Origin of the sequence: Actinoplanes sp. DH11 (assembly GCF_020873875.1) — a bacterium.
Classification (GTDB): domain Bacteria; phylum Actinomycetota; class Actinomycetes; order Mycobacteriales; family Micromonosporaceae; genus Actinoplanes.
Genome location: NZ_JAHWGU010000029.1, coordinates 57,672 through 111,334, shown reverse-complemented (window position 1 = coordinate 111,334; position 53,663 = coordinate 57,672). Strand labels below are relative to the sequence as shown.

Sequence of the window (53,663 nt, the reverse complement as noted above, 5' to 3'; positions counted from 1 at the left end):
GACATCGACCACTACCTCCCCCGGCAGGACACAGGAAGCCCACCACACCACGACCATCCAGCCACCACCAACCACCACACGCCAGCCGACACGCCCACCACACCAAATGGGCAACAGAGTCGCTAGCGCTACGAAATCGCTGTGATCAAGGGGTCAAAACCGCGATTTCGCACCGCTAGCAGATCAACACGGCCCTGCGGACCCGCCGCAAGCGACCGACCTGCCTCATATCGACGTTGGTGGGGACTCGTGTCGGCTTGGACATCACTGTGGATTGCGCCCGTGTGAGTCAGCTGCGGATGCCGAGTTCGTGCAGGCTGGTGGCGAGGGGCTGTGGTTGGCCGGTGAGGGCGGCGGCGATGACCCGCGGCAAGTGGTCGACGCGCGTCGGAAGCGGTGCCGGGGAGCGTCTCGGTGGCCTGAAGGCCCGCGAGGGTCAGGCCGAGCTGTGCCGGTGCCTGGTGTGCCTGCTCTATGCGTCCCGGGTCAGCCATCGTTGTGACCCGTCGGCAGCTGGGCACAGTGCTGACAAGCGAGCGAGCGATAAGCGTTCAGAACTGGCCGGCGTTGCGTGCCAGGGGCCTGTGGCGGATCCGGGACATCCATCTGCGAGCATGCCTCGCCATGGATTACTACGGACGGTTGCGTAGTGAGGCGCTGGAGCGGGGCATCCCGGCGGCTCAGGTCAGCAAGTTCGCCGATCACCTTCGATTCGCGATCGGGGTGGGCGCCGGCAGTGACTGGGACGGGGACGTCGTCGGGCAGAGGGGTGGGCGGCCCCGGCTACCGGCGGGTATGGAGTGGCCGTTGAACGGCGAGTATCCGCTGCCGTTCATCGCTTCCCTCGACTGTGCTGCGCTACCGAGGATCGACAAGCTCCCCTTGCCGGTGGATGGCTCGCTGCTCTTCTTCGTGGATCATGAGGGCGCCTTCGAGTCCATGTTCAGCGGCTATGACGACGATTACGTGCGGTTCCTCTACGTCCCCGCAGGCACCGAGACGGCGGTGACCCCGCAGCCGTCCGGCCGCGATATCCCGGCCGCTGACCCGGAGCGCCCACTTTTCGCCAAGGTCGAGCCGCAGTTGCCGAATTGGCTCGAGCATGAGGAGGATGACGACTTCGACCCGCTTGAACGCGAGTCTGACATGGTGAAGCAGTTGGCCCGCGAGTTGACCCACGCCGAGGAACTCATCGCACTGGTTGACCAGCTTTGGCCGACGAGGATCCGCGGGGAAGAACTCAGCCTGGGCGGCTACGCCTGGGATATTGGAGGCAACGATCCCCCCGAAATGCAGATGGCGCAGGATCGCCTCGGGGTCCGGCTGAAGACAGGACCCGATGTTCCGCCGGCCGACCGGGGGCGCTGGCTTGAGGAAGAGGAGTTCCGGATCAGGCAGGAATGGGTGCCGCTCGTCCAGTGCGACACGAATTCCGAATTCTACTACGGACGCTACTTCATCAGCTTCGACGACTTGGCTGCCTGCCGCTTCGACAAGGTTCGCTCGGTCCCCGGATTCACTGAATAGGTTCGAAGGGTAGGTCCGCGCGCCGGCACGGCACCGGATGGCGTCCTACCGGGGTTCATCGATGTCGTTCCCTGTGGGCCCCGAGGCTGTCCGGTGCACCGCCGAACCCGAAATCATCGGCCACCGGGACCGACGGCCGGGGTTCCATCCTCAGGCAGCGACTGCGCTGGCGGTCAACACATCGTCAATTTGCTATTAGACGATAATTTTTGACAACGATTATCGTTCCGCTCCTCAGTGACAGGAGTGAGATCGATGAAGCACGGGCAGCGCATGTTCTGGACCGCCGCACTGGCAGCGGTGACCACCGTGATGGCCGGCTGCGGTTCGCAGGCAGCCGACGACACCACCGACAACGAGGCCGCAGCGGCCGGACCCAAACTCGCCGTGGTCGCGACGACCCCGGAGGTCGCCGACTTCGTCCGCAACATCGGCGGCACCGAGGTCGACGTCACCCAGATCATCAAGCCCAACGTGGATCCGCACGACTACGAGCCCACCCCGGCGGATCTCCAGGCCATCTCGGCCGCGAAGATCGTCGTGAAGAGCGGTGTCGGCCTCGAGGAGTGGCTGGACCGCACGATCGAGGCGGCCGGCTTCAAGGGCACGGTCGTGGACTCCAGCAAGGGGGTCACCCTGCGGGAGGGCGGCCACCACCACGGTGAGGGCGAGGAAGCCCATGCCGAAGAGGAAGCCCACGCCGAGGAGTCGGGCGAGCCCCACGCCGGCGAGGAGCCCCACGCTGAGGAGTCGGGTGAGGCGCACGCCGGCGGTGAGGAGCACGACCCGCACATCTGGCACGATCCCCGCAACGCCAAGATCATGGTGGGCAACATCGAGAAGGGGCTGGCCGCCGCCGAACCGGCCAAGGCCACCGCGTTCGCCGCCAACCTGAGCGCCTACAGCGCCGAACTCGACAAGCTCGACGCCGAGAACGAGGCCGCCTGGGCCAAGATCCCGGCCGCCGACCGCAAGCTGGTCACCAACCACGACGCGTTCGGGTACTACATCGCCCGGTACGACCTGGAGTTCGTCGGCTCGGTGATCCCCAGCATGGACACCTCCGCGGAACTCTCCGCCAAGCAGCTCACCGACCTCGTCGCGAAGATCAAGAGCACCGGGACCAAGGCCGTCTTCGCGGAGAGCTCGCTGCCGCCGAAGACCGCCGAGGCGATCGGTCAGCAGGCCGGCGTCACCGTCGTCGCGGGCGAGGACGCCCTGTTCGGCGACAGCCTGGGCGAGCCGGGTACGCCGGAAGGCACCTACCTCGGCGCCGAGCGGCACAACACGAAGACCATCGTCGACGCGCTGGCCGGCTGAGATGGGAGTCGCTGCTCTGCGGTACGCCGGGGTCAGCGTCGGATATCAGGGCACGCCCGTCCTCACCGGCGTGGACCTCGAACTCGGCGCGGGGCAGCGGCTCGCCCTCGTCGGGCCCAACGGCGCCGGCAAATCCACCCTGATCAAGTCGGTGCTGGGCCTGGCTCCGGTGCTCGGCGGGACCGCGCAGGTCCTCGGCCGCGACCCCGCCGCGGCGCGGGCGCGGACCGGGTACGTGTCGCAGACCGACACCCTCGACGCCGACTTCCCGGTCAGCGTCCGCCAGGTGGTCACGATGGGGCGGTACCAGCGGCTCGGCTGGTGGCGCCCGGTGCGCGGGGCCGACCGCCGGGCGGTCACCGAGGCACTGGAACGGGTCGGGCTCGCCGACCGGGCCGGGCACCGCTTCGGCACCCTCTCCGGCGGCCAGCGCCAGCGGGTCCTGCTGGCCCGCGCCATCGTGTCGCAGCCGGCCCTGCTGCTGCTCGACGAACCGTTCAACGGTGTCGACGCGATCAGCCAGGAGGCCATCGTGACGGTCCTGCGGGACCTGTCGGCCGCCGGCACCGCCCTGGTGCTCAGCACCCACGACCTCACCGTGGCCCGGGACCTCGCCGACCTGGTCTGCCTGATCAACGGCCGGCAATGGGCGGTGGGCACGCCGGACGAGACGCTGACGGCCGGATCACTGCGCCAGACGTACGGCCGGAGCGCCATCGACCTCAGCGACGGCCGGATGGTTCTGGTGGAGCCGTGATCGAGCCGTTCACCGTACCGTTCATGGGCCGCGCCCTCGCCGAGATGGCCCTGCTCGCCGTGATCTGCGGCCCGATCAGCGTCTTCGTCTTCGTGCGCCGCCTGTCGTTCGTCTCGGACGCGCTCACCCACACCGTCTTCCCCGGCGTCGTCATCGGTTTCGCGGCCGCCGGGCTGGACGGCGTGTTCGTCGGCGCGCTGGTCGCGGGCGTCCTGACCGCCGTGGTGCTCACCCTGCTGACGCGCGGCGCCCGGCTCACCGACGACGCCGCGACAGCGGTCCTGCTCACCGCGATGTTCTCGGTCGGGGTGGTCCTGGTGTCGCGGCAGTCCTCGTACACCTCGGATCTGACCTCCTTCCTTTTCGGCCGGCTGCTGACCGTGACACCGCAACAGCTCACCGAGACCGGCGTGCTCGCGGTCGTCATCCTGGCCGGGCTGCTGGTCACGGCGCGGGCGCTGGTGTTCCGTGCCTTCGACCCGGCCGGTGCGGCAGCCGCCGGGTTCCGGGTCGGTCGGCTCGACCTGTGGCTGAACGTGCTGCTCGCCCTGGTCGTGGTCGCCGCCGTGCGTGCGGTCGGCACGATCCTGGTGGTGGCGCTGCTGATCGTGCCGGCGGCGGCCGCCCGCATGGTCACCGACCGGCTCGCGGTGATGGCCGGTGTGGGCACGGCGCTGGTCTTCGTGTCCGGCTATTTCGGGCTGCTGCTCAGCTGGACCGCCTCGCTGCACTACGGGATCTCGCTGACCTCCGCCTCCGCCGTCGTCCTGCTCATGGTCCTCGGCTACCTGCTGCTCCTGCCGGTGCGTCTGCTGCGCACCGCCGGGGCGGCTCGCACACCGATCCGGGAAGGCAGGGTGTCCCCGCATGAACTGGTGGGATGACGTGCTGCACCGCGCCGTCGCCGAGGTGATCCTGGTCGGCGCGCTGACCGGCCTGATCGGCGTGCACGTGGTGCTGCGCCGCCTGTCGTTCTTCACCATGGCCCTGACCCACGCCAGCTTCCCCGGCGTGGTGGCCGCCTCGATCATCGGGGTGAACATCCTGGTCGGCGGCGTGGTCGCCGGCGTTGTCGTCGCCCTCGGGGTGGCCGCGCTGAGCCGCCGCCGGGGCCAGGACGCCGCGGCCGCCACCGGTGTGCTGCTCTCCGCCGGGTTCGCCCTCGGTGCCGCGCTCGTCGCCACCCAGGGCGGGTTCAGCCGGGACCTGTCGTCCTTCCTGGTCGGGTCGATCCTCACGGTCAGCGCCACCGATCTGCTGATCACCGGCATCGTGCTGGTGGTCGTCGCCGCGGTGCTGCTGCTCTGCGCCCGGCCGCTGCTGTTCGCCGGCTTCGACCGCACCGGCGCCCAGGCTGCCGGTCTTGCCACCGGCGTCTGGGACCTGGTGCTGCTGCTGACCATCCAGTTGGCCGTGATCACCGTCGTACCCGCCGTCGGCACCATCCTCGCCCTCTCCCTGATCGTCGCCCCGGCTGCCGCCGCCCGCCTGTGGTCCGACCGCCTCCCGGTCGTCACCGCCCTGGCCGTCACGTTCGGCATCGCCAGCGGTCTGGCCGGCCTGTCCGCCTCGAGCCACTGGAACGTCGCCGCCGGAGCCGCGATCTCGCTGGCCGCGACCGCTGTGCTGGCCCTGTCGTGGGTGCTGCGGAAGCTGGCGCCGCGGCCGTCGTCGCCGGCGTCCGGCACGGGCCCGCCGCCCGGCGTCGGTGCGCCCGGATCCGGCCCGCCGCCCGGTGCCGCCGTTCCCGGGGCGCCGTCCGTGGTGGCCGGATGAGCGGCGAGCCGGTGAGCGGGCCGTCGGTGATCGGTCCGGACGATCTCGAACGCGCGGTCGAGGTGCTGCGTGGCATGGCGTACCAGCACCGGCTGCACATCCTGGTGGTGCTGCGCGGCGGCGAGGCGACCCCGGCCGAACTGTGCGAGCGGATCCCGGCCCACCCCACCGCGATCTCGCATCACCTGCGCAACCTCGCCGACGCCGGCCTGATCCAGCGCCGGCGGCGGGGACGCAACGTCTTCTACTCCCTGCCGGGGGAACCGACCGGCAAGCTCATCGACGACATCCTCAGTTTCGTGGCCCGCTGATCGCAGCGCGGATATTCGGTCATCGATGCATCGGCGTGGCAGCCACCAAACGGGTCGCCCGATCGGGTGGAATTCCTTCCGTTCCACATTGAACGCCGGATGATGGGTATCCGGCGCGCGCGTTGCGGCTGACACTGACCTTGGGGAGGGGCGATGCCGGTCTTCCAGTACCTTGCCGCAACCGAGCTCGACGACGTATTGGTGGCACTCGCCGACGGTGAGACAGCGGTGCTCGCCGGCGGACAGAGCCTGATCCTGGATCTGAAGACGAAGGACGGGCTCCCGCAGCGCGTCGTCGACATCAACCGGGTGCGCGGACTGGACACGCTCGCCGAGGTGGACGGGCACCTGCGGGTAGGCCCGCTGGTCCGGCACCAGACCTTCGAGTCCGACGTGGTCGGTGGTCCGCTCGGCCGTTTGCTGCGGATCGTCGTGTGTCATATCGGACATCCTCCGATCAGGGCTCGCGGGACGATGCTCGGCAGTTTCGCCTACGCCCACCCGGCCGCCGAGTGGCCGGTCGTGGCCGTCACGCTCGGCGCACAGATGGTTCTGACCAGCCCGCGCGGCACCCGGACCGTGCCGGCGGAGCAGTTCTTCACCGGCCCGCACACCACGGTGCGGCGCCCGGACGAGCTGCTGACCGAGGCGTGGCTGCCGGTCCTGCCGGCCCGGACCGGCGTGGGTTACGCCGAGGACCGGCGCACCACGATCTACCCCCAGGCCGCCGTGATGGCCGCCGTCACCGTGACCGACGGACTGATCAGTTCGGCGGCGGTGGGACTTGTCAACGCCGGCCCGTGCCCCACGCGCGCCCGTGAGGCGGAGCGGCTGCTGATCGGTAACACGTTCTGCGACGCCGCCATCACCGCTGCCGCGGAGGCGGCAGCCGAGCTGGACGCCCGGTTCATGGCCGAGACGAACGGGAGCCGGCCGGCCCGGATGCGCGCGGTGCGAGTGCTGGCGCGGCGCGCGCTGAGCCAGGCCCGGGAGAGTGTGTGAGCCGGATACGCGTTGCGGTGACCGTCGACGGGATCCGCAGGCACGTGGACGTCGAACCGGACCGGGCCCTCGTCGACGTGCTGCGCGACGACTGCGGGGTGACCGGCATCGAGCACGGCTGCACGGACGGGACGTGCGGCGCGTGCACGGTGCTGGTCGACGAGGTGGAGATCCGCTCGTGCCTGATGCTTGGTGTGCAGGCCGAGGGCGCACAGGTGCGCCGTCTTCAGGACCGCCGGTGTTCGGCTGATCCCCGCTGACCGTTCACCGGCCCGGTCTAGGATGACCGGCGATATGACACGACATGCCGTCCGCACTACGTGGATCATGGCCGTCACGGCGTTGCTGGCTGCCATGCTCGGTGCGTGGGTGGGCTGGCAGCGCGCCGGTGACCTGCCGACAGACGCCGAAATGCGCTCCCTCACCGCGGTGATGACGGCCGGCGCGGCGCCGCTGGGTGTCGAACGCTTCACCGGCGACGCGAGCCAACCAGTGCTGCTGGTCCTGGGCACCGATGAATACACCCCCGGCTTCGTCGAAGCGACCCTTCCGGGAGGGGTCACGGACCTGGCACCGCTGGCCGGCCGGCTCGAGGCGGCCGGCTGGCGCACCGGCACGATCGAGACCACGGAGTGGGCCGGTGTGACCGGGTCGGAATTCACGGCCGCCCAGGGGGACTGGCGCCTGGTCGTCCAGTCAGGCAACCGGGCGCGCCAGCCTACCGTCGCTGTCGAACGCGCCGTGCCGGCGCTCGCGTTGGTCCTTTCGGCGCTGGCCGCACTGGTGGGAGCAGCCCTTGGCGAAGGTCTGTCACGGCTCGCGCGCGGTGGACTCGCCCCGCTGGGGACTGCGGGATTTCTGCTGCTGAGCGCCAACAGCGTGTTCGTCGCTGTCGCGCTGATCAGTGATGTCGTCGAGTTCTTCGGCACCGGACTGTTTCTCCTTCCGTGGGAATTCTTCGCGGCCACACTGGCGCGGCCGATGACCTTGCTGGGCTTGCTGCTGGTAGCCGCGTGGGTGATCACGGAGATCACCGAACGCCGCCTCCGGCCTGCGTTGTCCGACGGCCGGTATTGACGGTGCGCGGGCGCCCGGACAGTGGTGCTGCGCGATGCCGTCACCCCTGTCGCCGTGCTGATCGGCGCCGCCGCACCACGACGAGCATCAGGACGGCGGCCACCAGGCCGGGACCCATGTGCACGGCGAGGACACCGGCCAGGCCCGGCCCACCCCAGTCGTGCGCGTAGGTCGCCGGGTCGGTCGTGTCGATGACGAACGGCTCGGCCACCGCCCGGACGATCAGGTAGGCGCCGAGGATCCATGCCAGGACGATCCCTGCTCTGCCCACTGCTTCGCCTCGTTCCCTCGTGGATGACATGCGCCGCCGGCGACCGTGTGGCGACCGGCGACCGCGTCGAACTCATGGCGAAGACAGTCCCAGGAGCGAGTGGTCCGGCGCATCGGACCGTGGTCCGAATTCTTCTCTCGGCCCACGGTCCGATGTGTCGAGCAAGGCAGCCGCATAGCTTGGGAACAGGCGATCGTCGGCTACCGTCTGACGCGATCAACGAGGAGAAGCCGTGCCGTCCAAAGTGAACTGGCGGAGACTGAGGACATGACCAGTTACCGCATCGCGCTCATCCCCGGTGACGGCATCGGCACCGAAGTCCTCCCACCGGCCCAGGCGCTGCTGGACGCGATCGGCCGGCGGCACGGGATCACGTTCGGCTACGACCAGTTCGACTGGTCCTGCCGGCGATATCTGGCCGAGGGCGCCATGATGCCCGCGGACGGCCTGGGGCAGATCCGGCACCACGACGCGGTGCTGCTCGGCGCGGTGGGGTGGCCCGGGGTGCCCGATCATCTCTCGCTGTGGGGATTGCTGATCCCGATCAGGCGTACGTTCCAGCAGTACATCAACCTGCGTCCGGTGAAGGTCCTCGACGGAGCGCCCAGCCCGCTGCGCAACGCCGGGCCTGGGACGGTCGACCTGGTCGTGGTCCGGGAGAACGTCGAGGGGGAGTACTCCGAGATCGGTGGCCGGCTGGGCCGGGGCACCGCGGACGAGATCGCGGTGCAGGAGGCGGTCTTCACGCGGCGCGGGGTGACGCGGGTCGCGGAGTACGCGTACGCGCTGGCCGGGCGCCGGCGCCAGCACGTGACGTCGGCGACCAAGAGCAACGGGATCGTGCACACCATGCCGTTCTGGGACGAGCTGGTGGCCGAGGTGGCCGCGCGGCACCCGGACGTGCGATCCGACCGGGAGCACATCGACGCGCTGGCCGCGAAACTGGTGCTGGCGCCGCAGCGGTTCGACGTCATCGTCGGGTCCAACCTGTTCGGCGACATCCTCAGCGACCTCGCCGCCGCGGTGGCCGGCAGCATCGGGGTCGCGCCGTCGGCCAACCTCAACCCGGAGCGGGAGTTCCCGTCGATGTTCGAGCCGGTGCACGGCTCGGCGCCGGACATCGCGGGTCAGGGTGTCGCGAACCCGCTGGGCGCGATGTGGTCGGCTGCGATGCTGCTCGATCACCTCGGGCATCCGGAGGCGGGCGCGGAACTGCTGGACGCCGCCTTCGGCGCGCTCGCCGGCGGCGTCGCCACCGCCGACCTGGGCGGCACGGCGGACACCGCGGCGTTCACCCGGGCGGTTCTGGACCGAGCGGGCTCGTGACCCGGACCGATCAGTCCGCCATGGGCGTGGAACGGGACCGGCCGGTCTGCTGCGGCGAGCGCGGACCGACCGATTGCCACGCCACACGGGGCTGATCTCGTAGGCGATGCTGCCGACCATTTCGTCGCCGAGCAGTACGGCGAACATGCGGCCGTGGCCGGTTGCCGGCATGGCGAGGTACCGGCGGTGCCGGGCGAGCAGGTGACCCTCGGGCTCGGGGCCGCCGACGTGTCGGCGCATCTGCGGCGTGTTGATCCGGCGCAGGAGTTCGAGCGCGGGCTCCGACCAGGGTTCCAGGCGGACGTCCATGCCGAGCAGCTTGGCAGGCGCCGGGCCTGTCAAGCATCTGGTTTCGACCGGCCGCGGCGGCCAGGGCGGGGCAGGTCGCGGCAGGGCAGGGCCGGTCAGGTGAGCCGGAGTTCGCCAGGCGCGCCCGGCGGGACGGCGGGGCGGCGCGGCGGGATCGGGGGGAGTGGCTGATAGGGATCGCCCAGGGGCGGGCGGGGGTCGAGGTCACCCGCGTTCGGCCAGCGGGCGGTGGCTCGTTCGGCCAGGGCGGTGATGGTCAGGGACGGGTTGACGCCGAGGTTGGCGGGGATCACCGACCCGTCGATCACGTGCAGGCCAGGGTGGCCGTAGAGGCGCTGGTAGGGGTCGACGACCGCGCCGATGACGCAGCCGCCGACGAAGTGGCCGGTGACCGGGCGGCCGGAGATCTCGGGGTAGGTGGTCATCGGTACGCCGTCGAGCTTCTCGGCGGTGCGGCGGGCGACGTCGTGGGCGACCGGGTTCCAGCGCGGGTTGGGTTCGCCGATGCCGGGACGGCTGGTGAGGCGGCCCAGCCGGCCGAAGAAGTGAAGGCCGAACAAGTGCCGGCCGACCGACTGCCGGCCGACCGACTGCCGGCCGACCGACCGCCGGCCGGTCGAGGGCTGGCCGGTCGAGGGCTGGCCGGTCGAGGGCTGGCCGAAGAGGTGCCGGCGGTACAGGGTGATCGAGTTGTCCAGCGGCTGCATGGCGACGAGGACGATGGTCTGCTGGGACCAGTTCTTCGGTGAGAGGTAGAGGCGTAGGTCGCGTCCGGAGCTGAGCACCGTGCGCAGGGTGGCGAGCCAGCGGTGGCGGCCGGGGGCCAGGGCGGTGGCGAGCAGGCTCATCAGGTTGCTGCCGGGGCCGTACCGCACCGGTTCGATGTGGGTGGTGGCGTCGGGGTGGATCGATGAGGTGACGGCGACGCCGTGGCTGAGGTCGAGGTCGCGGCGGCGGGTGCGGGCGCCGAGCATCGTCTCCGAGTTGGTGCGGCTGAGTTCGCCGAGCCGGGAGGAGATGCCGGGCAGGTGGCCGTGGTCGCGCAGCCGGTGCAGCAGCCGTTGTGTGCCCAGGGCGCCGGCGGCGAAGACGACCTCGCGGGCGGTGAAGTCGCGGCGGCGCAGGCCGCCGGTGCGGCGGGTGGTGACCAGGTAGCCGCCGTCCGGGTGCGGGCGCACGGTGCGGACCGTGGTCAGCGGGTGCACGGTGGCGCCTGCCTGTTCGGCCAGGTACAGGTAGTTCTTGACCAGGGTGTTCTTGGCGTTGCCGCGGCAGCCGGTCATGCAGGAGCCGCAGAAGGTGCAGCCGCGCCGGTCGGGTCCGGCCCCGCCGAAGAAAGGGTCCGGGACCTCGGCGCCGGGGCGGGCGGAGAACACCACCCCGACGGGGGTACGGGTGAACGACTGCGGCACCCCGAGGTCGGCGGCGACCTGCTGGAGTGCGCGGTCCACGTACCCCTCGACGGGGTTGATCGTCACGCCGAGCATCCGCTGGGCCTGATCGAAACAGGACGCGAGTTCGGCCTTCCAGTCGGTGATGGACGCCCAGCGCGGGTCCCGGTAGAACGCGTCCGGTGGCTGGTAGAGGGTGTTGGCGTAGCCGAGGGAGCCGCCGCCGACGCCCGCGCCGGAGAGCACCATGACGTCACGCAGCACGGACATCCGCAGGATGCCGTAGCAGCCGAGCGCGGGCGCCCAGACGTAGTCGCGCAGCCGCCAGGACGTGGCGGCGAACTGGTCGTCGGCGAATCGGCGGCCCGCTTCCAGGACGCCGACCCGGTAACCCTTCTCGGTCAGCCGCAGCGCTGTGACGCTGCCGCCGAACCCGGAACCGATCACGAGGACGTCGTAGTCGAACGACATCCACCCACCGTCACACCGTTGTTGGCGCTGTGTCAACTACTGGTCGGCGCCTCCGCGACCGACGTCGTGCTCGGCGGAGGATCGGCCGGGTCGGCGTCGCGGCGCGCGGCCTCGGCGTGCTCCTGCGCCTCGGCCTGTTCGTCGTCGGTGGGTTCGGTACCCGGTGGCTTGCGGTCCGGCGTGGGCTCGCCGGACGGGTGCCGCACCAGGTAGCGGATCGCGGTGTTCAGCACCGCCAGCAACGGGACCGCGATCAGGCCACCGACGATGCCGGCGACCACAATGCCGGCGGCGATCGCCAGGATCACGGCGAGCGGGTGCAGCGCCACCGCCCGGCCCATGATCAGCGGCTGCAGGACGTGGCCTTCGAGCTGCTGCACGGCGATCACGACGGCCAGCACGCTTATCGCGGTGACCGGGCCGTTCGCGACCAGGGCGACAAGCACCGCGACCGCGCCGGTCAGGGTGGCGCCGATCACCGGGATGAACGCGCCCAGGAACACCAGGGCGGCCAGCGGCAGCGCCAGCGGCACCTTCAGCAGGACCAGGCCGATGCCGATGCCGACCGCGTCCACGAAGGCCACCAGCACGGTGGCGTGCACGTACGACACCAGGGTGTGCCACGAGTAGTGCCCGGCGCGCGCGGTCGGGACCCGGGCCTCGCGCGGCAGCAGCCGGCAGAGGAACGACCAGATCTTGCCGCCGTCGCGCATGAAGAAGAAGAGCGTGAACAGCACCAGGAAGAAGCCGGTGACCACCTCCCCCAGCGTGGTGGCGGTGCTGAGTGCGCCGCTGGTGACCGCCTCCTGGTTCTGCGTCACCGACTCGCGGGCCCGGTCGACGTACTGGCTGAGTTGCGCGTCGGTGATGTGCATCGGGCTGCGGGCCAGCCAGCCCTGTATTTCATCGAGGCCCTCACTGACCTGGGCGGACAGCGTGTCGAACTGGGTCACGAAGGTGCGGATGATCAGCCCGAGCCCGCCGAAGACCAGCAACAGCGCGGCGACCACGACCAGGCCGGCCGCGATCGACCGGCTCAGGCCGCGTTTGACCAGGGCCGCGCTGGCCGGCTGGAAGAGCGCGGCCAGCAGCAGGGCCACCACCACCGGGATGATGACCACGCGCAGCAGGCCGACCAGCCGCAGGAACAGGTACGCCGCGACGACGAACAGGATGAACCGCCACGCCCACGACCCGGCGGTGCGCACGCCGCGCGGCAGCACGTCGTCCCGGTCCGGTTGCTGATTGACCACCACGACGGGCGTGGTGGTCGGCTCCAGATCCGGTCCGGCCGTGAACGGCGGTGGTACGTTGCGATCGGCGGCGGCCGCCCAAGTTGCCCTGGCCCGTTCCCGGACCGTGTGTGCCCAGCTCATGGACGTCCTTCTGCCCCGATCAGCGGCCGTCCATGCGTGGGATCAGAAGTGGCTCTTCGGAATGACGGCGTGCACCCCCACCGTGCGGTCCACCACCTGCGACACCTCGAAGTTCGCGGCCGCGGACAGGTACGCGTACGCCACCGCCCGGTTCATCCCCAGATCGTGCTCGAGGAAGTCGAGGGCGTTGACCACCGCCCGCCGCATCGCGATGTCCAGGTCGCTGCCCTGGCCGTTCTGCGAGCCGTCCGGGTCGGACAGCCCGATCGGCACCCACGCCTCGGGCGTCTCGGCGAACGGGTAGCCGAACGCCACCGACGGCGCACCCCGGCGGCCCTTCTTGATCACGGTGAGCCGGTACGTGGCCCGCAGCGAACCCTCCATCGCGGTCAGTGCCACCTCGCCGTTGCCCATCGCCATGTGCGGGTCGCCGACGTAGAACAGCGCGCCTTCGGCGAAGACCGGCAGGTAGAAGGTGGCGTCCTTGCCCAGCAGATTGATGTCGATGTTGCCGCCGCCGAGGGTGGGCGGGATCGAGTTGAGTGCTGGATCGGTCAGGCCGGGCGCGGTCGCGAAGGCGACGCCCATCATCCCCATGAACGGGTTGAGTGGGAACGCGACGCTGTCCTTGCGCCCGCGCGGCAGCACGCCGCTGAGTTCGCCGCGCCGCCCGGACCGGACCGGGGTGAAGACCGAGACGTTGCCGTACCGGCGCGGGTCACCGGTGGGCCGGCCGTCGGTGCCGACCGGCGGCATGATCTCGGCCTCGGTGATGCCGGCGGGCACGGCGCCACCGGCCAGGCGGGGCAGGGCGCCCTTGCCGTGCCGGCTGGAGACGACGCCGTACGGGACCCGCGGCAGCGCCGAGAGGATCTCCACCTTGAGCACGTCACCGGGTTCGGCGCCGCTGACGTGGATGGGTCCGGTGACCACGTGCGGGCCGTCGACGTCGAAGTTGCGCGGCGTCCGGTCGTAGGAGCGGGCGATGGCGATGGCGTCGGTCAGCACCTCGGAGCGCCGCACGCCGTGCTTGGCGAACCAGGACACCGGGTCGCGGCCCTGGTCCTCCAGGATTCCCTCGTGCGAGACGGTGTCGACGGTGACCGTCTCGCCGGAGCGCATCCGCAGGATCGGCTCGCTGGTCGTCGACGGCACGTAACCCCAGCGCACCTCGTCGGGGTGGGACCGGACGTAGTGCCGGCCGTCGATACGACCGGTGCCGGGCTGCAGGATCCCGCCGGGCTTGCTGTTGCCGGAACGCGCCGCGGCGGGCGCGGCGACCGTGCCGGCGGCGGCGCCGCCCACCCCCACGGCCGCGATCGCCTGGAGGAAGGTGCGTCGTCCGAGTGCGTCCTTGAGCTTCTGTACGCCATCCATCCGACAGTCCTATGGGCGCGCTGTGTCCCGCCGGTCGCGCCGGTGTGACACCGTCGTTAACAAGATCAAGTGCCCTCCTGTCACGCGCTTCCGGCCTGGCCGGATAACCTCGGCAGGCGCTGCGCGAAAGGAACGAACGGGCTTGGGGACTGAGGACGACCTGCGTCTGCTGCGGGCCTACGAGCCGGTGGCGAAGTTCACCGAGGGCGAATACTTCTACCCGGTCTCGGTGGACCGCTACGTGCGCCAGGCCAGTTTCTGGCGCGTCGAACCCGGCGCCAGCCCGATCCGGGCGGCCGCCCCCGGCGAACTGCGGATCGAGACCCTCGCCGCCGCCGGCGGCCCGGAACAGGGCGTCGGGTTCTCGCTCTCCGGCATCGGCACCGACGAAGGCCTCGCGCACATCCCGCTGCGGGAACGCCCGCCACACCTGCGGCGGGCCAGCCGGCTCGCGTCGGTGGGGCTGACCGGCCGGCTGGTGGACACGCTGAACCGGTTCTCGCTGCTGTTCCGGGGCAGCGTGCCCGGCGGCAGCGCGGCCCGCTCCTTCCTGCTGCAACGTGACCACCTCGATCCGGGGCGGCCGGTCTACTACGGGCGGGTGCTGCGCGACGACCCGTGGATCGTGCTGACCTACTGGTACTTCTACGCGTTCAACAACTGGCGGTCGGCGTTCGGCGGCGTCAACGAGCACGAAGCCGACTGGGAACAGGTGAGCATCTTCCTCGACGCCACCGGACCGCCCGGTCCGGACGGGCTGCCGCCGGCCTCCTGGGTGGTCTTCTCCGCCCACGACGAGACCGGTGACGACCTGCGGCGGCGCTGGGACGACCCGGATCTGAGCCTGGTCGGCGGCCGGCACCCGGTGGTGTTCGTCGGCGCCGGCTCGCACTCCGGCGCCTACCTGCCCGGCGACTACCTGATCACGGTGCGACCACCCCGGCTGCGCGGACTGGTCAACGCCCTGCGCTGGTCGGCCCGGCTGCTGGCACCCTGGTCACCGGAGGACCAGCGGACCGTCGGCATCCCGTACGTCGACTACGCCCGCGGCGACGGCCGCACCGTCGGGCCGGACCAGCCCGAGGCCTGGCACCCGGTGGTGATCAGCGACGACACGCCGTGGGTGCACGACTACCGGGGACTGTGGGGCCGCGACACGATGGACCGCCTCGGCGGCGAACGCGGACCGGCCGGTCCGCGATACGCGCGCGACGGCAGCGTGCGGGCCTGCTGGGCGGATCCGGTCGGCTGGGCCGGGCTGGCGAAAGTGGTGCCGAACCGCGCCGCCGAACGGCAGTACATCGAGGCGCGTACCCGCCGCAACGCGGACCGCCTCGCCGAGCTCGACGAACAGATCTCGACCCTGCGCGAGGAGCTGACGGAGGCGGCGGCGGGTCTGCCCGCCGGGGCACCTGAGGTACGGGCCCTCGCCGCCAGTGAGCAGAAACTGCTCGGCCTGCGGATGGAACGTACCCGTCTCGCCGACGAGCAGAAACGGGCCGCCGACGTCATACCGCAGCGCGAGCACCCACACGCGCACCTGCTGCACCGGCGGCTGCCCATCGAACCCGCCGAAGGTTTCCTGGGCCGCGCCCGCTCGTGGTGGGCGGTGCTGAGCACCCCGCTGATCCTGTGGGCGCTCGGTGCGGTCGCCTCGCCCCTGCCGATCCAGGGCCAGGAGACGGCGCTGGCGCTGCTGCTGGTGCTGCTCTCGGTGGAGGGCCTGGTCCGGCAGAAGTTCCTGGCCGTGCTGGTCCGCCTCGCCCTGGCCGCCGCGGTGCTGCTGGCCCTGGCCGTGCTCTGGTTCGACGGCCGCTACGTCATCACGTTCGGCTTCTTCGCCGCTGCTGTGCTTGTCCTGCTGGTCAACCTGCGCGAGGCCTGGCGCCGCTGACCCGATACATCCCGGTGCTCCCTGGGTAAGTGATGGACGTGGATGCCTTGTGGTTCGGCGTGATCGCGTCCAGCGCGCTGGTGTTCGGCGCCCTGCTCGGCGCCCGCGTCGAGCTGCCCAAGCGGGTCCTCGCCTCGATGCTGGCGTTCGCGGCCGGTGCGCTGATCACGGCGCTGGCGTTCGAGCTGTTCGAAGAGGCCTACCAGTACGGCGGGATCTGGCGCGCCGCGATCGGGCTGATCGCCGGCGCGGTCGTCTTCACGGTGCTCAGCGCCCTGCTGGACCGGGCGGCCCGGGGGCAGGGCCCGCAGGAGGACGGCAGTGACAAGCTGGACGTCGACGCCGCTGCCGAGAAACGGGCACCCAGCAGCGCGTCGACCTCGGGCGCGGCCGGGCTCGCCCTGCTGGCCGCGGTGACGCTCGACGGCGTACCCGAGAATGTGGCCCTCGGTGTCTCCCTGGGCGAGGGCAGCGGCGGCCTCGCGCTGCTCGCGGCGATCTTCGTGTCGAACTTCCCGGAGGCGCTGGTGGGCAGCGCGTCGATGCGGGCGCAGGGCCGCTCGCAGGCCTTCATCCTGGGCACCTGGCTGACCTGCGCCGCCCTGCTCACCCTCGCCGTGGTGCTGGGCGCCGGGCCGCTGTCGTCCGCGGCACCGGTGACGATCTCCCTGCCGCTGGCGTTCGCCGCCGGGGCGGTGCTCGCGTCACTGGCGGACACGCTGATGCCGGAGGCCTATGAGAAGGGCGGGCCGGTGGTCGCGCTGAGCACGACGGCCGGTTTCGTGCTGTCGTTCGTGCTCGCCACCCTCTGAGCGAACATATTCGCAGACGCATTGCCGGGGTACGCGAGACCGGCGCGGCCATTTCCGCGTGGTTCAGGCGGAAGGGTGAAGGGATGCTCGGCGGGTGCGCCGGAAATACGACCAGCCGGCGACGGGGAGCGCCGCCGCCCAGGGCCGGATGAGCCCGAGGGAGAGTATGCCGCCGAGGATGGCGAGCAGCGTCAGCACGACGAGATAGAAGGCTCCGGCGGGTATGCCCATGATCCCGTTCGGAAGGCTTTCCGTGCCGTTGCTCCGGCCGTGGTACCAGGAATCAAAGCTTTCCGGATGGGCGAGGAAAGGGATGCCGAGAATCCACGGAACATGCAGGGGGACGAAGCCGAGGATGGGCGCCATCCAGCCGACCGTTCCCGCTGTTCGCGCCCACCGGGGTGGATCGGCGACATTAGAAATATTCATAGCCGGGAGTCTCTGGGCCATTGCCTGTGAAAAGCCTGAGGAATCCTGACAGGGATCTCAGGCGGCGCATTCTCAGCCGTGACACAGTATCGAATCACGACGATGTGGCAATGACGTCCATGCGGAACTGGCCGGGCTATGCCGCGGCCGCCTGGTCCCTGACCTATGCGATGCTCGGCCTCCACTGGTGGGCCGGTGGCGCAGGCTTCCCGTTCGCGACCGTCCACGAGGACCGCCGCTCCGGATCCGTTCTGGAGGGCGCGCCGGTCGAGGTGGTGGCTCCGGTCATGACGATCTGGGGTCTGCTCGGGGTGCTGGCGGCGGTGGCGATGATCCGGTCGCCACGCCGGCATGCCGCCCTGTTGTTCTTCGGCGGCACCACGGCGGTCACGCTGGCCCTGGTGCTGCCCGACTACTTCCTGATCGCCGTGCTGGCCCTCGCGCCGGTGCTGCTGGTCTTCGTCTTCACGGGCGTGCCCGGTCCCCAGGACCTCGGCGACATCCTCTACTGGCACCGCGGCAGCCTGGTGATCCTCTTCATCGGTGGCGTCATCTGGGCCCTCGCCACACTGATCTATCACCGCCGGACGCGGGCCGCCTGCGTCCGCTGCGGTCGCCGCCCCGGGGCCGGCGAGACGCCGCCCGCCCGGCTGCTGCGATGGGGCCGGTGGGCGGTCCTCGTCGCGGTCCTGGCCCCGGTGCCGTACGAGGTCACCCGGATCGCCTGGTTCCTCGGACATCCGACGGGCATCAGCACCGAGTTCCTGCGGATGATGCAGGACACCGACGGCATGCTGACGGTGGGGCTCGGCTTCGCGGTGGCCTCCATGCTGGGTGGTGTACTCACCCACGGGCTGGTGGCGTCATGGGGCGAACGGTATCCCCGCTGGATCTGGTGGCGGGCCGGGCGCCGGGTCCCCGTCGCCTTGGCCGTCGTGCCCGGCGGTCTGGTCGCTGTCCTGCTGATCCCGGCCGGGTTCATGGCGCTGCGGATGGCGCTGCAGGACGACATGTGGGGGACCAACGCGCCGAGCGTCCTGTGGATGGTGTGGGGTACGGCGCTCGGCGTGGCGGTCGGCGCCTACTACCTGCGGCGCCGGCTGCCGTGCCGGCGCTGCGGACAGGGTTCGGCAGTCGTCCCCGAGACGGCCGGAAGGCCGGACCGCGCTGCTGCGCGTGCATCGGATCGATCCGTGCTGGGGGAGGCGTGCTGAGCGCGTCCGGGACCACGTGGGCGCCGGCATCCGCGGCGACAGCATGACGCGGGGCCGACCTGGACAAGCGACGCGGTGACCATTTCTTTCGCGCTGCGCAACATTGTCGATCCCGATGCTGCACGGTCGAGCACCCCGACGGCCTCCGGGAACCAGCGGAACAGGCTGATGGCCTCGTGCCGGCCGGCGAACGCTGACCGGATCAGTACCGGGGATGTTGTCGGCGGCACCCGGCAGGACGGGCTGGACCACCGTGCGCTCGCGCATCGCCGCGGAGGGCTCCACCGCCACGACGTCGAGTTCCGGCCACCAGAGGCGCAACGCCCGTGCCCCACTGCCGGTGCCGCAAGGGCGGGATCTGTCGGTTGCCGCGCCACTTCGGCTGAGCAGCTTCGAGGGCTGAGTTCGTGATGCGCCGGCGGCGGGCCACGCGGGGTCTTCCCGGCGAGATGACACCATGATCGGCATGACTGCTGACGAGCATGCTGCCCGCGCCGCCGAACTCACCGCCGAAGCGGAACGCCTGTACCAGATCTGCCTGGTCGACTACCAAACCAACATCAACGAGGACGACCACTCGGACGAACCGTACGTTCCCGGCGCCGACCTCGCCATGCTCACCGCCACCACGCAACTCGCTCAGGTCCACGCCACCCTCGCCCTGCAACACCAGATGACCGGAAGCCCGCGGTGATGGCCGCCATCGGCCCCCGACTGCGGTCACGCAGCGGATCGGCAGAGGCGCCCCGGGTTGGAATGTCGGTGGACCAGCGGCGGCCGGGTGGGTGACGATCCAGCCGTGCCCGTTTCCTTCCGCGACGTCAATCACCGAGACGTCGAACGCACACTTCTCGCGGCCGGGTGGACGCCCTGTGGCGCAGGTGACTGGGCGATCGCGCTGCGATCACCGGACGGCACGACTGCGGCACGGATCAGCCCGTTCGACCCGACCGGCCCTTACACCGCCGCCCTGTACCGGCAGGCCTGGCACACTCGGCAGGTCCCCGAGCTGTTCGCACACAACCGGCTGGCCGGCGGCGGCGATCTGCAGGTGATGGAATGGCTGCGACCCGTCGCCGAAGACGAGGCCGTCGCCTTCCACCAGGCAATCGCCGGGCGAGCCCCGCAGGTTGCCGAACTCGTCGACGTCGTACGCCGGGTCCACGAACAGGCCCGGCGAGAGCTGCCCTGGTGCGGACCACTGGACCACAACCCGGCAAACGTCATGCGCGCCGCAGACGGCCGACTCGTTGCCGTGGACCTGTTCTACGCCGATGGTCCGAACCTGTATACGACCGCGGCCACGAACCCCGATCTGGTCGTGGCCAAGATCCCGGAAGCCGAGCGGCAGTTCATGACCGAAATCCCCCTGACCGCCTCCGGGCCGTGGGAGCCCGAAGCACGAGACGCGATGCGCGCCGCGCTCGCGGCGGCCGAAGCCCGGAAGCGGCACGGCACGAACTGACCGGCGCCTTCCGGATCCGCCCCCTCGGCGGCAGATCCGGGTGCCGTCCGAAACTGTCTGTTACCCACTGTGCTCGTCGTCCAGCCGCTGGCAGGCTCGCCGCTACCCTGCTGCCATGAGGAGCGCACCACTACGGCGGCACGCGCCACCGCGCGGCTGTTCGGTGGCAACTGACCCGTGGGTCAATACCGACCCTGTGCCCGACGACCTGCGTGCCGCGAAGGCGCTGGTGTATGACCCGGGAGGCTTTGTCTGTTCTCGTCCCGTGCCCGAAGAGGAGAGCGCTGACTACTGCGCACACTCCTTCCTGGTCAACGGCTTGTCCATCAGATTCCGTACGGGCCGAACAACCCCTACGAAGATCGGGCAATTCGTCACGCTGTGGGCGAGGTCGGAGAGCGGGCCGATTCGGCCTCTCAGTACGGCGGACGCGGTTGATCTGGTGGTGATCAGCACCCGGCAGGCTGGGCACTTCGGCCAATTCGTCTTCCCGCTGGAGGCGCTCTGCGAACGCGGCATCGTCGCGAGTACTGATTCAGGTGGTAAGCGGGGATTCCGCGTATATCCGCCCTGGGCTACCACGGTGAGTCGTCAGGCCATCAACACGCAGGCATGGCAGCTGGCCTACTTTCTACCCGTGGACGACGGCATGCCGCTTGACATCGTCCGGACCCGAGAGCTGTACCAGGTGGCAGATCGACCATCGACAGATCGTTGACCGCAAGATGCGGCCTCGCCGGGACGACTCCCGCACACCGACATGCCCAGGCGCACTGTCATCGACACGACATCACGCCGGTCAGTCTCCTGCAGGACCCTCGCGATGTAATCGGCTGATCGGGCGACGTGGCCCCGCAAAGCGTCGGCGCATCCACCGGGGCAGGTCCCGTCGTCTTACGAACATGCCGACGTCACTTGCGGCGTGGAATGCATAACCTCGGATCTGGGAGCGGTGCAGTGAAGTCCGATCCCGCAAGGCGCACCGCAATAGCCTCACCAACTCGCCGTCGATCGACCCGTGCAGGCGAGCGTAATGGCCCAATGACTGCAAGGCGTTTGTCCGGGTTTGAACGCTGCGCGATGTCAGCGCCTGCTTGATTCGCGGAAGCACAACTCCGGGTTCTGGGTGGTTGAGCACCAAAGCGAGCAGAGCGACACCCGCGTATTCGTCGTTCCGCGAAATGGCCTCGTCAACTACTGTCGGCCGGTCGACCACGCTTGTCCAGCTTCCGATGAACCACGGCTGATCGATCGTCACGTCCGCGATCATGGCATGCAGCCGAAGGCCGCGATCGTGCAGACTGGCGCCATGGCCGACGGCGGTGTTGTACGTGAATTTCACATGGACGAGGGCTGGGGGTCATTGACGGACCAGCCGTCCCAGGCGGTTGCTGGGTGCATTTCCCGGCGGTGGAGACGGGCGGTTTCCGGCAACTCGCAGCAGGCCAGCACGTATGGTTCCGGGCCGAGGCTGCCGAGCAGGACGGGTTCAGCTTCCGGGCAGTGAAGGTCTGGACGCAGGACGTCGAGCCGGCCAGTCCGCCGCGGTCGGAACGCTCGCGTGGAGGCGCTTACCAGAGCCGACTGATTCTCGCCTTCGACGAGCCGGAAGGGTACCCCGAGCTTGACCAAGAGTGACCTGCCCGACGAGCGAAAGCGGCAGAACAGTGCGTCGCCGCGCCCGTTCAAAGAACAAAGAGTGCTTCTTGCTGTGGTGGGTCCAGAACGGCCCGGAGGCCCGAAACGGTCCGGCGCCATTCGGGACCGTCGGGGCTGTCGCTCCAAGCTTCAGCAAGCCATGTCGGCTTCGCAATCAGGCGGTCCAAGGTCTTGAAGGCGAGTTCCCGCAGGTACGTAGGGAACCGCGGCATGGGCGTACTCGGGCCGTAGCCGGGGTGGACGGGGCACCGTTCGGGCACGGGGCTGCAATCAGGGCAGCTGCGGCGACGGCGCGCGGGGCGTCGGAGAGCCGGGAGTCGTCGGTGGCTGGGTCGGCGACGCGTTCGAGGACCGCGCCGATCATCTCGATGCGGACGTGCGCCGGCGCATCGTCAAGGTCGCCGGCGAAGTCGGCAGCGTCGTCGTTGTCGAACTGCCCGACGCCCCACGTGCCCATCGCTTGCCGACCTCCCCATCTCGGCCGCGTTCTTCGCCAACGGCGGACGGATCGACATCCACCCGCAGAGCCCGGGCGGCGACATCACCAGCCTTCTCGGCGGCTACATGAGAGGTGACTCTTGAGCCGCTGCTGTGGCTGTGAGCCACCGGTGGATCGCGGCGAAGTCGGCGTCGGTGAGACCGACGAGTGGGTCGACGCGGTGCAGTAGAGCCGGCCCTTGGTGATGGGTCTGGACCCATCGCCGGTCGGTGTCGGTGATCTCGTCGTCGAGCCAGATGAACGGGCGGTCACCGGCTTGCTGGGCGAGAGGCTTCGTCTTCCAGTGCAGGCCGCACTCGAGGCTGTCGTCCTCTGGGAAGTCGACGACAGGCAGTTCCGGCAGTCCGAGTCGAGGCGCGACGACTTCGTTTGCGTCGGCCATCCAGGTCGTAGCCCATACCAGCTGGCATCCCAGTGCCAGCAATCTGCGTCCGTCCGCTGGGTTAAGGCGCTCTACCAGCGGATTACCCGAAGCCTCCGCAGCCATCGTGGCGGCGCCGAAGAGGGGCCCATGCCCGGGGAGCCGGGCGCGGAAGGGGATCAACGGGCCATCGACATCCAGGTAGAGCAGCGGGCGGTCCTCACGGATGGTCATCCACGAGAACATAACCCGTCAGCGAGACTGCAACGCTGTCGAGTGCCCGGCCGGCGGCAGAACAGTACGATTAAGAAGTTAATCGCATGATACCCCGCGCAATCGCGGCTCGATGTCCTTCCGCCTAGTTTAATACGAGCGAAATTGAGGCAAGAATTACGCCGAAGAGACCGATCAAGATAGCCGAGTGAGCCAACCCCCAGCTGAGCTTTCTATCTATCTGGCCGAACGATCCGTCGTGGCCTCGGCGCCATTTTTGGCTCTTGGCATCCCGGAACTGAATGTCAACCCAGGGGTAATCAGCTAATCCGCCTTGGGACAGTTCCACGCCGTCCACCCATAATGTCGAGTCGCCGGGCGGAATAAGGACGGACTCGCGGGTGTGTCGACCCGAATCTTCGGCATATGTCAACCAGATCGTTGGAACGAAGTCGTAGACAGGCTCATCACTGCCGTTGTGCACAGTCAGCTGGATGCTCTTTCCTCGAAGCCCTCCGCCTAGGCCTACCAATGCGCCATGCTCATTCCTAGGCCTTAACTCTTCCACGCTGGTGACCCAAGCGCTTACTCTTCTGGCCTGCGCTTCCCTTCGCTCCGTCCTCTCGCGGAAACCAAGCACCCACAGAGTGGCGAAGAGCGCCCCGGCGGAGAGCACCGCCGAAAGCCACGCTGCGCCATGGACTGCCCAGTAGAACTCCATATTTGCGCTCGCCATGTTTTGATCTTAGGCAATGGAACGTCGAAGCGGGAAACCTCTACTGGCACGTTCAACCGATCGGCGGCTGCCTGCGCCGCGGCTGCGCGCAGCGGCGCTGGCTCCCGAACTAAAGATTGGATGATGAGCAGGCGGGGTTGAAAACAGCAGCGCCGAACAGCGCCGACCGGCGTTCAGCGGCGTCGGACGACGGCGGCTGAGCAGGACGAAGCTGTGTTTGTCGTGCTCAGCGGCTTGATCGGACTACGTACCAACAGGAGTGCTCCACGAACAGCGTCGAAGAGTGCGCCTACGCAGCTCAAATAGCGCTGTGCAGCGTGAGCTTTTTCGTGAGGTTCTCGCCAAGCGATCACCGCTGCTCGGCACGTCGTCTCCCGCACGGCCGGCGCGCCGGGCGTTGTCGCCGGGCGTCCGGCACGATGCGCGGGGCGTCCGTCGGCGGGTGCGGCGGGTCGGCTCGGGGCGGGTGACGGTGGGGCTCGTAAGGTCATCCGGTGAACGTCTACGACATTGTCGGCCGGCTGCCCTCGGTTCCGGTGCTGCGTGACCGGTGCCGGGCCTTGGCCGTTCTGGAGCTGATCCAGGGTACCGGTTACGAGTACTACAGCTACACCGCCTGGGGTGACGACGAAGCAGCGCTGATGAGCAACGGTGGCGGCGACGAGTACACCATTGTCTTCAGCGAGGTGGGTGTGTTCATCCGGCTGTTCGACCACGAGTCGGCGATGTCGCCCCATGCCGCCAGTGACGGATCGGCGCTCTGGCCGGGACTGCTCGACGGGTTGCCGCCGGAATTCGACCGACACGTCACCGAGCCGGCGTTCTGCGACGGCGACGACCTGATCGCGACAGCGGTGCTGTGGCGGCGGACCACCGACGACCGCTGGCACGCCGGCGTCGGCATCACGTTCCCGCCGTCCCGCGGCCCCTACGACATCAGCCCGGACGGTACTGACCGGCTCAGCATCCTGTGCGCCGATATCGTCGACGAGTACGTTGACTTCGCCAGTGACTACTACGAGACCGAGATCGACCGGGACGCGGTGGCGCATGTCGCGGCGCTGCGACCGCTCACCGACGACGTGGTCCGGGCGCTGAACCCGGAGTCGAGCCTCGCCGCGGTCCGCACGGAGGTGGCCGCGACCGGCTACCCGATCGCACCGGCGGTCAGCTAGCGTCGCCCGGGAACCGTCTCGCCGTACAGCGGTAGCCTGCGGAGGCGGGCAGATTCCTGGCACTCTTCAACGGTGCGGCTGATGAGGCCGGCAAGGCCGACCTGACCGAGCAGCAGCAAACGGAGTTCCTCCACGCCTGGATGTCCTGGGCGCAGGCCAACGAGAGAGCTCTCGCCGATCGCCGTGCTCGAGTGCCCGCCTCCGCCCGGCTGATTCCCGTTAGCATGCCGGGGTGTCCCTGACTGCCGAGTCCTTTCTCGACATCCTCCGCCCGCACGGCAACGAAGCGGAACGCGCCAAGATCCAGCGATATCTGCACACCGGCCCCGACACGCAGGTGATGGGCGTCCGGATGAAGGTCACCTTTGACACCGCGCGGGCTTTCACCCAGGCGCCGCTGTCCGAGGTGGTACGCCTGCTGGAGAATTCGTACTACGAGGCCCGCGTCGGTGCCGTGAGCGTCCTCGACTTCAAGGCGCGCCGCCCGGACGCCGACCGGCGCGCGCTCTACGACACCTACCTCGACAACCACGACCGGATCGACAACTGGGACCTGGTCGACCGGGCCGCCCCGCGGGTGGTCGGCTGGTATCTGCTCGACAAACCCCGGGACCCGCTGTACGAACTCGCCGCGTCCCCGGACCGCTGGCGCCGCCGGACCGCGATCACCGCGACCTTCTTCCTGATCCGCAACAACGAGGTGGACGACGCGCTGGCCATCTCCGAGCGCCTGCTCGCCGACCCCGAGCCGCTGATCCTGAAGTCGGTCGGCACCGCCCTGCGCGATGTGGGCAAGGTGGACCCGGAGCGGCTGTCCGCCTTCCTCACTGAGCACGGCGATCGGATGACGCGCCCGACGCTGCGGGTGGCACGCACGCACCTCGACCCGGCTTCCTGACCGCCACAGCCCTCGGCGGCACCGGACACGCCGAGATGTTGATCGGCTAGCGCTACGAAATCGCGGTGATCATGGCCTTGAAACCGCGATTTCGCATCGCTAGCAGATCAACAAGGCCACGCCGCGCCCATCTCGCGGCCGCCGCAGCGACGTGCCGGACGGGCGGTGGACGGCGCCTTGCCCAGCGGGGTTCAGGGGCTCGAGGCGAATGCGGACGTCAGGGCGTCAGACACCCAAGCTTTCTTGAATGTCAAGCTGCGGCGGGTTGTGTGCGGTGTGACCAGAGATGGCTCGCGTGCTCGGGCTGCGGCGCCGCTGATCGGGACGCGCCGGCCGCCTCTGCGGGCGGCGCGCGGTCAGGTGTCGTTGAGGTAGGGGCGGCGCTTGCGGATCCAGGCCTCCACGTCCTTGGTCAGCCAGATCTTGCCCTGGCGCAGGTCGGCGACCGGTTCGGGGAAGTCGGCCCGCGAGGTGATCTTGTAGATGCGCTGGCGGGAGATCCCGCCCAATCGGACCCGGATCTCGTGGGCGCCCATCAGGCGTAGCCGCGGCATGGTCGCATTCTGCCCGCAGCGGAGGTGATCCCGCTGACCCGTACGGCCTATCGCATCGACAAATATCAGTGCGGCAGGTTCGCCACCAGCAGGTTCCGGGTGGATTCGAGGTGGGTGCGCATGGCCGTCTCGGCCGCGGCGCCGTCGCGGGCCAGCACGGCGGTGACGACCGGCTCGTGCTCGGCGTGGATTTCGGGCAGGGTGCGGCCGCTGGCGGTGGTGGGGTGGCCGAGCAGGGCCGTGGTGGTGCGCAGCCGCTCCACGATGGCCGCGGTGCGGGGTCGGCCGGCGGCGCGCAGCAGCAGGTCGTGCAGGGTGCGGTCGGCCGGCCAGAACGCGGTGTCGTCGCCGCGCGCGGCAGCGGCCGCCATGGCTGTCAGGGCGGCGCGGATGGTGGCGTGCTGCTCGTCGGTGCCGTGTTCGGCGGCGTGCCGGGCGGCGGGCGGTTCCAGGGCCAGGCGAATGCCGATGATCTCCTCGATGTCGTCGGCCTGCGGTGGCAGGACCCGGAAGCCGCGGTTGCGCCGGATCTCGACCAGGCCGGCCTCGGCCAGGCGCAGCAGGCCCTCGCGGACCGGGCTGCGGGAGACGCCCAGCAGGTCGGCGAGCTGGTAGACCGAGTACGTCGTGCCGGGCCTGAGCTGCCCGGCGGCGACACCGTCACGCACGGCCTGCGCGACGCCGTCAGCGAGGGACGGCGCATCCGGCGGCAAGGCAAGTGCGGGGGGCGACGCGTCGGGCGGCCCGGCGGTCGAGGAGGCGGGGGAGGGGGCATCCGGCGGCGCGAGACGAGGCACGAGTAACATGTTACCCATGAGCGAGAAGCCGAACGACGTGGTGGGCGCCCTGCAGCGGGCCGGGCTCGAGGTGCGTGCCGACGCCGGCACCCGGGGGATGTATGCGTCCGACGCCTCGCTCTACCGGATCCCGCCGCTGGCCGTGGTCCGCCCCCGGCACGTCGACGAGGTGGCCGCCGCGCTCGCCGTCGCCCGCGAGACCGGGGTGCCGCTGACCTCGCGCGGCGCCGGCACGTCGGTGGCCGGCAACGCCGTCGGCCGGGGCATCGTGCTCGACTTCTCCCGGCACCTCAACCGGGTCCTCGAGATCGACCCCGACGCCCGGACAGCCGTGGTCGAACCCGGCACCGTGCACGCCGTGCTGCAGAAGGCGGCCGTGAAGCACGGCGTGCGGTTCGGGCCCGACCCGTCGACGCATCCGCGCTGCACCATCGGCGGGATGATCGGCAACAACGCGTGCGGGTCGCGGTCCCTGGCGTACGGGCGGACCTCCGACAACGTCGCCGCCCTCGACCTGCTCACCGCGGCCGGCGAGAAACTGACCACCGGCCCGGACGGCGTGCACGGCGCCGACTCGGTGATCGCCGGCGTCAAGGACGTGATGAGCGCCCACCTGGCCACCGCGCGCACCGAGTTCGACAGGTTCGGCCGGCAGGTCTCCGGTTACGCCGCGCACCACCTGCTCCCCGAGCGCTTCGACCTCACCCAGGCCCTGGTCGGCTCCGAGGGCACCCTCGCCGTGATCACCCGGGCGACCGTCAAACTGGTCACCGACGCCACCGTGCGGGTCGTCGTGGTCCTCGGCTTCCGCGACATCGTCGCCGCCGGCCAGGCGTCCCCGGCCGTGGTCGCGCACGGACCCACCTCCTGCGAGGGCCTCGACTCCCGGCTGCTCGACGTGCTGCGCGCCCGCCGCGGCCCGGACGCGGTGCCGCCGCTGCCGCGCGGCGGGGCCTGGCTCTTCGTCGAACTGGCCGGCGACGACCAGGGCGAGGTGGTGGCCCGGGCCCAGAAACTGGCCGCCGACGGCATCGCCGACGACGCCCTGGTCGTCGAGGACCCGGCCACCCAGGCCCGGCTGTGGCGCATCCGTGAGGACGGCGCCGGCCTGGCCGGGCGCGCACCCTCGGACAAGCCGGCCTGGCCGGGCTGGGAGGACGCGGCGGTGCCGCCGGAGAAGCTGGGCGCCTACCTGGCCCGCTTCGACGAACTGGTCAGCGCGTACGGCATGACCTCGGCGCCGTTCGGGCACTTCGGGGACGGTTGCATGCACGTACGCCTGGACCTGCCGCTGGACCAGCCGGACGGTACGGCGGTGATGCGCGCGTTCCTGACCGACGCGGCGAAACTGGTCGGCGAGTTCGGCGGTTCCCTCTCCGGCGAGCACGGCGACGGCCGGGCCCGCTCCGAGCTGCTGCCGCACATGTACTCGGCGGACGCGATCGCCCTGTTCCGCGGCATCAAGCACGCCTTCGACCCGGGCAACCTGCTCAACCCCGGCGTGCTCGTCGACCCGGACCCGGTCGATGCCGACGTGCGGGCCGCGGGACGCTTCCCCGTCAAACACCTGGCGATGGCCTATCCGCACGACGACGGGGACCTCGCTCGGGCCGTACACCGCTGCACCGGTGTCGGAAAATGCCGTGCCGACAACTCCGCCGCAGGCGGGGTGATGTGCCCCAGCTTCCTGGCCACCCGGGAGGAGAAGGACTCCACCCGCGGGCGGGCTCGGGTGCTGCAGGAGGTGGTCCGCGGCGAGCTGCCGTTCGCGCACCCGTCCGTGCACGACGCAATGGACCTCTGCCTGGCCTGCAAGGGCTGCGCGTCGGACTGCCCGACCGGCATCGACATGGCCACCTACAAGTCCGAGGTGCTGCACCAGACCTACCGGGGGCGGCTGCGGCCGCGGTCGCACTACACGCTCGGCCGGCTCCCGCTGCTGGCCCGGTTCGCCGGCTGGGTGCCACGCCTGGCCAACCTCGGCACCCGGCTGCCCGGCATCCGCCGGCTCGCGCTCTGGGCCGCCGGCGTCGACCGGCGGCGCAGCGTGCCCGCCTTCGCGCGGCGCCCCTTCCGGCGCACCTTCACCCCCGGCGCGGCGCAGGGCCGCACCCCGGTGGTGCTCTTCGCGGACTCCTTCTCCGACGCCTTCTCACCCGAGGTGGCGGAGGCGACGGTACGGGTCCTGCGCGCGGCGGGGTACGAGCCACAGCTCCCGTCCGGCACCGTGTGCTGCGGCCTGACGTGGATCACCACAGGTCAGCTGGACTCGGCCAAGAAGATCCTCGGCCGTACCGTCCAGGCCCTAGCCGCCGACGCCCGCCGGGGCATCCCGATCGTCGGCATCGAACCGTCCTGCACCGCCGTGCTCCGCTCCGACGTGCACGAACTGCTGCCCGGCAACGAGGACGCCGCGATCGTCGCGAAGTCCGTGCACACCCTCGCCGAACTGCTCGCGCAGACCCCCGGCTGGACGCCGCCGGACCTGACCGGCGTCGACGTGGTCGCCCAGCCGCACTGCCACCACCACGCCGTCCTGGGCTGGAAGAGCGACGCCGACCTGCTCGCCGAGACCGGCGCCAGCGTCCGCCGCCTCGCCGGCTGCTGCGGCCTGGCCGGCAACTTCGGCGTCGAGATCGGGCACTACGAGGTCTCGGTGGCGGTGGCCGAGCAGAACCTGCTGCCGGCCCTGGACGCGGCGCCGGACGCGGTCGTGCTCGCCGACGGCTTCTCCTGCCGCACCCAGATCGCCGACCTGCGGGACCGCCCGGCGGTGCACCTGGCCCAGCTCCTGGACCGCTGACCCCCGGCCCATACGGGGGTGTCCGCACGGTTCGCCCGCGCGGCGGGTTGGCTTGCGGCGGGTTCGCCCGCGGCGGGTTCGCCCGCGGCGGGTTCGCCCGCGGCGGGTTCGCCCGCGGCGGGTTCGCCCGCGGCGGTTGGCCTGCGGCGGGTTGACCTGCGGCGGGTTCGCCCGCGCGCCGGTGTTGATCTGCTAGCGCTACGAAATCGCTGTGATCAAGGGGTTGAAACCGCGATTTCGCATCGTTAGCAGATCAACATCTCGCCATGGACGGAGCCTGCCCCGCTGATCCAAGCCGGCCTGTCGTCGGCACGGTGCGCCGGTGCGCGGGCGCGCTCGCCGGCATCGAACGGATTAGGCCGGACGATGCGTGGCCCGCCCGGCCGGTGCCGTGCGGTGCGCTGCCCGGGCGGATCCCACCACCCGTCGCGGCAAATCGGACGTTCCACTCTAGGCGGGGCGGATTCCCCTGGTTCAGGCTTGTCCCCGAAATGCGGAAATCTCACGCGCTAGGGGAAACCATGCGTCTCCAGGCCATCGCTCTCACTCTCGTCACCGGCCTCTCCGTCACCGGCCTCTCCGTCCTCGGACCGGCCCCACCCTCGATCGCCGCGTCGTCCACCCTCCAGCAGACTCCCGTCGCTGTCGCCGCCACGCCGACGGGCCGTGGCTACTGGGTCGCCACCCGATCCGGCGAGGTCGCCGCGTACGGTGACGCCCCCGCCGTCAAGGATCTGCCCGACCTGAAGGTGCGCGTCGCGAACATCGTCGGCGCGGCCGCCTCCCCGTCCGGGCGCGGCCTCTGGCTCGCCGGCGCTGACGGTGGTGTGTTCGCCCTGGGTGACGCCGGGTTCCACAAGTCTTTGCCGGGCCTCGGCGTGCGCGTCTCGAACGTCGTGGGGATCGCCGCTACGCCGTCGGGGCGTGGCTACTGGCTGGCGGGTGCTGATGGTGGTGTGTTCGCTTTCGGTGACGCCGGGTTCCACAAGTCTTTGCCGGGCCTCGGCGTGCGCGTCTCGAACGTCGTGGGCATCACCGCCACGCCGTCCGGGCGCGGCTACTGGCTCACCGGATCCGACGGCGGCGTCTTCGCCTTCGGCGACGCCGGATTCTTCAAAAGCCTCGGCGGGGTACGCCTGAACGCGCCCGTCACGGGAATGACGCGGACACCCACCGGCGGCGGCTACACGATGGTGGCCCGCGACGGCGGGATCTTCACCTTCGGCGATGCCCGGTTCCTCGGCCGCCCCACGGTGGCGAACGTGCCGCAGGCCCCGGCGGCGGGAACCCGCCAGCCGGCCCGCAACCTGACCGTCTCCGGCGCCGGTGTCGAGTTCATCGCCCTGTGGGAGGGGTTCCGGGCGGCGCCCTACGACGACGGGTACGGCACGTGCACCGTCGGATACGGGTTCGCCCTGCACGCGGGCCGGTGCACGGCCGAGGAGAAGCGGCAGCGGATGGATCAGGACCTGGCCAAGTCGATGCTGCGGGACAAGGCGGAACGCACGTACGCGAGCGCGCTGCGGTCCGCGCACCCGGATCTGCCGTTGCGGCAGGCGGAGTTCGACGCGCTGGTGTCGCTGGTCTTCAACACCGGGCCGGGGCCGGTGCGCACCGGTACCGTCGGCGCGACGCTGCGGGCCCGCGACTACGCCAAGGTTCCGAAGGATCTGCTGCTCTACGTGAACGCGGGCGGCCGCAAGGTGTGTGGCCTGTACAGCCGCCGGGTCAGCGAGGGGAACCTGTTCACGAACGGGTCGTACGCCCGGCTCAGTCCGCGCTGCCCGTTCTGACCGGAGGCCTCATCGCTGTCTGCGGTATCTGCCGGGCGCGGTGCCGTACTGGCGCTTGAACGCGGTGGCGAACGCGAACTCCGAGGTGTACCCGACGTCGGTGGCGACGGCGCTCAGTGGAGCGTCGTCGCCGCGCAGCCGCCGTGCGGCAGTGGTCAGACGCCACCAGGTGAGGTAGCTCAACGGCGGCCGGCCGACGAGGGCGGTGAAGCGGCGGGCGAACGGCGCCCGTGACAGCCCGCCCTCGGCGGCGAGGCCGGCGACGGTCCACGGATGGGCGGGGTCGCGGTGGATGGCCTGCAACGCCGCCGCGGTGACCGGGTCGTTGAGGGCCGCGGCCCAGCCGGTGGTGTGCGGCACGGGTTGCCCGTCGAACCAGTCCCGCAGCAGGTACAGCAGCAGGGCGTCGAGGAGCAGGGGTACGAGCGCGTCAGTGCCCAGCCGGGGGCGTGCCAGTTCGGCGGCGAGCTGGTCGACGGCGGCGTGGAGTCCGGGATGCCGGCCGGGCCGGGCCGGAATGTGGATCAGTTCCGGCAGGTCGTACAGCAGCGGGTGCATCAGGGTGGGGTCAAGCTCGTAGGCGCCGCAGAGCGTCACGGTCGCCGGGCCCGTGGTGTCCGGTGCGGCGGGTGGGTGGCCGGCCAGGGTGTGGCCCCGGCCGTGCGGGCGGAACACGATGTCCCCGGCCGCCAGGTGGAGGGGTTCGGTGTCCGGGCGGGTCAGCCAGCACGGTCCGGCCAGGTTCACGTGGAAACCCGCGGCGCCGGGCACCGGAGCGAAGTACTGCGACCAGGGCGCCTGCCATGTCATCTGTTTCGAGCGGGGCTGACCGGTGCGCATGACCGCGAGCACGTCGCTGAGTACGTCCATCGCGTCACCCTACGGCGACAGAGACGATCGCGTATGAAAGGCAGATCGCAGCGTATAGGTTGTCTTCGCTGCGGGGCCGAGGATGGAGAGCGTGAAAGCCATGCGCATCCATCAGTACGGTGACCCGTCCGTGATCCGCCACGACGATGTTCCCCGCCCGGTGCCCGCCGACGATCAGGTTCTCGTCGAGGTCGCCGCGACGTCGTTCAACCCGTCCGAAATCGGGCTGCGCCGCGGCCTGCTGCGGTCGATGTTCGCGCTCGACATGCCGTACACCCTGGGCACTGATCTCGCCGGCGTGGTCGCCGAGGTCGGCCGCTCGGTGCGCACCGTCAGCGTCGGTCACCGGGTGGTCGGCCGGCTCGACGGGGGTGCCGCCGCCGACTTCGCGGTCGCGGCAGCCGAGCACCTGGTGCCCGCACCGGCTGCGATCCCGCTCGCGCACGCCGCGGCGCTGCCGGTGGCCGGGGTTACCGCCTGGCAGGCGGTGTTCGTGCACGCGGACGTCGCGGCGGGGCAGCGGGTGCTGATCAACGGCACCGGCAGCATCGGCGGTGTCGCCGTCCAGCTCGCCAAGCAGGCCGGGGCGCATGTCGTCGCGACCGCCGGTCCGGGCCGCACCGAGGCGGTCCGGGGGTTCGGCGCCGACCAGGTCGTCGACTACACGACCACGGCGCTCGCCGACGCGCTGGACGAGCCGGTCGACGTCCTGCTGAACTTCGCCGCGGTCGAGACAGAGCAGGCCGAGCTGCTGATGCCGCTGGTCCGGCCCGGTGGCATCCTGGTGTCCGCCACGGTCGAGGTCGAGCACCTCACCCCGCCACAGATCCGCTCGACGCGGTTCGTGGTCACCAACGACACCGAGCATCTCACGGCGCTGGTGAAACTGATCGACGCCGGCCGGCTCCGCGTCGACATCGCCGCGTCCCGTCCCCTCGCCGACCTCGCGTCGGTGCACCGTGATGCCGAAGCGGGACGGCTGCCCGGCAAGACGATCCTCACGCCGGCGGCGCCCGGCAACCGGTCCGGGCCCGCGCGATGAGTCCGCGCCGGCGCGACGAGCCCGTACAGGCGCGACGAGCCCGCACAGGCGGAGATGCCTCACCCGCGGGAGATGGTGATCAGATCCGGTCGGGGGAGCCGGATGACGTCCGCGAAGAGCCGCGGATCCATGGGCCGGTGCAGGTGGTACCCCTGACCGAGGTCACATTCCATCCGTACCAGAGCCTGCAACTGTTCGGCGTCCTCGATGCCCTCGGCCACGACCTCCAGGCGCAGCGCCCGCCCGAGGTCGACGACCGCGCGCACGAGGGCGTTGTCCTGCGCCGAGGTGGTCACGCCGCTCACGAAGCTGCGGTCGATCTTCACCTGGTCGACGGGGAACTGCCGGAGGTAGGACAGCGACGAGTACCCGGTGCCGAAGTCGTCGACCGCGAGGCGTACCCCGCGCTCCTTGATGAGCCGCAGGTTCGTCAAAGCCCTCGCCGGATCGGTCGTGAGCACGGTCTCGGTCAGTTCGAGGGTGAGCGCGCTCCCCGGCACGCCCGCGAAGTCCAGCGCGTCGGCCACGTCCGTCACGAACCGGGGATCGATGATCTGCCGGGCGGAGACGTTCACGCTGACGGTGAGGCCGGGCAGCGACCGGCGCCAGCCGGCGACCTGTGAGAGGGACTCGCGCAGCACCCACCGGCCGATCTCGTTGATCAGGCCGGTCTCCTCGGTGATCGGGATGAACTGGTCGGGCGGTACGAGGCCGCGGCGCGGATGGTGCCACCGCAGGAGTGCTTCGGCGCCCTCGAGTTCGCCGGTGCCCAGCCGGACCAGTGGCTGCACGTCGAGCCGGAACTCGCCGGCGGCCAGGGCGTTCTGCAGGTCGGCGCGCAGCTCCAGCCGGGCCAGTTGTTCGGCGTGCATCTCCGGTTCGAAGACCACCACCTGGCCGGACCCGGCTCGCTTCGCCCGGTACATGGCGACGTCCGCGTTGCCCAGCATGTCACCGGCCGCGGTGCAGTCCGCCCGGGTCGCGATGCCGATGCTGGAACCGATGTAGACCGGCCGGCCCGCGACCTGGAACGGCTCGGCGACCTGGACCGCGATGCGTTCCGCGACCGCCTGGGCCTCCTCGACCGCCCGGGCCTCCTCAACCGCGACCCCTTCGAGCAGCACGGCGAACTCGTCACCACCCAGCCGGGCCGCCATGTCACCGGTTCGCAGGCAGGCGAGGATGCGTTCGCTCACCGCGGCGAGCAGTTCGTCGCCCGCGTTGTGACCCAGGCTGTCGTTGACCGACTTGAATCGGTCGAGGTCGATGAACAGCACGACGACGGTCCCGATCCGGGGATCCTCCAGGATCTGGTCGAGACGTTCCAGGAAGCGTTTGCGGTTGGGCAGGCCGGTGAGCGGGTCGCGGTACGCCTCCCGGACCGCCTCCACGGTGCGCGCATCGGTCAGCGCCAGACTGATCTGCTGACCGAACGCGGACATCAGGCCGGCGTTCTCCGCGGCGGGGTCGGTCGCGTCGAGCCCGACCGCGACCAGGCTCCCCGCCACCACACCGCTGACGTGGACCGGGGTGGCGAGCGTCAGCTCACCGGACGGCCCGGACCGGCACACCGTCTCCTCCGCGGCGATCGCCTCGGCCGCGGGTTCCCGGGCGGCGTTCGCTGTGCCGGCCGGCTCCGGCCAGTGCGCCCGCGAAGCCACGATGAGGCTGGCGGGTTCTGCCGGGTCGGCCAGCACCAGCGCGATCGGGGCCTGCCCCAGCAGTCGCGAGGCGCCGTCCGTGACGGCGTCCAGGACCGACTGCAGCGGTTCGCGCCGGGAGATCGCGCGCTGGATGGACAGCAGCGTCTCCAGCAGGGCCTGCCGGGCGCGGACCGCCTCCAGCAGTTCCAGTCGCTGCCGGGCTTCGAGCGCCCGTTCCTCCCGCAGTGCCCGCTCGGTGGTGAGGATCCGCAGGTTGCGCAGCGCCAGCCCGAGGACCTGGGCCATGCCTTGCAGCATCTGCCGTTCCTCGGTGCTGAACTCGTCGTCGACACGCGCGACCACGAGTTCGCCGTCGATGTCGCTGCCGAGGCCGGCCTGAGCTCCGTTCGCCTCACCCAGCAACGGCAACTCCACCACCGGTTCACCGTGGAAGGCCGGACGCAACTGTTCGGCCAGGACCGTCACGGGCAGACCGGTCAGGCCGCGTACCCCGTCGTCACCGGCCAGCAGGACCGCGCCCACCTCCGCGTCGAGGGCCTCCAGAGCCCGTTCCACGGCGACCCGGATGGCCACCTCCTCGTCGGCGGAGGCGCTGACCGCCGTGAAGTACTCGGTCAGCTGGTGCGTCGACCAGTGCAAGGTCATGGGCGGTTGCTCAGGCGATCGCGAGGGTCACGACGGTGAGCCGGTGCAGGCCACGTGCTCCCCGGGTGCGCGCGAACTCGCCGTAGCTGTAGAAGCCGGCCAGGGGAGCACCACCGGTCTCCCGTTCGATGGCGGCGATCTCCCGCTCCACCCCGTCCGGGCCGAGCACCGCCTTGCGGATGCCGCAGTCGAAGGCCAGGAACCCGACCGGGTCGGCGCCGTCCAGCGCGTCGACGGCCTGCCGGCACGACACCGCTCCGGCGTCGGCGATCGACCCCTCCTCGGCGCCCATCACCCACGCCAGGGCACCCTGCGGGGTGTCGGCCAGGAACAGCAGTGACCGGTCCTCCGGGTCCCAGCTGTGCGCGATCCGGATGTCCTCACCGGTACGCCGGGACAACCCGAGCGGCTTCGCGAAGGCAGCCGCCTCGAACGCCCCCGCGTTCTCCAGCACCGCGGGGTCGATGCCGGTACGCTCCAGGAAGACGTCGAGAGCCGGTGCGCCGTCGAGCTCGTACAGTCGCCCTTTCTCGCTGCGGGTCACGATCATCGGCTCGCCGCGCTTGTGCCAGCCGTGCGCGATGCCGACCCCCAGTTTCGCGTCGGAGCCCAGGGCCACGCCGACGACCGCGTCCGTCAGCACCTCCACCCCGTCGCGGTCACCGAAGAACAGATGGGTCAGGGTCAGCCGCATGTCGTCACCGGCGCACCCGCCGACCAGCGGCACCATGGCGGTCGCGACGGAGTAGGCGCCCCGGACCACCTCGTCCTGTTCGCCGAGCAGCCCGTCGCACAGCAGCAGGCCCGCCCGGTGCTCCTTGGTCAGCTCGGCCACGCCCGCCGCGGCAACGGCGCCGGCTTCCTGCCGCGAGGCCGACGCGTTGCGGGCCACCGAGGCACGCACCTCGAGGCCGGGACCACCCATCGCCACGATCACCACGCTCTCGGAGGCGACGTCCCCGTAGCCGGGGGTCAGGTGACCGGCCGTGGTGCAGCCCACGATGACGGTGCCGGCGTCGGCCTGCGCCCGGACCGCGTCCAGCAGGCGCGCGAAGTCGTAGCGGACGGCGCAGTAGACGATCAGCAGGGCCGGGCTCCGGCCGGCGATGGCCTGGGTTGCCGCGGCAGTGCCCGCCGCCGCCGCGTCCGGGCTGTCGCTGTAGCCGGTGCCCATCCAGCGCGCTGCCTGCTCGGTCCGCTTCTCCATGCCGTTGACATCGGCGGCGAAGGGGCGAACCTGAGCGTACGGGCGTCCGGCACCGCTCCGCGCCGGGCTACCGACTGGTGACGGCAAGGTCGAGACGGTCGGCGACCTCGTTCAGATCGATCCCCGCGAGCTCCTGGGGCCGCACGACGACGCGAAGTTCCGTGCTCATCCAGGTCGAAGTGTTGTGGCTGATGAACGAGTTGATGACGGCGACCGCCAGCGCGGTGGGCGTCGCGGCCGGGATACGTGACAGACCGGAACCCATCAGCGGAACGGCGACCGGCTGCAACTGTCCGTACAGATGGACGGCCTCCCACAGGCGTTCGAGGCTGCTCGTGAGGTCGGACAGGGAGGAGCGAGCTATCAGATCATTGCCCATGTGGCTGTAGGCGAGCGCGAACAGCAGACGTTCACCCAGGCGGAGCGGGGCAACGGTACCCAGGGGGAATCGCACGAGTTTGCCGTGGCGCTTGCCGGCCCGGGTCTCCCGCCCGGCGGGCTTGACGTCCTTGAGTGCGGTACGTAGACGCCGGTCGATAAGGTCCCGATCGCCACCGAAGAGCCGGCGGGTGGTCTCCGCTTGGAGTGACCGCCCGTTGATGACCCGATCTGCTCGCGTGTCGGTGTCGAACGTGTCGGTGAAGCCAACGACCAGATGCGCGTCCTGGTGCGCGAAGATGTCGCCCGCCACCACGGAGACGGTGAACGCCGGGGGACCCTCGATCCGGCGGCGAAGGGGCTCGCGTGGACGGCGACGCACCTTCTCCTTCAGGGCGGACACTGCTTCGGCGAGTCCTGCCTCCCGGAGTACCTCCGCGTCGCATCGCGCGGACACGGCGAGCGCCTTGTCGTCGTCGCCCATGGCGAGGCTGGCCCGGAGCAGCTCGCACTCGGCCAGCCTGTGCAGCCGGTGCAGTTCGGAGATCACCGGCCCGGCGAACGGCAGGCGCTCCACGTCCTGCAGCGGGTTGCCGCGCCAGAGGAACATCGCCTCCTCGAGCAGGGTGACCGCTGTTGCGGCGTCCGACCGCTGCGCCTGCTCGACCATCCGGCGGAACCTGCGAAAGTCGATCTGATCGACGCCGAGGCAGAGCCGATAGGCCGTTCCCGAGCCGGACGTGATGGTTTCGATAATTGATTTCCCGGCGGCTTTCCGGATAAGGGTGATCCGTTTCTGGATCTCGGTACGTTCCGGGCGGCCGACCTGCCGTCCGTCCCGCCATACGTCGCGATGCAGAAGATCCGTTGCGACCGGCTCGTCGGCCCTCGTGGCAAGCCGGAGAAGAACGGCGCGTGCCTTGGGTGGAAGGGGTCGGACGGCCCCATTGGCGATCAACTCGGTTCGGCCCAGGGCGTTCAGGGTCGGAAGGGCAGCGGAAGCACGACGGAAGCGGTCGGGGTCTGTTGCGGGAACCATCCTTGATATTTCCTTAAGCGACGGCGACCGGACGGTACTCACATTTGTCGTGCTATTGATCAAGAGCAATGGGATGAAGCATGTATGCGGATCTTCTCAAAGCGGTCATGGTGTTGCTCCCGGTTCTGGTCGGGGCGGCGGCCGCCGCCGTGCCGACCGTCCTCGTCGAGAGGTCGAGGCAGCGGGTCGTGCTGGACACGCGGTGGGACGTCGCGATCCAGAACGTGAGCGCGAACTTCGCCACATCCGCGCGGGCCTTGCTCGACCTGGCGGAGCAGCACGCGAAAGCGAGCGAGGCGGAGCAGAAGGAGGTGCTGGAGAGGATGACGATGGAGAGGGGTCGGCTTCACATGCTGATGGCAGAGGTACGGATCCTTACCGACCACCGGGTTCAGCTGGCGGCCCGCCGCGTGGTCCGGCACACCTGGGCCCTGCAGGCCCTCCTCGCCACCGGCACGGATCCGAGAGCCACTGACTTTCCGTACGCCGGCCCGCGCGAGCGGACTCTGTCCAGCTTGTTCGACTTCTATCGGGCGGTGCGCCGGCAACTTCGGGTACCGCATGCCGACGAGCTGGCGTCGCTGAACCCGCCCGTTGTGGGGGAGCGGTCGTGACGTCCGCACCGGTCCGTACCAATGATGAGCACCACGAGCCGGACCGTGGCGAGGGGCTGTCCTCGTTCACGGTGCGGCCCAGCACGCCGACGCGACAGCTCTGTGCCGCGATGAACATGGACGAACGACTCCGGAACGCCGTGCTGGACGTGTTCCAGGGCCGGGGGGAGAGAGGCTGGGCGCCGAACTTCGGGGTGGACAGTGTCGCAGTGATCCGCCATGCCTGGCGTGCTCGCCGGTGGCGCTCCGCGATCGATGCCCTGACGAGCCTGACCATCGTCGGCTGTCTGGCCACCCTTCTCGCCGGATGGTGGTCGCGGGGTGCTCTGCCGCAGGTGGGAGTCGCCGTCGCGGTGATCGTGTTCGGCTTCCTGATCCGGCGTCTGCTGAGGTGGCGGAAGGTTACCCTGCTCGGCGGGCTCAGCCGGCTCTGGAAACGGAGGGAAGCCGGCCGGCGGGTTCTCGCGTCGATCGCTGTCCTGGCCGTCGGTGGAGTAGCAGTCGTGGCTCGATCACTGAGCGGCGCGCTGCGCCAGCAGGACGCCGTGATCGTCGGCGCGGGGTTGGTCGCGGTCGTCCTGATCGGCGGGGTGTACGCCTTCGTCATTGTGGGCTGGGGGCGTGGCTGCTTCAAGGACGACCAGTCGTCGGCATCGGTGAAGCCCCTCCGCGAGCAACCCAGCACGGTGCCGCGGCGGTGGGAGGCCAGGCTCGCGGCGCTCGCGGATCATCCGGATCCGGTCCAGTCCGATGTCGACTCGGTGGCCCGGCTGATCGTCTACGACATGCCGGCGCGCCGCGAGTTGTTCGGCAACAACCCGTTCGTGGGCAGCGGAGCCTGTCTCGGGCAGTTCCAGATCCACATCGACGTGCAGAAAGGCCGGAAAGACGCGAACGGCAAACGTAGAGAGCCCAAGAAGGTCGGGTTGGTAAGTCTGCACCGGGCCCTGGAGCGGATCGCGCAGAACGAGGACATGCCGATGGCATGGTCGGGATACCGCACCTACGTCAACGGTCTGCGCATCGGTGAGCTGCCCGAGTGGCTTGATCATCCGACCGGTCCGCCGGTCAGTTATGTGCCGCTCCCCTCGGCGCTGCGGGCGCTGGAGACGCCCACGGCACTCCAGCGGACCTATCTCTGCGTGCAGGTACCGGTCATGCGCTGGGACGAGAACATCATTCTCACGCTCTTCGTCCGTGCGGACCTGACCGGGCAGTTCTTGATCCTGCACAGCGAACTGCTGATTCTGCCCGGGATTGGGCATGTCACGCCGGCGTGGGCCGGGAGCCTGCCCAACGACATCTGGACACATCTGGGACTGTCCGCCCGGTTCGCCGTGCGGTACTCCTGGGCGGACGCGGCCGGTAGCCCTGGTCGCCTCGCGCGAGCAGCCTTCCGGCTCCTTCGTCGGCACTGGTGGCGATGGCGGATCTGGCTCCGGGTCCTGCACAAGAGAAGTCTTCAGCACGGCGCCGTCTTCTCGATCCGGGAAAAGCTGACGGAGGGTGCGGTGATCGTTGATCCGATGGCTATCCAGGACATCAAGCGGACGACGTCATTCCTGCTCCAGGCGTTGCGGGCCGGACTGCAACGTTATCTGGAGGAGCGGGACGTGGACACCTCGAAGCTCGAGGACGAGGTCCGTTCCGTGGTCAAGAACCAGCACATCAAGATCGACAAATTCCGGGCGCGGAACGCCACCTTCGGTGACAACGCTTCGATCAATGACGACTCTGACGACGAAGAGGAGTAGCGCGAGCATGGCGCAGAGAAGTGAAATCACAGCGCGGGATCTCCATGGCCGGAACATCATGTTCGGCGATCACAGTCACGTCAATGAGGGCAGTTCGGGCGGGTCGGAGAAGGCATTGGCCAAGCCGGCCCGGAAGGGTAAAGGCAAGAAGATCTTCGTGATCCACGGAAGGGACGCGGCGGCCCGGGATGCGGTCTTCGAGGTGTTGCGGGCGCTGGGGCTCAAGCCGCAGGAATGGGAGCATCTGGTCAAGGCGACGGGCAGCGCGACGCCGTCCCTTGCCGACGTGCTCGACCGGGCGGTCAAGGACGCGCAAGCTGTGGTTGCCCTGCTCACCCCCGATGACATCGTCCAGCTCCACCCGGATCTGCGATCTGCCGGTGACTCGGCGGCGGAACAGGCGGCCGGCTGCCAGCCACGGCCCAACGTCTATCTCGAATTGGGGATGGCCTTGGCCGTCATGCGGGAGCGGACCATCATTCTGGAGGCCGGAACCATCCGGCGTTCGGCGGACCTGAGCGGCCTCAACTATGTGACTATCGATGAGTCGATCCAGTGGTGCAACAAGCTCGCGCAGCGACTGGAAAACGCCGGCTGCCCGGTCGATCGGTCCGGTACGGATTGGCATGAGCCACGCCGGTTCACCGGCCTGGCCGCGTATCGGCGGCGCTGTGCCGCTGGGACGGATGCCGCCTGACGGGCCGGTGCCGCTGGGTGCGGCGCCGACCCGTACCGATGGCGGTGGCTCAGTTGCAGGCGGTGCCGTTGAGCTTGAAGCCGGTGGGCGCCGCGGCGTTGCCGGTGTGGTTGGCCTGGTAGCCGATGGTGACCGAGCCGCCCGGTGCCAGCGCGCCGTTGTAGCCGGCGTTCGTCGCGGTCACCGTGCCGCTGGCCGGGGAGTAGCCGGCGCTCCAGCCGGAGACGATGCTCTGCCCGGTGGCCAGGGTGAAGGCCAGGGTCCACCCGTTGACGGCGGTGGTGCCGGTGTTGGTGATGGTGAGGCTGTTGGTCAGGCCGGTGCCCCACGCGTTGACCGCGCTGCTGACCCGGCAGGTGCCGGTACCGCCGGGGCTGGTGCTCGGCGAAACACTCGGCGAAACACTCGGTGACGCGCTGGGCGACGTGCTCGGGGAGGTGCTCGGCGAGGTGCTGGGCTGGCTGCCGCCGGCGGCGCTGATGATGGCGTCGATGATGCCCTGCTGGGTCACCGTGACGGAGGCGCGGTTGAACAGGCCGAACCCGTACTGCCCGTTGTAGCCGTTGTCCCAGTACGCGGTGGCCGCACCGTACTTCTTGGCGGCGGACACCACGGCGCGCGCGTAGTCGGCGCGGTACCTGTTGTTGGCCGGGTCGTGCGTCGTCTTGTCGATCGAGCCGTACTCGCCGACGAAGACCGGGTAGCCGCGCGTGACGAAGGTGTCGTACATCTTCTTCATCTGCCCGTCCAGGAAGTCCTCCTGGCCCCACACCGACTTCTTCGCCGGGTTGGTCGCGCCCGCACCCCACTGCGTGATGGTGCCGTCCTCGGTGCCGGTGAAGTCCCACGGGTCGTAGTAGTGCACCGAGATCATCAGCCGCTGCTCGCCGGCGGGGATGCTCGACGACCGGTACTGATCAGTCGGGATCACGAAACCGTGGTTCCCGGCGGTGTAGTCGATGTTGGTGTTCCAGCCGGGCACCAGCAGCCAGCGGGAGGCGTTGGTGCCACCGGTACGGCGTACGGTGTCCACGAAGATCTGGTTGTAGGCGTTGATGTTCGAGTAGCAGGGCTGCGTCGGGTTGCCGTACTGCCCGTCGAAGTTCTCGTTCATCGACTCGAAGATCAGGTGCTCGTCGTAGCCGCGGAACCGGTTCGCCACCTGCTGCCAGACCTTCTGATACTTCTCCCGGATCGTGGTCTGCGACGCCGCGTCGCAGATCAGCCAGGAACCGGCGACACTCTTGTAGCCGTCACCGTGCATGTTGATCAGGACGTGCAGGCCCCGGTTGTACGCGTAGTCGACGACCTCCTGGATCCGGTTCAGCCACGCCGCGTTGATCGTGTAGTCCGGGCCGGCCCCGATGTGTCCCAGGTACGAGACCGGGATCCGGATCGTCTTGAAGCCCGACGCCCGCACCCGGTCGATGAGCGCCTGCGTCGCCGCCGGATTACCCCAGGCCGTCTCGTTCGGGACGCCGTTGAGGTTGGCCTCGAGCGTGTTGCCCAGGTTCCACCCGGCACCCATGTCGGCGACCAGCTGCGAAGCGGTCCGCTGCGCCCCGACGTCGGCCGAGGCCGACACCGTCACGCCGTACACACTCGCCGCGACGGCCAGGCCGGCGGCAAGGAACGCCAGGCCGGCCCTCCTCACTCTCGAACTCATGGAAGTTTCCCTCTCGTCGGTCTCGAGCGCTGGGACCGGCCGAGGTCGGGCTTGGGGAAAGCCGGCGATCGGTGCGGACAAAAGCGCTGGGAGCGCTCCCATCATTGCAAACCATCTATACGTTGTCACCTCCACCCGAAGAGGCGCGGGGCGATTGGGTGGGGCGGGGAGCGCGGCGTGGGGCCGCGGGCGGGCGCGGGTGGCGCGGTTGATCACGACAGGATCGGCTGCGTCGGGCCCGCGCCGCGGTGTTGATCTGCTAGCGATGCGAAATCGCGGTTTTGACCCCTTGATCACAGCGATTTCGTAGCGCTAGCAGATCAACATCTCGACAGGGGCAGGCGCGAGAGCGGCGCGACGAGGCTGGAGCCGGGCGGACGCGGGTGTGATACGCGGGCGGCTCCCGCTGGACGGTGATCGTTGTGCGGTGCCTGCGCGTGAAGGCGCCCGGCTTGCGCATGAGGCGCCCGGCTTGGGCGGGCGCCGGCTCTCAGCGGAAGCCGGTGATCGTCAGCAGGAGCCAGCCGCCGGCGGTCAGCGGCACCGACCACGCCAGGGCGAGCAGGCGGTCGCGCCACGTGCGGCCCAGCAGCGCCGTCGCCAGCAGGCCCAGGAAGATCACCAGGGCGGCGTACGACAGCAGGTCCCCGGTCTCGTAATTCGGATCGCCGAGCCGCAGCAGCGAGATCAGCCCCTCGGCGAACAGGACCGCGGCCGGCAGTGCGAGTGCCGGCAGCCGCAACCGGCCGGGGGAGCGGGCCAGCACCCCGCCGCCGCCGAACACGACGCCCGCGACCACGCCGAAGCCCATCCACAGCAGGGCGGTGGCGTTGTACAGGGTGGACCAGTCGTCGTTCTGGATCAGCGCGGCGGCCAGGTAGTAGCTGGGCACCGCCACGACCAGGCAGGCGATCGCCCCGGCGACGGCGACCGGCAGGCGCCACGGGTTCAGGCGGGTCAGCAGGAACGCGGCGACCGCCCACACGGCCAGGGAGTTGCCCAGGTCGGCCACGGGTGACGGCAGGTACTTGATCCAGACGAAGTCCAGGACACCCAGCAGCAGGCCCGCGACCGGAGCCACCACGGCCACAGGCCACTTGATCATCATGGTCGGGATCCTATGGAGGCGCGGGCGGCGGGCGGATCGGCTTGCGGGCAGAGCCCAGGCGTACGGGGGTCCGCCGAAAGTCGCAGTGCCGGGCGGGCCGGTGGGCGTTACGACCCGGGCGTGGCCCATGGGCCGGCCCACGGGTCGTCGGCCGGATCGGGCGGGGCGAAGCGGCTCAGGCACCACTGCCCCCAGGACCTGACCCAGGCGTCCGCCTCGTCGGCGAGCATGGCTTCCACCTCGGGCAGCAGGGCCGTGAGCTGGGATCTTCCGACCGTGACGATGCCGTGCGAGCGAAGCAGGGGATCCGGATCGGCGAGCAGGTGGCGGACGGTATCGATGAGCAGGTCCCCGAGCGTGGGGGTGGTGAGCTCCCACGCGAGCAGATGGGCCGCCATGCGGCGCCGCTCGAGACTGTCAGCGGTGAGTTCGGGCAGCAGGTCGTCGAGGGTCAGCCGGTTCAGCAGACGCAGCGCCCGGAGGTCGGCAGGCACTCGGGAGCGCGCGTGAGCGACGATCTCGTCGGTGGCCTCGGCCCGGCGGCGGGGGCCGGATTCCCGGTCGTGGCACAGGTTCCAGATCCCGGCCCGGACCACCGGTTCCTCATCGGAGTCCACCGCCCGGTCCAGCGCCGTTCGGGCGTCGAGGCCGACCGCCGGCACCATCAGTAGTGACTCACCGGCGCGGATGCGCCGCTCGGGCGACGGGTCACCGCCGAGGACCGCGATCAGCGCGGCCTCGTCCAGTGGCAGCCGTTCCCCGAAGATGCCGACGTCGCACCGCTCCCGATCTCGGTGAGGAACAGTCGATACGCCGCCGGGAGGGTGACATCCGCACCCGGACATCGTCGACACTCGCCACCGCGCAAGCCTGTGCGTGCCGTCCGGGGAGGACAACCCGCCAGCCCGGACCGGGCCGAACTTGTCTCTCGCTCAGTGAGAAGGTGCCTGGTACCGCTGTGACCGCCGTCGCATTCTGGCGGCTCGATGTCACAGGAGGTTCACGTGGCCGAAACACGAACTCTGCGCGTGACCGGCAGACGGCCGGTCGCCGACGGTGTGGTGGCGCTGACCCTGGCCGATCCGGCGGGGGCGCGGCTGCCGGACTGGACGCCGGGCGCTCACCTCGATCTGGTGCTGCCCGGCGGGCTGGTGCGCCAGTACTCGCTCTGCGGTGACCGGTGGGACCCGTACACGTACCGCATCGCGGTGCTGCGGGAACCGGGCGGGCGCGGCGGGTCCGCGTACGTCCATGATGTTCTCGAAGTGGGGGAGACCGTAGGTCTCGGTGGGCCGCGCAACAATTTTCCGCTGGTGCCCGCGCGGCGCTACCTGTTCGTCGCCGGCGGCATCGGGATCACCCCGCTGCTGCCGATGATCCATCAGGCGGATCTGCTGGGCGCGGACTGGCGGCTGCTCTACGGCGGGCGCAGCGAGGCGAGCCTCGCGTTCCGGGACGACCTGGCCGGCTACGGCGATCGGGTGCTGATCAGGCCGCAGGACCGGTACGGGCTGCTGGACCTGCCGGCCTTCGTCGCCGGGCACGCCCCGGGTACGCGTGTCTACTGTTGCGGGCCCGCGCCGCTGCTCGCCGCGGCCGAGCGGGCGTGCGCGGGCCTGCCGCCGCACACGCTGCGTACCGAACGGTTCGTGGCCGCCGGGGACGGCACCGCGGCGCGCGGCACGGCGTTCGAGGTGGAGCTGGCCCGCACCGGGAAGGTCCTGACCGTTCCGGCCCACTCGTCCGTGCTCGACGTGGTCACCGCGGCCGGCGCCGAGGTGCTGTCGTCGTGCCGGCAGGGCGTGTGCGGCACCTGCGAGGCCACGGTGTTGGCCGGCGAACCGGAGCACCGCGACAGCGTCCTCGACGACGCCGAACGCGCCGCCGCCACCTGCATGTTCGTCTGCGTGTCGCGCTCACGCACGGACCGCCTCGTCCTCGACCTGTGAAAGGAGCGTGCCGTGCTGACACCGGACAGTGACGCCGACCCGTTCGACCACGCGAACCTCGAGGACCCGGGACCGCTGCACGAGAAACTGCGCGAGGCCGGCCCGGTCGTGCGCCTCGCCCGCTACGACACCTACGCGCTGGCCCGGTACGAGCACGTGCACGCCGCGCTCACCGACTGGCAACGCTTCCAGTCCGGCGCCGGTGTCGGGCTCAGCAATTTCCGGTACGAGAAACCGTGGCGCCCGCCCAGCCTGCTGCTCGAGGCCGACCCGCCGCACCACGACGCCCCGCGCCGGGTCCTCACGAAGATCATCGGGCCGCGATCGCTGCACCGGCTGCGGGACAGGTGGGCCGCCGAGGCGGACGCGCTGGTGGACCGGGTGCTCGACGGCGGCGGCACCCTCGACGCGGTGCCGGGCCTGGCGGAGGCCTTCCCGCTGCGGGTCTTCCCGGACGCCGTCGGCATCCCCGCCGAGGGCCGGGCCAACCTGCTGCCCTACGGCGATCACCTGTTCAACGCGTTCGGCCCGCCCAACGACCTGGTCGCCCAGGGCAACCCCCGGATCGCCGGGCTGTCCGCCTGGGTGAACGCGCAGTGCGCCCGAGACGTGCTCACCCCCGGCGGGTTCGGCGCCGACATCTGGGCCGCCGCCGACCGGGGCGAACTCACCGGAGAGCAGGCGCCGCTGGTGGTGCGCTCCCTGCTGTCCGCGGGCGTCGACACCACCGTGCACGGGCTGTCCGCGGTGCTCTACGCCTTCGCCACCAACCCGGCACAGTGGCAGCGGCTGCGCGACCAGCCGTCGCTGGCGCGGGTGGCCTTCGACGAGGCGGTGCGCTGGGAGTCGCCGGTGCAGACGTTCTTCCGGACCGCCACCACCGACGTCACCGTGGACGGGACCACGATCCCGGAGGGCGCGAAGATCCTGATGTTCCTCGGCGCCGCCAACCGGGACCCGCGCCGCTGGGACGACCCGGACCGCTTCGACCTGGGCCGCGACCCGTCCGGGCACGTCGGGTTCGGCATGGGCCTGCACCAATGCGTCGGCCAGCACATCGCCCGACTGGAAGCCGCCTCCCTGCTGACCGCCCTGGCCCGCCGGGTGACCCGCCTCGAACTGGCCGGGCCGGTGCGCCGGCACCACAACAACACCCTGCGTGCCTGGCGCAGCATCCCGATCCGGCTGCACCGGAGCTGACGAACATGCGTATGACAGGAGAATCCGTGACACAGTCGACAAGCACCAGGAGCGGGCGGGGAGGCGTGACCCTCGCTGTCCTCGCGGCCTCCGGCATCCTCGCGGTCGCCGGGCCCGCCCCGTCAGCGCAGGCCGCGAGCGCCCCGGACTTCGGGCCCAACGTCAAGATCTTCGACACGCGTACGCCGGTCGACGAGATCAACGCCTACCTGCGGAGCATCTCGGCGGAGCCGGAGTTCAGTGGCAACCGGCACGCGGTGTACTTCAAGCCGGGGACCTACGGCAGCGCCGCCGGCCAGGACAACCCCGCCACCGCCACCGGCATCGTCAACAGCGAGGTCGGCTACTACACCTCGATCGCCGGGCTGGGGGCCTCGCCCACCAGCGTCCGGATCAACGGCGCGCTGCACTCCGAGCCGCGGCAGAACGCCGACGGAAGCTCCGACGGGCTGACGAACTTCTACCGGTCGCTGGCGAACCTCTCGATCAACCCGATCCAGCGGCCGGTGGGTGCCGACGCCCAGCGGGCCAGGCCCGAAGGCGTCGCGCCGGCACACACCATGCGCTGGGCGACCTCCCAGGCGTCCTCGCTGCGCCGCGTCGACATCCGGGGCGACCTCGACCTCAACGGCGCCTACGGTGCCACGCTCTTCGGCACCGTGATGGCCGACAGCCGGGTCAGCGGCACCGTCAACAGCGGCGGCGACGCCGGACCGGGCCAGGCGCAGTACTACGTGCGGGACAGCCAGATCGGCGGCTGGCGCGGCGGCTCGGCCAACCTGGTCTTCTCCGGGGTGCGGGGCGCGCCGGCGAGCGACCTCACCGGCCGCGGCATCACCACGCTGGCGACCACCCCGGTGTCGCGGCCGGCGCCGTTCCTCACCGTGACCGGCGACGAGTACGCCGTCGTCGTGCCGAAGGCGCGCACCGACGCCGCCGGGGTGAACTGGGGGGCCGCCGGCACCACCCTGCCGATCTCCCGGTTCCACATCGCCAAGCCCGGCACCGACACCGCCGCCGGCATCAACGCGGCCCTCGCCGCCGGCAAGCACCTGATCCTCACCCCCGGGATCTACCGCCTGAACGGCCCGATCAGGGTGACCCGGCCCGGCACCGTCGTCATGGGCATGGGGTACGCGACCCTGGCACCCACCGGCGGGCGTGCCGCGATCGAGGTTGGCGACGTCAAGGGCGTCGTCCTCTCCAGCCTGCTCGTCGACGCCAGCCCCGGCACGGACGTCCTGGTCAAGGTCGGCACCGGCGGCGCCACCGGCATCGGTGACGCCACCGACCCGACCACGCTAAGCGACCTGTTCGTCCGGATCGGCGGCGCCCAGGCCGGTTCCACCCGGACCGCGCTGCGCATCGACCAGAGCAGGGTCATCCTCGACGACTCCTGGCTGTGGCGCGCCGACCACGGCACCGGCGTCGGCTGGACGAGCAACACCAGCGACACCGGTCTCGTCGTGAACGGCACCGACGTGACAGCCCTCGGCCTGTTCGTCGAGCACCACCAGAAGAATCAGGTGGTCTGGAACGGTGAGCGCGGCCGGACCATCTTCTATCAGAGCGAGTTCCCGTACGACCCGCCGAACCAGGCCGCCTGGACGGACGGAACGAGGGAGGGGTACGCCTCGTACCAGGTCTCGCCCCGGGTGACCACGCACGCGGCGACCGGCACGGCGATCTACACGCTGTTCCTGGACTCCACGTTCGCCGGTGCCCCGGTGCGGGCCTGGACGTCCATCGAGGCACCGCGGCGCGGCAGCGTCCGGTTCACGTCGATGACGACAGCGGTCATCGCCTTCGGCGGCGGGATCCGGCACATCGTCAACGACACCGGCGCCGCCGTCGACGCGACCCGGCCCAACCAGGTCGTCCCCGGCTTCGCCGCCGCCGCCCGGCTGGCGGCGTACCCCGGCTGAGCACCGGCTCGGTGCCGCGACCCGCACGGCAGGGGCGCGGCACCGAGGTGCGGGGACTCAGTTCGACGTCTGTGCCGGGTCGGTGAGGCGAGGATCGAGGCCGTACTGCGCGGGCAGGCCGAGGTTCTCCCGCAGCGTCGACCCCACGTAGTCCCGGGGGTAGACACCGCGCTGGCGCAGGATCGGGACGACGTTGTCGACGAAAGCGTCCAGGCCGGACTCGGCGAGGTCCGGGATCACCCAGAAGCCGTCCGCGGCCTCGGCCTCGAACCAGTCCTGCAAGTGATCGGCGATGAGGTCGCCCGGGCCGACGACGGTCGGGTGGAAGTCGATGACGCCGTGGGCGAGGATGTCACGCACCGACCACCCTTCCCGCGCCACCCGCAACGCGATCTCCGAGCGCGGGTCGACGGGTGCGGCATAGGCGCGCGCGAGTTCGTCGGCCGTCAGCGGGTCGTCGATCCGGCTCGGTTCGAGCCGGAGGCCGAGCATCTGACCGAGCATGCGGACCCGTTGCGGGGCGACGTCGCCGGTCACGGCCATCCGGCGATCCAGACCCTCCCGGACGGTCGCGGCGACGGTCGTCATGACCCCGGCGAAGTACTTGATCTCGTCGGGGTCACGCCCGGCCGCTCGGGCGGCCTCGCGGACCATCGCCCGCTGCGCCCGGGCCTCCTCGATCGTCCAGACCTCGGCGATGAAGCCGTTCGCGTACCGGCCCGCGATGGACAGCAGGTGCGGGCTGGGCCCGCCGGCGGTGAAGATCACCGGCTGGCCCTGCTCGGACGGCGGGATCGGCAGCGGACCTCGGGTCGCCACGTGATCGCCCCGCAGGTTGACCGGCCGGACCTGCGCCGGGTCGAAGTAGCGCCCGGAGGCCTGATCCCCGATCCAGGCGTCCCTTCCCCAGCTGCCCCAGAGGGCCTGGACGAGCTGGATCGTCTCGTGGGCGCGTGGTACCGCTCGGATCGATCCGCGACCGGCCTGCCGTAGTTCGCGGCGACCGCGGGGTCGCTGGTGGTCACGGCATTCCAGCCGGCCCGCCCGTGGCTCATCACATCGAGCGCCTTGTACTGCCGGGCCAGGTTGTACGGCTCCTGGAACGTCGTGGATCCCGTCGCGACGAGACCGACCTTCGAGGTTTCCCGGGCGACCGCGGCGAGGGCGAGCATCGGGTCCATGGTCATGCTCAGGCCGGCGTGCTCCTCACCACCCCGGACCGCCGCGAAGTCGGGCAGGAACATGAAGGCGAACCCGCCGCGCTCCGCGGTCCGGGAGATACGCACCTGGGCGTCGGTGCTGGTGAAATTCCCGGGATCGATGCCGGGTGCCCGCCACGCGCCGGCGAGGGCGCCGTAGCTGGATCCGAGCATGGTTCCCAGGATCATCTGCCGTGCGGTCACGTCGTTCCCCCGCTGTCGTGTCGTGTCGTGGTCACCGGGCCGCCGTCTCGCCGGCCGCTCCGTCGGTGGCCGGACTCGGTGCCCGGCGGACGAAGAAGGCGCCGGCCAGCACGAGCAGGCCGATGGCCCAGGCGGTCAGGAAGGCGGCGTGTCCGGCGGACTCTGCCTGGGCCGTGCTGAGCACGCCGGCGTCCCGGGCACCGGAACCGATGGTGTAGGCGGAGATGAACACCGCGCCGAAGGCGGCACCGGCGAGCTGCTGAATGGTGGAGAAGGCCGCGCTGCCGTGCGGGAAGAGCTCGTTCGGCAGGCCGCTCATCGCACTCGTCGTGAGCGGGGCCCACATGGCGGCCATGGCACTGGTGAACACCAGCCAGGCGACGATCAGCGTGACCACGCTCGTGCTCTCATCGACCCGGCTGAGGAACCACAGGACGGCCAGCCAGACGATCGCACCCGGGATGACCAGCGGGCGCGGCCCGAAGCGGTCGTAGACCCGGCCGCTCAGGGTCGCCACGATCGAGATCGCAGCGCCGCCGGGGATCAGGAAGAGGCCGAGCTGCAAGGTGTTCAGGCCGGTGACGTTGGTCAGCACCAGCGGCAGAACGACCAGCAGCCCGATCCCGTTGCCCGCGACGAAGACCATCACCAGGATCGGCAGGGCGAACGACTTCCGCAGAAAGATCCGCATGTCCAGGAACGCGCTGTCGCGACGCTGCAGTGGGATCTGGCGGAGGACGAACGCCACCAGGCCCGCCAGGCCCACCGCGATCGGCAGGTACGGCGGGATCGGGGCGTGCCCGGCGGACGCCTCGCCGAGCAGGGAGAGTCCGTAGACCAGACCGCCGAACCCGACCGCGGACAGCAGCAGCGACAGCAGGTCCAGGGTCACCGGTTCCGGGGTGGTGACGTTGGGCAGCTTCCACGCTCCCAAGGCCAAGGCGGCGATGGCGATCGGCAGCATCAGGATGAACAGCCAGCGCCAGCTCAGTGCGGACAGCACGAGACCGGACAGTGCCGGGCCGAGCGCCGGCGCCACGGAGGGGACGGCCGTCGTGATCGCCATCATCTGGCCGCGACGAGCGACCGGGACCAGGCGCATGGTCGTGGTCATCAGCAGGGGCAGGAAGACGGCGGTGCCGGACGCCTGGATGATCCGGCCGGCCACCAGGGCGCCGAACGTCGGCGCGATCGCGGCGAGTGTCGTCCCGGCGATGAACAGTGACAGCGCGACCAGGAAGACCGTTCGCAGGTGGAACCGCCGCATCACGAAACTGCTGGCCGGGATCAGCACCGCCATGGTCAGCAGGAATCCGGTCGTGACCCACTGCCCGGTGCTCGGGCTGACGCCGAAGTCCTCGATCAGCGTGGGCAGGGCGACGCCCAGGAGCAACTCGTTGAGGAAGACGATGAACGTCGAGACGATCAGGATCCCGATCACCAGGGCGACACCCGGGGGGAGCCGGTCGCCGGAGTGGTCCGTCGATGCCGGATCGGCGGCGTCGGCTTTCGATGCGGTGGTGGTCATGTGCGTGCTCACTGTCTCGGTAAGTCGGAAGAGCGATCGGCGACCATGGTGCAACCTTCACATCATGTGAATGTCAACCGTGAGCGACGAGGGACCGATCACACCCCGTGAACCTTGACATGACTGTAACGTTGCGGCGGAGGTGGTCATGAAGATTGGTGAGCTGGCGAAACGCACCGAAGTCCCGACGCGCATGCTCCGCTACTACGAGGAGCAAGGGCTCATCACGCCCACGCGGCAGCCGAACGGTTACCGCGAGTACGACGAGTACCTGGTGGACCGGGTGCGGAAGATCCGCGGTCTGCTCGACTCCGGCATTCCCACCCGCATCATCGGCAGCATGCTGCCCTGCCTCAACCAGCCGCAGGAGATCGTGGTCGCCGATCCCGACCCTGAACTGCGCGAGATGCTCGTCCGGGAGCGCGACCGGATGACCGAGCGCATCGCGCTGCTGGAGCACCACTGCCACGCCATCACCCGGTACATCGACGCGATGGACCGATCCCTCACGGCCACGACCGAAAGCGCGTACCGCAATGATCCTCGACCCTAAGGTGACCGGAATGACCTTGCTCGACCTTGACCCGGACCAGTTGCTCTCCACCACGCGGGCGGTCCGCAAACGCCTCGACCTCACGCGGCCGGTACCCGACGACGCGATCCGCGAGTGCGTGGCGATGGCCCTGCAGGCACCGTCCGGATCGAACGTCGTGACCATGCGGTTCGTCGTGGTCCGCGACGAGGCGAAGCGCCGGGCGATCGGCGACGTCTACCGCGAGGTGTACGCCGGCTACCAGGCCTCACCGGGCTACCCCGGCAAGCCCACCGGGGACGAGGCCCGCGACGCGGTGCAGCGGCGGGTGGCAAGCTCCGCCGACTACCTGGGCGAGCACATGGGCGACGCGCCGGTGCTCGTGCTGGCCTGCAACGAAGGTCCCAGCCGGGAGTGGGCGGTCGCCGGCATGAGCAACGTCATCCCGGCCACGTGGAGCTTCATGCTGGCCGCCCGGGCCCGGGGGCTGGGCACCGCGTGGACGTCGATGCACCTCGCCCGCGAGCGGGAGGTGGCCGAGATCCTGGGACTGGACTACGAAACGCTCGCACAGGCGGTGCTCACGCCGGTGGCGTACACGAAAGGCACGGATTTCCGCCCGGCCGAGCGACCCGCCCCGGACGAGGTCATCCGCTGGATCTAGACCTGGTCCACCCTTGACGGCCTCGCTCACCATCGGTGAGGGTGAGAGCCCGGTCAGGTGAGGGAGGGTCGTGCTCGGGTCACCGGAAGGGCCGCGGCGCCGGGCTCTGTGCGTCGGCATCGGACAGTTCGGTGAGCCGGGCGGGGTGGCCGAGGAAGGGCCCGATCGGGGCTGGGAGTCGCTCG

At 70.3% G+C, this 53,663-nt stretch carries 51 protein-coding genes and 2 pseudogenes; 30 read left to right on the top strand and 23 right to left on the bottom strand.

Annotation, left to right across the window (positions count from 1 at the left end; translation table 11 throughout):
• Positions 1-624: 624 nt before the first annotated feature.
• The 9 genes from LPA41_RS32900 (at position 625) to LPA41_RS32860 (ending at position 7,770) form a co-directional block, all read left to right on the top strand.
• On the top strand, positions 625-1,527 hold the full coding sequence (locus LPA41_RS32900) for a DUF1963 domain-containing protein (protein WP_229075017.1): 903 nt from the start codon (positions 625-627) through the stop codon (positions 1,525-1,527).
• A 255-nt stretch (positions 1,528-1,782) separates the two neighbouring features.
• Positions 1,783-2,847, top strand: coding sequence for a metal ABC transporter substrate-binding protein (locus tag LPA41_RS32895; protein ID WP_229075016.1), 1,065 nt, complete (start codon positions 1,783-1,785; stop codon positions 2,845-2,847).
• Between the two features lies 1 nt (position 2,848).
• Entirely contained in the window at positions 2,849-3,604 is a 756-nt protein-coding gene (locus LPA41_RS32890; RefSeq protein ID WP_229075015.1) for a metal ABC transporter ATP-binding protein, read from the top strand.
• Positions 3,601-4,488: a metal ABC transporter permease gene (locus LPA41_RS32885; protein WP_229075014.1), complete on the top strand. Its 888-nt coding sequence runs from the start codon at positions 3,601-3,603 to the stop codon at positions 4,486-4,488. Before LPA41_RS32890 ends, LPA41_RS32885 begins: the two co-directional genes overlap by 4 nt.
• Positions 4,472-5,380, top strand: a complete 909-nt coding sequence (locus tag LPA41_RS32880) for a metal ABC transporter permease (protein WP_229075013.1) — start codon at positions 4,472-4,474, stop codon at positions 5,378-5,380. Before LPA41_RS32885 ends, LPA41_RS32880 begins: the two co-directional genes overlap by 17 nt.
• Positions 5,377-5,691 carry a helix-turn-helix transcriptional regulator gene (locus LPA41_RS32875; RefSeq protein ID WP_229075012.1) on the top strand — a complete coding sequence of 105 codons (315 nt, stop codon included), beginning with the start codon at positions 5,377-5,379 and terminating at the stop codon, positions 5,689-5,691. Before LPA41_RS32880 ends, LPA41_RS32875 begins: the two co-directional genes overlap by 4 nt.
• Before the next feature lie 153 nt (positions 5,692-5,844).
• Positions 5,845-6,693, top strand: coding sequence for a xanthine dehydrogenase family protein subunit M (locus LPA41_RS32870; RefSeq protein ID WP_229075011.1), 849 nt, complete (start codon positions 5,845-5,847; stop codon positions 6,691-6,693).
• The gene (locus tag LPA41_RS32865) at positions 6,690-6,953 is read left to right on the top strand and encodes a 2Fe-2S iron-sulfur cluster-binding protein (RefSeq protein WP_229075010.1); all 264 of its coding nucleotides are present in this window, start codon (positions 6,690-6,692) and stop codon (positions 6,951-6,953) included. Before LPA41_RS32870 ends, LPA41_RS32865 begins: the two co-directional genes overlap by 4 nt.
• A gap of 67 nt (positions 6,954-7,020) precedes the next feature.
• Entirely contained in the window at positions 7,021-7,770 is a 750-nt protein-coding gene (locus LPA41_RS32860) for a hypothetical protein (RefSeq protein ID WP_229075009.1), read from the top strand.
• A 40-nt stretch (positions 7,771-7,810) separates the two neighbouring features.
• Here LPA41_RS32860 and LPA41_RS32855 read toward each other — a convergent pair whose 3' ends face one another.
• Positions 7,811-8,041, bottom strand: a complete 231-nt coding sequence (locus tag LPA41_RS32855) for a hypothetical protein (protein WP_229075008.1) — start codon at positions 8,039-8,041, stop codon at positions 7,811-7,813.
• Positions 8,042-8,308: 267 nt separating this feature from the next.
• On the opposite strand from LPA41_RS32855, the gene LPA41_RS32850 reads away from it, so the two are divergent.
• The gene (locus LPA41_RS32850) at positions 8,309-9,367 is read left to right on the top strand and encodes a tartrate dehydrogenase (protein WP_229075007.1); all 1,059 of its coding nucleotides are present in this window, start codon (positions 8,309-8,311) and stop codon (positions 9,365-9,367) included.
• A gap of 404 nt (positions 9,368-9,771) precedes the next feature.
• Here LPA41_RS32850 and LPA41_RS32845 read toward each other — a convergent pair whose 3' ends face one another.
• Genes LPA41_RS32845 through LPA41_RS32835 form a run of 3 tightly spaced genes read right to left on the bottom strand, consistent with a single transcriptional unit; the run spans position 9,772 to position 14,291 of the window.
• Positions 9,772-11,538 carry a GMC oxidoreductase gene (locus tag LPA41_RS32845; protein WP_229075006.1) on the bottom strand — a complete coding sequence of 589 codons (1,767 nt, stop codon included), beginning with the start codon at positions 11,536-11,538 and terminating at the stop codon, positions 9,772-9,774.
• A 32-nt stretch (positions 11,539-11,570) separates the two neighbouring features.
• Positions 11,571-12,914 (bottom strand): AI-2E family transporter, encoded by a 1,344-nt coding sequence (locus LPA41_RS32840; protein WP_229075005.1) that lies wholly within the window; start codon positions 12,912-12,914, stop codon positions 11,571-11,573.
• 42 nt (positions 12,915-12,956) lie between these two features.
• On the bottom strand, positions 12,957-14,291 hold the full coding sequence (locus LPA41_RS32835; protein WP_229075004.1) for an acetamidase/formamidase family protein: 1,335 nt from the start codon (positions 14,289-14,291) through the stop codon (positions 12,957-12,959).
• A 142-nt stretch (positions 14,292-14,433) separates the two neighbouring features.
• On the opposite strand from LPA41_RS32835, the gene LPA41_RS32830 reads away from it, so the two are divergent.
• Together LPA41_RS32830 and LPA41_RS32825 are read left to right on the top strand one after the other, a co-directional pair.
• A complete protein-coding gene (locus LPA41_RS32830) occupies positions 14,434-16,185 on the top strand; it encodes a hypothetical protein (RefSeq protein WP_229075003.1) in 1,752 nt (583 codons plus the stop codon).
• A 38-nt stretch (positions 16,186-16,223) separates the two neighbouring features.
• Positions 16,224-16,997, top strand: coding sequence for a ZIP family metal transporter (locus tag LPA41_RS32825; RefSeq protein WP_229075002.1), 774 nt, complete (start codon positions 16,224-16,226; stop codon positions 16,995-16,997).
• A 63-nt stretch (positions 16,998-17,060) separates the two neighbouring features.
• Here the strand turns inward: LPA41_RS32825 and LPA41_RS32820 are convergent, their stop codons facing one another.
• Positions 17,061-17,363 (bottom strand): hypothetical protein, encoded by a 303-nt coding sequence (locus LPA41_RS32820; RefSeq protein WP_229075001.1) that lies wholly within the window; start codon positions 17,361-17,363, stop codon positions 17,061-17,063.
• Between the two features lie 173 nt (positions 17,364-17,536).
• Between LPA41_RS32820 and LPA41_RS32815 the strand changes: the two genes are divergently transcribed.
• A complete protein-coding gene (locus tag LPA41_RS32815) occupies positions 17,537-18,640 on the top strand; it encodes an NYN domain-containing protein (RefSeq protein ID WP_229075000.1) in 1,104 nt (367 codons plus the stop codon).
• A 125-nt stretch (positions 18,641-18,765) separates the two neighbouring features.
• Here LPA41_RS32815 and LPA41_RS43380 read toward each other — a convergent pair.
• A pseudogene (locus LPA41_RS43380) lies at positions 18,766-19,108 on the bottom strand (hypothetical protein); the annotation flags it as partial.
• Between LPA41_RS43380 and LPA41_RS32805 the strand changes: the two are divergent.
• The 3 genes from LPA41_RS32805 to LPA41_RS32795 all read left to right on the top strand — a co-directional run bounded on the left by LPA41_RS32805 (position 19,107) and on the right by LPA41_RS32795 (position 20,823).
• Positions 19,107-19,334 (top strand): hypothetical protein, encoded by a 228-nt coding sequence (locus LPA41_RS32805; RefSeq protein WP_229074999.1) that lies wholly within the window; start codon positions 19,107-19,109, stop codon positions 19,332-19,334. The pseudogene LPA41_RS43380 and the gene LPA41_RS32805 overlap by 2 nt on opposite strands.
• A gap of 105 nt (positions 19,335-19,439) precedes the next feature.
• The gene (locus tag LPA41_RS32800) at positions 19,440-20,105 is read left to right on the top strand and encodes a hypothetical protein (RefSeq protein ID WP_229074998.1); all 666 of its coding nucleotides are present in this window, start codon (positions 19,440-19,442) and stop codon (positions 20,103-20,105) included.
• A 196-nt stretch (positions 20,106-20,301) separates the two neighbouring features.
• On the top strand, positions 20,302-20,823 hold the full coding sequence (locus LPA41_RS32795; RefSeq protein WP_229074997.1) for a MepB family protein: 522 nt from the start codon (positions 20,302-20,304) through the stop codon (positions 20,821-20,823).
• Between the two features lie 81 nt (positions 20,824-20,904).
• Here LPA41_RS32795 and LPA41_RS32790 read toward each other — a convergent pair whose 3' ends face one another.
• Positions 20,905-21,447, bottom strand: a complete 543-nt coding sequence (locus LPA41_RS32790) for a hypothetical protein (RefSeq protein WP_229074996.1) — start codon at positions 21,445-21,447, stop codon at positions 20,905-20,907.
• 53 nt (positions 21,448-21,500) lie between these two features.
• Between LPA41_RS32790 and LPA41_RS32785 the strand changes: the two genes are divergently transcribed.
• Entirely contained in the window at positions 21,501-21,743 is a 243-nt protein-coding gene (locus tag LPA41_RS32785) for a hypothetical protein (protein WP_229074995.1), read from the top strand.
• 47 nt (positions 21,744-21,790) lie between these two features.
• Here the strand turns inward: LPA41_RS32785 and LPA41_RS43375 are convergent, their stop codons facing one another.
• The 4 genes from LPA41_RS43375 to LPA41_RS32775 all read right to left on the bottom strand — a co-directional run bounded on the left by LPA41_RS43375 (position 21,791) and on the right by LPA41_RS32775 (position 23,573).
• Positions 21,791-21,976, bottom strand: coding sequence for a DUF4259 domain-containing protein (locus tag LPA41_RS43375; RefSeq protein WP_374238235.1), 186 nt, complete (start codon positions 21,974-21,976; stop codon positions 21,791-21,793).
• Positions 21,919-22,221: a DUF4259 domain-containing protein gene (locus LPA41_RS43370; protein ID WP_374238234.1), complete on the bottom strand. Its 303-nt coding sequence runs from the start codon at positions 22,219-22,221 to the stop codon at positions 21,919-21,921. The genes LPA41_RS43375 and LPA41_RS43370 overlap by 58 nt, the downstream gene beginning before the upstream one ends.
• Before the next feature lie 103 nt (positions 22,222-22,324).
• Positions 22,325-22,858, bottom strand: a complete 534-nt coding sequence (locus tag LPA41_RS32780) for an HAD domain-containing protein (protein ID WP_229074994.1) — start codon at positions 22,856-22,858, stop codon at positions 22,325-22,327.
• A gap of 124 nt (positions 22,859-22,982) precedes the next feature.
• Positions 22,983-23,573, bottom strand: coding sequence for a hypothetical protein (locus LPA41_RS32775; protein WP_229074993.1), 591 nt, complete (start codon positions 23,571-23,573; stop codon positions 22,983-22,985).
• Positions 23,574-24,067: 494 nt separating this feature from the next.
• On the opposite strand from LPA41_RS32775, the gene LPA41_RS32770 reads away from it, so the two are divergent.
• Together LPA41_RS32770 and LPA41_RS32765 are read left to right on the top strand one after the other, a co-directional pair.
• Positions 24,068-24,748, top strand: coding sequence for a hypothetical protein (locus LPA41_RS32770; RefSeq protein ID WP_229074992.1), 681 nt, complete (start codon positions 24,068-24,070; stop codon positions 24,746-24,748).
• A 232-nt stretch (positions 24,749-24,980) separates the two neighbouring features.
• Positions 24,981-25,646, top strand: a complete 666-nt coding sequence (locus LPA41_RS32765; RefSeq protein ID WP_229074991.1) for a DNA alkylation repair protein — start codon at positions 24,981-24,983, stop codon at positions 25,644-25,646.
• A 356-nt stretch (positions 25,647-26,002) separates the two neighbouring features.
• Here LPA41_RS32765 and LPA41_RS32760 read toward each other — a convergent pair whose 3' ends face one another.
• Entirely contained in the window at positions 26,003-26,200 is a 198-nt protein-coding gene (locus tag LPA41_RS32760) for an AlpA family transcriptional regulator (RefSeq protein ID WP_229074990.1), read from the bottom strand.
• A 65-nt stretch (positions 26,201-26,265) separates the two neighbouring features.
• Positions 26,266-26,997, bottom strand: a complete 732-nt coding sequence (locus LPA41_RS32755) for a GntR family transcriptional regulator (RefSeq protein WP_229074989.1) — start codon at positions 26,995-26,997, stop codon at positions 26,266-26,268.
• A gap of 16 nt (positions 26,998-27,013) precedes the next feature.
• Between LPA41_RS32755 and LPA41_RS32750 the strand changes: the two genes are divergently transcribed.
• A complete protein-coding gene (locus tag LPA41_RS32750; RefSeq protein ID WP_229074988.1) occupies positions 27,014-29,800 on the top strand; it encodes an FAD-binding and (Fe-S)-binding domain-containing protein in 2,787 nt (928 codons plus the stop codon).
• A gap of 521 nt (positions 29,801-30,321) precedes the next feature.
• Complete coding sequence (locus LPA41_RS32745) at positions 30,322-31,593, top strand: lysozyme (RefSeq protein ID WP_229074987.1); 1,272 nt, start codon at positions 30,322-30,324, stop codon at positions 31,591-31,593.
• A gap of 9 nt (positions 31,594-31,602) precedes the next feature.
• Here the strand turns inward: LPA41_RS32745 and LPA41_RS32740 are convergent, their stop codons facing one another.
• On the bottom strand, positions 31,603-32,463 hold the full coding sequence (locus LPA41_RS32740) for an AraC family transcriptional regulator (protein WP_229074986.1): 861 nt from the start codon (positions 32,461-32,463) through the stop codon (positions 31,603-31,605).
• 100 nt (positions 32,464-32,563) lie between these two features.
• Here LPA41_RS32740 and LPA41_RS32735 point away from each other — a divergent pair, with 100 nt between their 5' ends.
• Positions 32,564-33,505 carry an NADP-dependent oxidoreductase gene (locus LPA41_RS32735; protein ID WP_229074985.1) on the top strand — a complete coding sequence of 314 codons (942 nt, stop codon included), beginning with the start codon at positions 32,564-32,566 and terminating at the stop codon, positions 33,503-33,505.
• A gap of 59 nt (positions 33,506-33,564) precedes the next feature.
• Here the strand turns inward: LPA41_RS32735 and LPA41_RS32730 are convergent, their stop codons facing one another.
• From LPA41_RS32730 to LPA41_RS32720, 3 genes are all read right to left on the bottom strand, one after another.
• Positions 33,565-35,814, bottom strand: a complete 2,250-nt coding sequence (locus LPA41_RS32730; RefSeq protein WP_229074984.1) for a bifunctional diguanylate cyclase/phosphodiesterase — start codon at positions 35,812-35,814, stop codon at positions 33,565-33,567.
• A gap of 10 nt (positions 35,815-35,824) precedes the next feature.
• On the bottom strand, positions 35,825-37,021 hold the full coding sequence (locus tag LPA41_RS32725; RefSeq protein WP_229074983.1) for an FIST signal transduction protein: 1,197 nt from the start codon (positions 37,019-37,021) through the stop codon (positions 35,825-35,827).
• A 67-nt stretch (positions 37,022-37,088) separates the two neighbouring features.
• Entirely contained in the window at positions 37,089-38,438 is a 1,350-nt protein-coding gene (locus tag LPA41_RS32720; protein WP_229074982.1) for a macro domain-containing protein, read from the bottom strand.
• A gap of 80 nt (positions 38,439-38,518) precedes the next feature.
• On the opposite strand from LPA41_RS32720, the gene LPA41_RS32715 reads away from it, so the two are divergent.
• Genes LPA41_RS32715 through LPA41_RS32705 form a run of 3 tightly spaced genes read left to right on the top strand, consistent with a single transcriptional unit; the run spans position 38,519 to position 41,503 of the window.
• Positions 38,519-39,052 (top strand): hypothetical protein, encoded by a 534-nt coding sequence (locus LPA41_RS32715; RefSeq protein ID WP_229074981.1) that lies wholly within the window; start codon positions 38,519-38,521, stop codon positions 39,050-39,052.
• Positions 39,049-40,806, top strand: a complete 1,758-nt coding sequence (locus tag LPA41_RS32710) for a hypothetical protein (protein WP_229074980.1) — start codon at positions 39,049-39,051, stop codon at positions 40,804-40,806. The genes LPA41_RS32715 and LPA41_RS32710 overlap by 4 nt, the downstream gene beginning before the upstream one ends.
• A 7-nt stretch (positions 40,807-40,813) precedes the next feature.
• The gene (locus tag LPA41_RS32705; RefSeq protein WP_229074979.1) at positions 40,814-41,503 is read left to right on the top strand and encodes a TIR domain-containing protein; all 690 of its coding nucleotides are present in this window, start codon (positions 40,814-40,816) and stop codon (positions 41,501-41,503) included.
• Positions 41,504-41,552: 49 nt separating this feature from the next.
• Here the strand turns inward: LPA41_RS32705 and LPA41_RS32700 are convergent, their stop codons facing one another.
• The 3 genes from LPA41_RS32700 to LPA41_RS32690 form a co-directional block, all read right to left on the bottom strand.
• Positions 41,553-43,169 (bottom strand): cellulase family glycosylhydrolase, encoded by a 1,617-nt coding sequence (locus tag LPA41_RS32700; protein ID WP_229074978.1) that lies wholly within the window; start codon positions 43,167-43,169, stop codon positions 41,553-41,555.
• 490 nt (positions 43,170-43,659) lie between these two features.
• A complete protein-coding gene (locus LPA41_RS32695; RefSeq protein WP_229074977.1) occupies positions 43,660-44,277 on the bottom strand; it encodes a DUF6518 family protein in 618 nt (205 codons plus the stop codon).
• 107 nt (positions 44,278-44,384) lie between these two features.
• Positions 44,385-45,122 carry a HEAT repeat domain-containing protein gene (locus LPA41_RS32690; RefSeq protein ID WP_374238236.1) on the bottom strand — a complete coding sequence of 246 codons (738 nt, stop codon included), beginning with the start codon at positions 45,120-45,122 and terminating at the stop codon, positions 44,385-44,387.
• 159 nt (positions 45,123-45,281) lie between these two features.
• Here LPA41_RS32690 and LPA41_RS32685 point away from each other — a divergent pair, with 159 nt between their 5' ends.
• The 3 genes from LPA41_RS32685 to LPA41_RS32675 all read left to right on the top strand — a co-directional run bounded on the left by LPA41_RS32685 (position 45,282) and on the right by LPA41_RS32675 (position 49,351).
• Positions 45,282-46,226 (top strand): PDR/VanB family oxidoreductase, encoded by a 945-nt coding sequence (locus LPA41_RS32685; RefSeq protein WP_308036648.1) that lies wholly within the window; start codon positions 45,282-45,284, stop codon positions 46,224-46,226.
• A 12-nt stretch (positions 46,227-46,238) separates the two neighbouring features.
• On the top strand, positions 46,239-47,426 hold the full coding sequence (locus LPA41_RS32680) for a cytochrome P450 (RefSeq protein ID WP_229074974.1): 1,188 nt from the start codon (positions 46,239-46,241) through the stop codon (positions 47,424-47,426).
• A gap of 65 nt (positions 47,427-47,491) precedes the next feature.
• Positions 47,492-49,351 carry an adenylyl cyclase gene (locus LPA41_RS32675; protein WP_229074973.1) on the top strand — a complete coding sequence of 620 codons (1,860 nt, stop codon included), beginning with the start codon at positions 47,492-47,494 and terminating at the stop codon, positions 49,349-49,351.
• A 57-nt stretch (positions 49,352-49,408) separates the two neighbouring features.
• Here the strand turns inward: LPA41_RS32675 and LPA41_RS32670 are convergent, their stop codons facing one another.
• The 3 genes and pseudogenes from LPA41_RS32670 to LPA41_RS32665 form a co-directional block, all read right to left on the bottom strand.
• A complete protein-coding gene (locus LPA41_RS32670; protein ID WP_308036651.1) occupies positions 49,409-50,290 on the bottom strand; it encodes an LLM class flavin-dependent oxidoreductase in 882 nt (293 codons plus the stop codon).
• A 47-nt stretch (positions 50,291-50,337) separates the two neighbouring features.
• Positions 50,338-50,724 (bottom strand): annotated as a pseudogene (locus tag LPA41_RS42240) (LLM class flavin-dependent oxidoreductase); the annotation flags it as partial.
• A 61-nt stretch (positions 50,725-50,785) separates the two neighbouring features.
• On the bottom strand, positions 50,786-52,282 hold the full coding sequence (locus tag LPA41_RS32665; protein WP_229074972.1) for a DHA2 family efflux MFS transporter permease subunit: 1,497 nt from the start codon (positions 52,280-52,282) through the stop codon (positions 50,786-50,788).
• A 148-nt stretch (positions 52,283-52,430) separates the two neighbouring features.
• On the opposite strand from LPA41_RS32665, the gene LPA41_RS32660 reads away from it, so the two are divergent.
• Both LPA41_RS32660 and LPA41_RS32655 read left to right on the top strand, forming a co-directional pair.
• Positions 52,431-52,835: a MerR family transcriptional regulator gene (locus tag LPA41_RS32660; RefSeq protein WP_229074971.1), complete on the top strand. Its 405-nt coding sequence runs from the start codon at positions 52,431-52,433 to the stop codon at positions 52,833-52,835.
• A gap of 10 nt (positions 52,836-52,845) precedes the next feature.
• Complete coding sequence (locus LPA41_RS32655; RefSeq protein ID WP_229074970.1) at positions 52,846-53,478, top strand: nitroreductase family protein; 633 nt, start codon at positions 52,846-52,848, stop codon at positions 53,476-53,478.
• The last annotated feature ends 185 nt before the right edge of the window (positions 53,479-53,663 follow it).

What these genes read in the sequence shown, in the direction of transcription:
- LPA41_RS32900 (WP_229075017.1), top strand. Translation starts at nt 625, where the DNA reads ATGGATTACTACGGACGGTTGCGTAGTGAGGCGCTGGAGCGGGGCATC.
- LPA41_RS32895 (WP_229075016.1), top strand. Translation starts at nt 1,783, where the DNA reads ATGAAGCACGGGCAGCGCATGTTCTGGACCGCCGCACTGGCAGCGGTG.
- LPA41_RS32890 (WP_229075015.1), top strand. Translation starts at nt 2,849, where the DNA reads ATGGGAGTCGCTGCTCTGCGGTACGCCGGGGTCAGCGTCGGATATCAG.
- LPA41_RS32880 (WP_229075013.1), top strand. Translation starts at nt 4,472, where the DNA reads ATGAACTGGTGGGATGACGTGCTGCACCGCGCCGTCGCCGAGGTGATC.
- LPA41_RS32875 (WP_229075012.1), top strand. Translation starts at nt 5,377, where the DNA reads ATGAGCGGCGAGCCGGTGAGCGGGCCGTCGGTGATCGGTCCGGACGAT.
- LPA41_RS32870 (WP_229075011.1), top strand. Translation starts at nt 5,845, where the DNA reads ATGCCGGTCTTCCAGTACCTTGCCGCAACCGAGCTCGACGACGTATTG.
- LPA41_RS32860 (WP_229075009.1), top strand. Translation starts at nt 7,021, where the DNA reads ATGGCCGTCACGGCGTTGCTGGCTGCCATGCTCGGTGCGTGGGTGGGC.
- LPA41_RS32850 (WP_229075007.1), top strand. Translation starts at nt 8,309, where the DNA reads ATGACCAGTTACCGCATCGCGCTCATCCCCGGTGACGGCATCGGCACC.
- LPA41_RS32845 (WP_229075006.1), bottom strand. Translation starts at nt 11,538, where the DNA reads ATGTCGTTCGACTACGACGTCCTCGTGATCGGTTCCGGGTTCGGCGGC.
- LPA41_RS32840 (WP_229075005.1), bottom strand. Translation starts at nt 12,914, where the DNA reads ATGAGCTGGGCACACACGGTCCGGGAACGGGCCAGGGCAACTTGGGCG.
- LPA41_RS32835 (WP_229075004.1), bottom strand. Translation starts at nt 14,291, where the DNA reads ATGGATGGCGTACAGAAGCTCAAGGACGCACTCGGACGACGCACCTTC.
- LPA41_RS32820 (WP_229075001.1), bottom strand. Translation starts at nt 17,363, where the DNA reads ATGGCGCCCATCCTCGGCTTCGTCCCCCTGCATGTTCCGTGGATTCTC.
- LPA41_RS32815 (WP_229075000.1), top strand. Translation starts at nt 17,537, where the DNA reads ATGACGTCCATGCGGAACTGGCCGGGCTATGCCGCGGCCGCCTGGTCC.
- LPA41_RS32805 (WP_229074999.1), top strand. Translation starts at nt 19,107, where the DNA reads ATGACTGCTGACGAGCATGCTGCCCGCGCCGCCGAACTCACCGCCGAA.
- LPA41_RS43375 (WP_374238235.1), bottom strand. Translation starts at nt 21,976, where the DNA reads ATGCCGCGGTTCCCTACGTACCTGCGGGAACTCGCCTTCAAGACCTTG.
- LPA41_RS43370 (WP_374238234.1), bottom strand. Translation starts at nt 22,221, where the DNA reads ATGGGCACGTGGGGCGTCGGGCAGTTCGACAACGACGACGCTGCCGAC.
- LPA41_RS32780 (WP_229074994.1), bottom strand. Translation starts at nt 22,858, where the DNA reads ATGACCATCCGTGAGGACCGCCCGCTGCTCTACCTGGATGTCGATGGC.
- LPA41_RS32775 (WP_229074993.1), bottom strand. Translation starts at nt 23,573, where the DNA reads ATGGCGAGCGCAAATATGGAGTTCTACTGGGCAGTCCATGGCGCAGCG.
- LPA41_RS32760 (WP_229074990.1), bottom strand. Translation starts at nt 26,200, where the DNA reads ATGCCGCGGCTACGCCTGATGGGCGCCCACGAGATCCGGGTCCGATTG.
- LPA41_RS32750 (WP_229074988.1), top strand. Translation starts at nt 27,014, where the DNA reads ATGAGCGAGAAGCCGAACGACGTGGTGGGCGCCCTGCAGCGGGCCGGG.
- LPA41_RS32745 (WP_229074987.1), top strand. Translation starts at nt 30,322, where the DNA reads ATGCGTCTCCAGGCCATCGCTCTCACTCTCGTCACCGGCCTCTCCGTC.
- LPA41_RS32740 (WP_229074986.1), bottom strand. Translation starts at nt 32,463, where the DNA reads ATGGACGTACTCAGCGACGTGCTCGCGGTCATGCGCACCGGTCAGCCC.
- LPA41_RS32735 (WP_229074985.1), top strand. Translation starts at nt 32,564, where the DNA reads ATGCGCATCCATCAGTACGGTGACCCGTCCGTGATCCGCCACGACGAT.
- LPA41_RS32730 (WP_229074984.1), bottom strand. Translation starts at nt 35,814, where the DNA reads ATGACCTTGCACTGGTCGACGCACCAGCTGACCGAGTACTTCACGGCG.
- LPA41_RS32725 (WP_229074983.1), bottom strand. Translation starts at nt 37,021, where the DNA reads ATGGAGAAGCGGACCGAGCAGGCAGCGCGCTGGATGGGCACCGGCTAC.
- LPA41_RS32720 (WP_229074982.1), bottom strand. Translation starts at nt 38,438, where the DNA reads ATGGTTCCCGCAACAGACCCCGACCGCTTCCGTCGTGCTTCCGCTGCC.
- LPA41_RS32715 (WP_229074981.1), top strand. Translation starts at nt 38,519, where the DNA reads ATGTATGCGGATCTTCTCAAAGCGGTCATGGTGTTGCTCCCGGTTCTG.
- LPA41_RS32705 (WP_229074979.1), top strand. Translation starts at nt 40,814, where the DNA reads ATGGCGCAGAGAAGTGAAATCACAGCGCGGGATCTCCATGGCCGGAAC.
- LPA41_RS32700 (WP_229074978.1), bottom strand. Translation starts at nt 43,169, where the DNA reads ATGAGTTCGAGAGTGAGGAGGGCCGGCCTGGCGTTCCTTGCCGCCGGC.
- LPA41_RS32695 (WP_229074977.1), bottom strand. Translation starts at nt 44,277, where the DNA reads ATGATGATCAAGTGGCCTGTGGCCGTGGTGGCTCCGGTCGCGGGCCTG.
- LPA41_RS32690 (WP_374238236.1), bottom strand. Translation starts at nt 45,122, where the DNA reads ATGTCCGGGTGCGGATGTCACCCTCCCGGCGGCGTATCGACTGTTCCT.
- LPA41_RS32665 (WP_229074972.1), bottom strand. Translation starts at nt 52,282, where the DNA reads ATGACCACCACCGCATCGAAAGCCGACGCCGCCGATCCGGCATCGACG.
- LPA41_RS32660 (WP_229074971.1), top strand. Translation starts at nt 52,431, where the DNA reads ATGAAGATTGGTGAGCTGGCGAAACGCACCGAAGTCCCGACGCGCATG.
- LPA41_RS32655 (WP_229074970.1), top strand. Translation starts at nt 52,846, where the DNA reads ATGACCTTGCTCGACCTTGACCCGGACCAGTTGCTCTCCACCACGCGG.